Genomic DNA, 55,168 nt, shown 5'->3' on the forward strand with positions numbered 1-55,168 from the left:
GGCCTCGGCGGACAGGGCGCCGACCCCCCGCGTACGCCCCCGGAAGATCTCGTTGCCGAGCACCAGGTCGTCGAAGACGTCCATGCGCGAGCGGACCGCGGCGACGGCGCCACGCGCGCGCGTGGTCCAGCCCGCCGGGAGGTCCTCCTTGAGGCCGCCGACGCGGTTGAACATGTAGTGCATGCGCCCGCCGGAGACCTCCTCCATCACGTTCTGGAGGACCTCCCGCTCCCGGAAGGCGTAGAAGACCGGGGTGATGCCGCCCAGCTCCAGCGGATACGACCCGAGGAACATCAGGTGGTTGAGCACCCGGTTCAGCTCGGCGAGCAGTGTCCGCGTCCACACCGCGCGCGTGGGGACCTCCATGCCGAGCATCCGCTCGACGGCGAGGACGACGCCCAGCTCGTTGGAGAACGCCGACAACCAGTCGTGGCGGTTGGCGAGCATGATGATCTGACGGTAGTCACGGGCCTCGAACAGCTTCTCCGCGCCGCGGTGCATGTAGCCGATCACCGGCTCCGCGCTCGTGATGCGCTCGCCGTCCAGAACCAGCTTGAGCCGCAGCACGCCGTGGGTGGACGGGTGCTGGGGCCCGATGTTGAGCACCATGTCGGTGCTCTCCGCGGCACCGCCGATTCCGACCGTGGTCTCCGTCGTAGGAGTCATGAACACAGTCTCCCCTACGTACGCTGGCCCCATGGAGACGGGGAGCCCGGACGACGCGGGCACGGCGGGGACGGCGCGGGCGGCCGGGCGGGCGGCTCCGGCGGGCGCGTCGGCCGCGCCGCGGGACGAGCCGGTGTGGACCGGCCTGCCGCCGGGGCTGCTGCATCTGCGCCGCCTGTTGCTGGTGGTGTGGCTGGGACTGCTGACAGTCGCCGCCGGTGTGCTGCCCGCCCTGTTCCTCAACCCTCTCTGGGCCGCCCTGGCCCTCCTGCCGCTGGCCCTGACGGCCTGGGGCTGGGTGATGCTGGAGCGCAACTGGCGCTCCTGGGGGTACGCCGAGCGCGCCGACGACCTGCTGATCAGCCGGGGTGTGCTGTGGCGGGAGGAGACCGTCGTCCCGTACGGGCGCATGCAGCTGGTCGAGGTGACCTCCGGGCCCGTCGAGCGCCACTTCGGCCTGGCCAGCGTGCAGCTGCACACGGCCGCCGCCGCGACCGACGCGACCATCCCCGGCCTCGACCCGGCCGAGGCGGAACGCCTCCGCGACCGCCTCACCGAGCTGGGCGAGGCCCGATCGGCGGGCCTGTGACCGGGCCCGGGGCAGGGAGGGGCACGACCGAGGGCGGTCCGGCGGGGCGCGCGGGCGGCACGGGCGGTCCGGCGGGGCGCACGGGCGACGCGAGCGGTCCGGCGGGGCGCACGGGCGACGCGAGCGGTCCGGCGGGGCGCACGGGCGACGCGAGCGGTCCGGCGGGGCGCACGGGCGGCACAGCGGGGACCGCGGGCGGCACAGGCGGCACAGCGGGGACCGCGGGCGGTACGGCGGAGTACATGGGCGAGCCCCGCCCGGCGACCCCCGACCGCACCGGGAACGACCCCCCGCGGGACCCGGAACACGACACCGCCGATCCCTCGGACCACACGGCAGCCCCCGCGCCCGAGACCCCCGGCACACCCGGGACGCCGACGAACAGCACGAGCGGACCCGGCCGCCGGACCGACCCCGACCGAGACGAGGACAGCCCTCCGAGGAAGGCGAGTCACGACGACCCCGCCAAGCCCTCGGACCACGCCGCAGCCCCCGCACCCGAAACCACCGGCCCCGGCGCGGGCACGGGTGCCGACGGGACATCGGCGAAGGGGGACGCCGCGAGCCGTGGCCAGGGCGGCGGCGGGGTCGTGGAGCGGCGCCTGCACCCCGTCACGCCCCTGCGGCGGGCGTGGGCGCCGGTCGCGGTGCTCGTCGGGTGGGCCGTGCACGATCCCGACCAGGCGCAGCGCCAGCTGACCCGGCTGACCACGACCCACCTGCTGATCGGCCTCGCCGTACTGATCCCGGCCGCCGCCCTGTACGGCTTCCTCACCTGGTGGTTCACCCACTACGCGGTGACCGACACCGAGCTGCGGATCCGCACCGGCCTGCTGTTCCGCCGCACCGCGCACATCCGCCTCGAACGCATCCAGGCGATCGACGTCACCCAGCCCCTGCTGGCCCGGGTCGCGGGGGTCGCCAAGCTCAAGCTCGACGTCATAGGCACCGGCAAGAAGGACGAGCTGGCCTTCCTCGGCGCCGACGAGGCGCGGACGCTGCGGGCCGAACTGCTCGCGCGCGCGGCGGGCTTCGCGCCCGAGACCGCGCACGAGGTCGGCGAGGCCCCCGCGCGGCAGCTGCTGCGGGTGCCGCCCGGCGTCCTCGCCGTCTCCCTCCTGCTGACCGGCGCGACCTGGGGCACACTGCTCGCCGCCGCCGTCGTACCGACGCTGCTGTGGCTGGCCACCCACAACCTGTGGACGGTGCTGGCGACCGCCCTGCCGCTGGTGGGCGCCGCGGGCGCGAGCAGCGCCGGCCGGTTCGTCGGGGAGTACGACTGGACGGTGGCCGAGTCCCCGGACGGGCTCCGCATCGACCACGGCCTGCTCGACCGCGCCCACGAGACGGTGCCGCCGGGCCGGGTGCAGACCGTGCGCCTCGTGGAACCGCTCCTGTGGCGGCGCCGCCGCTGGGTGCGGGTGGAGCTGGACGTGGCCGGGTCGTCGAACTCCGTCCTGCTGCCGGTCGCCCCGCGCGAGATCGCCGAGTCGGTCGTCGCGCGCGTACTGCCCGGGGTGAGCGTGCCGCCCGGACCGGAGCTGACGCGCCCGCCGCGCCGGGCCGCACGCTGCCGACCGCTGTGGTGGCGCGGCCACGGGCTCGCCGTCACCGACGCGGTCTTCGCCGCCCGGTACGGCCTGCTGCGCCGCAGCCTGGCGCTCGTGCCGCACGCCAAGGTCCAGAGCGTCCGCCTGACGCAGGGCCCCTGGCGGCGTGCCCTGCGACTGGCCGACGTCCACGTGGACACGGGGGCGAACAAGACCGTGACCGCCCGCCTGCGCGACGCCGAAGAGGCCGCGGAGCTGCTGCGGAGCCAGGCGGAACGGTCCAGGACGGGCCGCCGGGACGCCCCGCCGGACCGTTGGATGGCCTGAGCCCGAGCCCGCGGCCAGGGGCCAGGGGACCGCGGGTCAGGAGACCGCGCTGCGCAGCCCCTGTACGTCGATCTGCTCGGTCTCGTCGTGCGCCGTCAGGTCGATCACCTGGCCCACGCCCCGGGACTCCTCGCCGGCCGGCTTGAAGGAGACCTCGGCCTCGGCCTTGTGCAGGGCGAGCGCCTCCTGGCCGACCACGTCGGCGAGGTCTTCGTTCTGGACGGTCTCCAGAGCGGCATCGGACGCACCCGCCCCGCCCGCCCCGCCCGCCCCGCCCGCCGCACCCGCCGCGTTTTCGACGGGCTTGGTGCCGAAGAAGTCGAAGCCGCCCTCGACCACGGGACGCCGCGCCGGGGCCGCCGGTACGACGGCCACCGCGGTCGGCACCGTGAAGTGCCCGTCGGCCCGCCGGGTGGGCTGCGTGGGCTGGGCGGACTGGTCGGACTGGGTGGGCTGCGCGGGCCGCTCGTCGGACGTCGTGGTCGGGGAGGCGGCGGCGGTGCGCTCATGGCCGTCGGCCGCCTCGGGCTGCCCCTGCGCCTCGTCCTCCGGCCCCGCCTCGGTCGCGGGCGCGCCCTCGCCGCCGCCGTCCCCGTCGCCGTCACCGCCGGAGCCGTCCGAGGCCTCGGAGGCCGCAGCCCGGTCGCCACCGTCCGGGTCGGCGGGCGCGTCGCCGTCGAAGCGGGCCAGGGCGGCGTTGGCCCGCAGGAACAGCCGGGAGCCCTCGGGCGAGAAGACCCCGGGAGCGGAGGCCTCTTCGCCCGCCGCGTCCTCCTCGGCCGCGGCATCCGCCCCCGGCGCTTCCACCCCGGACTTTCCCTGCTCCCGCGCGTCCTGCACCCGCGCCTCCTGCACCGGGGGCGTCTCCTCTGCCGGCGTCTCCTCTGCCGGGGCGGTGCGGGCCGCCGGCAGCGCGGGTGCCTGCGGCGCGGCCTCTATCTCCAGCAGCCGGCGGCCCTCCAGCGCGCTGGCACGCTCGGTCTCCGCCGTGGCGTAGCGCCGCAGCAGCGAGGCGTGCTCGTTGCGCAGCCCCGCCAGCTCGGTGCGCTTGGCCCGCAGCCGGTGCTCCAGCTTCTGCCGCAGCTCGCGCGACTCCTCCAGGTCGGACTCCAGTTCGGCGACCCGTTCCTCGAAGCGCCACTCGTCGCCGGCACGCGCGCGGGTGAGGTCGGCGACCTGCCGGCCCGCCTGCGCGTCCCAGTGCCGCATGACGACCGCGCCGACCACAGCCGTCACCGCGGCGGCCGCGGCCAGCACGCGAAGGATCATGGTCTCGCTGAACAACCAGGGCCCGAGGGCGCAGACGACCGAAACACCTGCGATCGCCGACGGAGGAAGCAGCCTGTGCAGAGGCGGGGAATGGCGGTGACGTCCACGTGGCATGGCCAGAAACTTACCGCGCGTAGGCGAATCTTGGCGCCCCGCCCCGTAAAAACACGGCCATCTCCGACGCGTTCACAGGGAACGGGGAATCCACATCCCCGACGACGGACGAATTACCCCCGGATTCCAAGATCATTCAAGACTCCCGCCCGCCACCCAGCCGCTCATCCAGCCACCGCAGCGTCGCGGGAATCTCCCGCCGCCAGGTATTGAAGTTGTGCCCGCCGCTTTCCAGGATGATCGACGAGATCCGCGTCGGCCTCTTGTCCTTCACCAGTTCGATGAACTTCAGGGTGTCCTTGTAGTTCGTCTCGCCGGTCCTGCTACTACTGACGAGCAGTGAAGTGTCGGGCGCGGGCGCGTTCTTGAGGTACCACCACAGACTGGCCCGCTTCTCGAGCCCCTCGTCCCCCTGGAAGAGATCACCCGTGGTGGGGTCGTTCGGCGCGTCGTAGTACGGCGACAGCCCGGCCCCGGCGGCGTACACCTCCGGATGGTGCGCGGCGAGCTTCAGGGCGCAGTAGCCGCCCGTCGAGTTGCCGACGACGCCCCAGCTCCGCGGCCCCTTGGCCACCCGGTAGTGGGTACTCACCGCCTGGGGCAGGTCCTTCGCGAAGAACGTCTCCGTCTGCGGCCCGCCCGGTACGTCCACGCACTCCGTGTCGCGCGGCGGCGCCACCGTGGGCCGCAGCATCACCAGGATCATCGGCCGCATCCGACCCGCCTTCGCCAGCTCCAGCGCCGTACGCGGGTAGTGCAGTTTCTCCACCAGCGCCTCCGCTGTCCCCGGATAACCGGTCAGGACGACGGCCGCGGGAAACGTACGGCCACGGTGCCGCGCCTGAAAGTACTCCGGCGGCAAATACACGTACGCCGGTGACGCGATCCGAGACGTACGCCCGACGACCCGTATCTCCTCCACTCGCCCCGAGACGTCCGGCCGCGCCCCGCCCGCCGGCGTCACCCGCCGGTCCCCGACGACCCGCAGCGGCCCGCCGCCCGCACCGGCCGAGTGGTCCACGACCACGCCCTGCCCGTCCTCCCGCCCGAACAGGTCGGCCCAGCTGCCGTAGAAGCCGAAGGACTGATTGGCGACCAGTCCCACCGCCGCGAAGACCGCCACCTGGGTGGCGAGCAGCAGACCGGCCCTCCCCAGAACGGCCCGCACACTCCGCCCGGCCAGCCGCGGCCACAACCACACCGTCCCGGCGAACAGCAGCACGCCGGCCACCACCGCCAGCGCCAGCACCTTGTTGCTCGTGAGACCCATGCCTTGCTACCCGCCCGCGCTTTCCGTTGATCAGGAGAGTGAACCTCTCCCTCCGAGACACCGTCCTAGAGGGCGCAATGTCGCCGGATGCCCGGAACGGGCCCGGGATCCACGATCTCTCGCAGAACCACAGGTGCGATGTCTGTCAGGACAGATGAGGAAATGTCGGGCGAGGTTCCGACGAGGCCCACCCGCATACGTCGCGCCCTGCGCGGCCCCCGCCCGGACCGGATCCCCCTCCTCGTCGGCCGCGCCTGCGTGCTCGTCGGCCTGCTGGACATCGCGGCCGGCTCCTTCCCGCGCTTCCGCCACAGCCGGATGCACGCACTCGCCGAGGTCCTGCCCGGCGCCTTCGGCCCCTTCGCCGCCGCCCTCTCGCTCAGCGCCGGCGTCCTGCTCCTCCTGCTGGCCCACGGCCTCAAGCGCCGCAAACGCCGGGCCTGGCGGGCGGCGGTGGCGCTGCTCCCGCTGGGCGCCGTCGCACAGTTCACCTACCGCCACTCCCTCCTCGGCGTACTGATCTCCGTGGCCCTGCTGGTTCCTCTCCTCCGCCACCGCGACGAGTTCGCCGCCCTCCCCGACCCGCGCAGCCGCTGGCGGGCGCTGGCCAACTTCGTCCTCATGAGCGCCGGTTCCGTCCTGCTCGGCCTGCTCGTCGTCAACGCCCACTCGCACCGCATGCTCGGCGACCCCAGCCTGGCCGACCGCATCACCCACGTCCTCTACGGCCTGTTCGGCGTCGAGGGCCCGGTGGACTACCGCGGCAACACCTCCTGGACGGTCGCGTTCTCCCTCGGCGCCCTCGGCCTCCTGACCGCCGTCACCACGATCTACCTGGCCTTCCGCCCCGAACACCCCGCGGCCCGCCTCACCGAGGGCGACGAGACCCGCCTGCGCGCCCTCCTCGCCCGGCACGGCGGCCGCGACTCCCTCGGCCACTTCGCGCTGCGCCGCGACAAGGCGGTCGTCTTCTCCCCCAGCGGCAAGGCCGCCGTCACCTACCGGGTCGTCTCCGGCGTGATGCTGGCCAGCGGCGACCCGATCGGCGACGTCGAGGCCTGGCCGGGCGCCATCGAGCGCTTCATGGACGAGGCCCGGGCGCACTCCTGGACCCCGGCCGTCATGGGCTGCTCGGAGACCGGCGGCGAGGTCTGGACCCGCGAAACGGGCCTCGACGCCCTCGAACTAGGCGACGAGGCGGTGGTGGACGTAGCGGATTTCTCCCTCGCCGGCCGCGCGATGCGCAACGTGCGCCAGATGGTCAAGCGCATCGAGCGCGCCGGTTACGAGACCCGGGTACGGCGCGTGGCTGACCTCTCCGACGCCGAACTGGACCGGGTGCGCCGCGCCGCCGACGCCTGGCGCGGCACGGACACCGAGCGCGGCTTCTCCATGGCCCTGGGCCGCGTCGGCGACCCGGCCGACGGCGACTGCCTGATAGCGACAGCCCACAAACAGGACACGGAACCCGGCGAGTACGGCGACCTGAAGGCGGTCCTGCACTTCGTGCCGTGGGGCACGGACGGCGCGTCCCTGGACCTCATGCGGCGCGACCGCGCGGCCGACCCCGGCATGAACGAACTCCTGATCGTGGCCGCGCTCCAGGCCGCCCCGAAACTGGGCATCGCGCGGGTGTCCCTGAACTTCGCGATGTTCCGCGCGGCACTCGCACGGGGCGAGAAGATCGGCGCGGGCCCGGTCCTGCGCGCGTGGCGCGGCCTGCTGGTCTTCCTCTCCCGCTGGTTCCAGATCGAGTCGCTGTACAAGTTCAACGCGAAGTTCCGCCCCCGTTGGGAGCCGCGCTTCGTCGTCTACCGCCGCTCGGCCGACCTCCCGCGCATCGGCTTCGCGGCGATGCAGGCGGAGGGCTTCGTCACGATCGGCCTCCCCCGCTTCCTCCAGCGCCGGACGCCCTCGCGCCGCCCCTGCGCCCACGGAGTCCCGGACCGGGAGGCGCGGACGGCGTGACGTACGCCGGTCCGTTGCGGGGTGGGCCGCGCGGCCCGGCGTTACCGGTGCACCCGTCGTGGGTGCGGGCGCGAGGGGGACGCGGCCCGGCGTAGCGGGGTGCCGCTGCGCCCACCCGTGCCGCCCCAGCGGCACGACTGCCCGCAGCTGAGGGGGATGGACGGGTCAGCCGCGTACGGCGAGGAGGGGGCGTGTCGGGGGGTGTCCGCCCGCAGCGGTTGGCGCGTCAACGCCCCGCACCCCCGTAGCCAACCGATTCCGCGCCGTTCCGAGGACGGACACCCCCCGGCGCGCCCCCGACCCACCCACCGGACAAACAGCGCTACGCGCACCCCCACCGCACCCGCACAGGCCGCCGCAGGCACCCGCGCACCCGTCGCAGCCCACCGCCTACGCTGAACACATGAGCAAGCAGACCGGCCGCCGCCGACGCCATCTCGCGGGACTGACCGCATGGGACCGCTGCGCGGTCATGGGAGTCGTCAACGTGACCCCCGACTCCTTCTCCGACGGCGGCCGCTTCTTCGACACCACGGCGGCCATCAAGCACGGCCTGGATCTGGTCGCCCAGGGCGCCGACCTCGTGGACGTCGGCGGCGAGTCCACCCGCCCCGGCGCCACCCGCGTGGACGAGGACGAGGAACTCAGGCGCGTCGTCCCGGTCGTGCGCGGCCTCGCCTCCGAGGGCGTGACGGTCTCCGTCGACACCATGCGCGCCTCCGTCGCCGAGCAGGCCCTCGCCGCCGGCGCCGCCCTGGTCAACGACGTCAGCGGCGGCCTCGCCGACCCCCGGATGATCCCGGTCGTCGCCGACACGGGCGCCCCCTTCGTCGTCATGCACTGGCGCGGCCTCCTGAAGGACGGCAACGTCAAGGGCACCTACGCCGACGTCGTGGCAGAGGTCGTCGACGAACTCCACGCACGCGTGGACGCCGTCCTCGACGGCGGCGTCGCCCCCGACCGCGTGATCGTCGACCCCGGCCTCGGCTTCTCCAAGGACGCCGAGCACGACCTCGTCCTCCTCGCCCACCTCGACCGCCTCCTCGTCCTCGGCCACCCCCTCCTCGTCGCCGCCTCCCGCAAACGCTTCCTCGGCCGCGTCCTGGCCGGCCCGGACGCCGCCCCGCCCCCCGCGCGCGAGCGCGACGCGGCCACCGCCGCGGTCTCCGCGCTCGCCGCGCAGGCCGGAGCGTGGGCGGTCCGCGTCCACGAGGTCCGCGCCACCGCCGACGCCGTCCGCGTCGCCCGCGCCGTCGAAGGCGCCCGGTGAGCGCGCCGCACCTCGACGTCGAACAGGTCGAGGCCGCGAACACCGCCTTCTACGAGGCACTGGAGGAGGGCGACTTCGAGAAGGTCTCCGAATTCTGGCTCACCCCCTCCGACCTGGGCATCGACGAGTCGTACCACGACCCGGCCGACGCCGGCGTGGTCTCCTGCGTCCACCCGGGCTGGCCGGTGCTCACCGGCCGCGGCGAGGTGCTGCGCTCGTACGCCCTGATCATGGCGAACACGGACTACATCCAGTTCTTCCTCACCGACGTGCACGTCTCCGTCACCGGCGACACCGCCCTGGTCACCTGCACCGAGAACATCCTCAGCGGCGGCCCCGCCCCCGACGGCGGCGAGGAGCTCGGCCCGCTGGTCGGGCAGCTCGTCGTCGCCACCAACACCTTCCGGCGCACACCCGCCGGCTGGAAGCTCTGGTCCCACCACGCCTCCCCCGTACTCGCGGAAACCGAGGACGAGGACGGCGAGGACACACCGCCCTGACCCGGCCGGCGACCACCGGCAGCCGGGAAGTGGTTGGAATCACGGACCGGCGGGTAGGGGCGGCTACCAACCCGTGATCCACCGGGACCGCCAGGGAGAACGCACGGTGAAAACCTGCCCGCTCCCCACCCAGTCCCGCCCCCCGCGGCCCGGCACTGTCGGTGCACGCGGGTAGATTCGACTGGGGCCGCCGTACCACCCGCACGTGGTGCGACCGGCCGAGACCGACGACTGCAGGAGTGATTCGCGTGGATCGTGTCGCGCTGCGCGGCCTGAAGGCCCGCGGGCACCACGGTGTGTTCCCCAAGGAGCGCGAGGACGGCCAGACCTTCCTCGTGGACATCGTCCTTGGCCTGGACACCCGCCCGGCCGCGGCCGACGACGACCTGGCGAAGACCGTGCACTACGGCATCGTGGCCGAGGAGGTCGTGGCCGTCGTCGAGGGCGAGCCGGTCAACCTCGTCGAGACCCTCGCCGAGCGCATCGCCCAGGCCTGTCTGAAGCACGAAGGGGTCGAGGAGGTCGAGGTCTGCGTCCACAAGCCGGACGCGCCGATCACCGTCCCCTTCGACGACGTGACCGTCACCATCATCCGGAGCCGTGTATGAGCGCCCCCTTCGCCCAGGGTCCGAGCGACCCGACCGTACAGCCCGTGCCCGCCTCCGTCATCGAGCAGGTCGACGCCGCGGACACCACCCTGTCCAACCCCAAGCGCGCGGTGGTCGCCCTCGGCGCCAACCTCGGCAACCGCCTGGAGACCCTCCAGGGCGCGATCGACGCCCTGGAGGACACCCCCGGCGTCCGCGTCAAGGGCGTCTCGCCGGTCTACGAGACGGAGCCGTGGGGCGTCGCCGCGGGCAGCCAGCCCTCCTACTTCAACGCGGTCGTGGTGCTCAAGACGACCCTGCCCCCGTCCTCCCTCCTGGAGCGGGCGCACGCGGTCGAGGAGGCCTTCCACCGGGTCCGCGACGAACGCTGGGGCCCGCGCACCCTGGACGTCGACATCGTCGCCTACGCCGAGGTCGTCTCGGAGGACCCGCACCTCACCCTCCCCCACCCGCGCGCCCACGAACGCGCCTTCGTGCTGGCCCCCTGGCTGGACGTCGACCCGGAGGCCGCGCTGCCCGGCCGGGGCAGGGTCGCCGACCTCCTGGACGCCGTCACCCGCGACGGCGTCGCGCCCCGCGCCGACCTGGAACTCCAGCTGCCCGAGTAGTCGTTAAGGTCGACGAGGACGACGAGGTCGGGACGACCGCGCCGGGGAGCCGAAGGGACACCGGAACACCGTGAAAGAGCTGCGCATCAGGGTGCTGGCCGGCGTGTTCGTCGTCGCCGGAATCCTGTCCTGGGCCGGCGCCCGCCTGTGGAACTCGGTGGGTACGCTGCCGAGCGTCCCCTTGGCCGCCCCCGTCGTCCTCGCCCTGATCGCGGTGATCCTGCTGGCCACGGCGCTCTCGATCCGCGCCCGCCTCAAGGCCCAGCGGGACCGCGTCCCCGGCGCCAAGGGCGTCGACCCGATGATGGCGGCCCGCGCCGTGGTCTTCGGCCAGGCCAGCGCCCTGGTGGCCGCCCTCGTCGCCGGCATGTACGGCGGCACGGGCGTCTTCCTGCTGGAGTACCTCGACATCCCGGCCCGCCGCGACCAGGCCATCTACGCGGGCGCCTCGGTCGTCGCGGGCATCGCCGTGATAGCGGCCGCCCTCTTCATGGAACGAGTCTGCAGACTCCCGGACGACGAGGACGACGACCACCCGGGCGCGGCGTCAGCGGCGTGACATACCCGGCTCACCAGGGCTGGCGGACCAGATGTCCGTTGACCAGGAAGCCGGGGTGTGGTTCGAGCCGATAGTTGTAGAGGGTGAATGGCTTGTTCGCGGTGGTCCGCAGCCGCACCTCGTGGACCTGAGTCCAGCAGGACTCCCGGAGCTGCAGAGGGTGCCGCTCGGCCTTGAACGCACCGCGCGAGGACCAACCGTCGACCACGACCAGATGCGACGCCAGACCATTGGTCCGCGGAGTGAACCGCGCGCCCAGCACCTGCGCCAGGTCTGAAAGGAACGCCACGTTCCCGCTCACGAGCACTCGGCCCGACCACCTCTTGGAACGGAACCCGTCGCCGTCCGTGTAGCCGTCCAGGAAGCCCTCGAAGGTTTCCCGGTTTCGGAGGACCACCCTGGGGAACCGCTGCCGCATGTGGTGCGCATCGCCACCCACGTACTGCCTCATCAGGTCGGCCAGGTAGGACGACACGACACGGACGCGAAAGCCCGGAACGTCCCGTTGGAGGTAACCAGAAGGTCGTGTCACCGCCTCCAGACGGGCGGGCAGTCCGGTCACGGCCGTGAGGCACGCCGCATAGCGCGAGGCGAAGGCCTCGTCATTGACGACCAACGAGACGTAGTTTCTGCCGACGGTCCCGTCCGCGCAGTTGGCTCCGACCAGATAGCCCAGCTCATAACCCGGCTCGACGGTGAGCCGGGTGCGGCACAACTTCCTTGCCGGCGTCCAGGCGAGCACGGTTCCCGTGGCGTCCCGCGCGTGAACCCACCCGTCGGGCGTACCCAGCAACTGGTCGGGCGCCACGGTGAACGTCAGGTGATCGGTCACGACGTCCACCACTTCGCGAGCGCGGGTGGTGGTGACCGCCGCGACCGTGGTCGGAACCGTACGCGCCCCGTCCAACATCCACAGGCGGCACCCCACCCGTACATTCCGCGCCTGTGAGCGTCCCTCGACTGTGTTCACCGTCTGTTTGCTGGGCAGACCGTACGCCACCGCGATCCCCCTTGATCAGCGATCGACTCACTGATCAAGGACGATATCGGGCACCACTGACAATCAGGTCAGCGGGTCAGTATCAGGCTCATTGCCTCGGCCCGGGTCGTCGCGTCCCGAAGCTGCCCGCGCACCGCCGACGTCGTGGTCTTGGCCCCCGGCTTGCGAACCCCGCGTACCGACATGCACATGTGCTCGGCCTCGACGACGACGATCACGCCTCGGGCCTCCAGGATCCGCATGAGAGAGTCGGCGACCTGCGTGGTGAGACGTTCCTGCACCTGCAGGCGACGCGCGAAGACCTCGACCAGCCGTGCGAGCTTCGAGAGACCGGTGATCTTGCCACTCGCCGCCGGGATGTACCCGATGTGCGCCACACCGTGGAACGGCAGCATGTGATGTTCGCACAGACTGACGATTTCGATGTCCTTCACCAGGACCATCTCGTCATGCCCGATGTCGAACGTCGTCGTCAGCACGTCCTCGGGCTCCTGGGTATGTCCCGCGAGAAGTTCCCGATACGCCCGTGCCACGCGCGCCGGAGTCTCCCTGAGGCCCTCGCGGTCCGGGTCCTCGCCGACCGCGATCAGCAGCTCGCGTACGGCGTTCTCGGCCCGCTTCTCGTCGAACTCGCCGATCTTTCCCTCGCCGTCCAGCGTCACGGGGTCGGTCATGTGATGCCTCGTTCCTGATCCGTCCTGCGACGGCATACGAAAATGCCGCACCCCCCAAGGCTAGAACCTGGGGGGCGCGGCATACATTCCGGGCCGGGTCGGGCCGCCGGGGCGGTCCGGGGTGGCCGGGGTCAGCTCTCCGGGCGGTCCTCCGGTGCTCGCTCCGGTGCCGGAGCGGGCTCCACCGTGGTGCTCTTGGCGGTGGAGATCGCCGCCGTCGCGCCGTTCGCCCCGTTCGTCAGTGCCAGCTCCTTGGGGGAGAGCACCGGCGGACGCGTCGAGGGCGTACGGCGGGAGGAACCGGTCCAGGCGGGCCGGGAGGGGCGCTTGACGATCTGAGCGAAGACCTCGGCGATCTCCTCCTTGCCCAGCGTCTCCTTCTCCAGCAGCGCGAGGACGAGGTTGTCGAGGACGTCGCGGTTCTCGACCAGGATCTCCCAGGCCTCGTTGTGCGCCGTCTCGATGAGCTTCTTGACCTCCTCGTCGACCAGCGCGGCGACCTCTTCCGAGTAGTCGCGCTGGTGCGCCATCTCACGCCCGAGGAACGGCTCGCTGTTGTCGCCGCCGAACTTGATCGCGCCGAGACGCTCGGTCATGCCGTACTGGGTGACCATCGCCCGGGCCAGGCCGGTGGCCTTCTCGATGTCGTTGGCCGCGCCCGTCGTCGGGTCGTGGAAGACCAGCTCCTCGGCCGCGCGGCCGCCCAGCATGTAGGCGAGCTGGTCGAGCATCTCGTTGCGCGTGGTCGAGTACTTGTCCTCGTCCGGGAGCACCATCGTGTAGCCGAGGGCCCGGCCTCTGGACAGGATCGTGATCTTGTGGACCGGGTCGGAGTTCGGTGAGGCCGCCGCGACCAGGGCGTGACCGCCCTCGTGGTACGCGGTGATCTTCTTCTCCTTGTCCGACATGATCCGGGTCCGCTTCTGCGGGCCCGCGACCACGCGGTCGATCGCCTCGTCCAGCATGTGGTTGTCGATCAGCTTCTGGTTGCTGCGGGCCGTCAGCAGGGCGGCCTCGTTCAGCACGTTGGCCAGATCGGCACCGGTCATGCCGGGCGTACGGCGGGCGACGGCCGACAGGTCGACGTCGGGCGCGACCGGCTTGCCCTTCTGGTGGACCTTGAGGATCTCCAGACGGCCCTGCATGTCCGGGCGGTCGACGGCGATCTGCCGGTCGAAGCGGCCGGGGCGCAGCAGCGCCGGGTCGAGGATGTCGGGCCGGTTCGTCGCGGCGATGAGGATCACGCCGCCCTTGACGTCGAAGCCGTCCATCTCGACGAGCAGCTGGTTCAGGGTCTGCTCGCGCTCGTCGTGACCGCCGCCGAGGCCGGCGCCGCGGTGGCGGCCGACCGCGTCGATCTCGTCGACGAAGACGATGGCCGGGGCGTTCGCCTTGGCCTGCTCGAACAGGTCGCGCACTCGGGAGGCACCGACACCGACGAACATCTCGACGAAGTCGGAACCGGAGATCGAGTAGAACGGCACGCCCGCCTCGCCCGCGACGGCACGCGCGAGCAGGGTCTTGCCGGTGCCGGGCGGGCCGTACAGCAGCACGCCCTTGGGGATCTTGGCGCCGACGGCCTGGAACTTGGCCGGCTCCTGGAGGAACTCCTTGATCTCGTGGAGCTCCTCGACGGCCTCGTCGGACCCGGCGACGTCGGAGAACGTCGTCTTGGGGGTGTCCTTGGTGATGAGCTTGGCCTTGGACTTGCCGAACTGCATCACGCGGCCGCCGCCGCCCTGCATCTGATTCATCAGGAACAGGAAGACGACCACGATGAGGACGAACGGGAGCAGGGAGAGCAGGATCCCGACGAACGGGTTCTGCTTCGACGGCGACACGGTGTAGCCGTCGGTGATCTGCTTGTCCTGGTACTTGTTCTGAAGTGTGTTGGCGAGGGTCACGCCCTGGTCGCCGATGTAGCTCGCCTGGATCTTCGAGCTGCCCTCGACCTTCTGGCCGTCCTTGAGCTGGACCTTGATGGTCTGCTCGTCACCGGTGGTCAGCTTGGCCGACTCGACCCTGTTGTCGTTGATCGCCTGGACGACCTGGCCCGTGTCGACCGTCTTGTAGCCACCGGACGAGCCCACGACCTGCATCAACACGACCACGGCAAGGACGGCCAGCACGATCCACATGATTGGCCCACGGAAGTATCGCTTCACGTCCATCCACACGGAGCGGTGTCGCCCCGTCCCTCCTGCCATAGTGAGTTTGATAAGACAGTTCTTCTGACGGTACCCCAGCGTGGCGGCCCTCAGCCGCACGGGCGGGCCGACGTCCCGTCTGCATGCTCCAACGGCGCGGGGGCCCGAGGGGTTCCCGGGTGACCCGCACAAACACCGTGAAGCCCGTTACAGGCCCGCGTCAGCCGCCGTACACGTGGGGCGCGAGCGTACCGACGAACGGGAGGTTGCGGTACTTCTCGGCGTAGTCGAGGCCGTAGCCGACGACGAACTCGTTGGGGATGTCGAAGCCGACCCACTCCACGTCGATGGCGACCTTCGCCGCGTCGGGCTTGCGCAGCAGCGTGCACACCTTGAGGGAGGCGGGCTCGCGCGAGCCGAGGTTGGAGATCAGCCAGGACAGGGTCAGGCCGGAGTCGATGATGTCCTCGACGATCAGGACGTGGCGGCCCTTGATGTCGGTGTCGAGGTCCTTGAGGATCCGCACCACACCGGAGGACTGGGTGCCCGCGCCGTACGAGGACACCGCCATCCAGTCCATCGTGACGGGGGTGGACAGCGTGCGCGCCAGGTCGGCCATGACCATCACGGCGCCCTTGAGGACGCCGACGATGAGCAGGTCCTTGCCCGCGTACTCCGCGTCGATCTTCGCGGCCAGCTCGGCCAGCTTCGCGTCGATCTCTTCCTTGGTGATGAGTACCTTCTCGAGGTCGGCACCCATGTCGTTCGCGTCCACCCGCATCACTTTCGGTCGTCCCACCGGCCAGTCCGGAGCGTCCGTCGATCCGTGTGCGGATCGCTGGAGGGTCCGGATTCAGCCTTGCCGAATCACCAGTCTGCCACCCTGCCGCCGGGCGACGACTTTGCCGGGGAGGTTGATGGCCCCCTGACCGCGCCAGCCGGTGATGAGCCGGTCCACTTCCTCGATGTGGCGGGCGAACAGCGCACCGCCCGGGGCACCGGCCTCCAGGGCGGCGCGGCGCAGGATGCGGCGGCGTACGGCGGGCGGCAGGGCGTACAGCTTGGCGCACTCCAGTCCGCCGGTGGCGTCGCGGACGCCGGCCTCGGCCTGGCGGGCCCAGGTGTCGAGGGCGTCGGCGTCGTCCCGGGAGAGTTGGGCCGTACGGGCGAGGGCCTCGACGACGCCCTTGCCGAGGGCCTTCTCCAGGGCGGGCAGGCCCTCGTGGCGCAGCCGGGAGCGGGTGTAGGCGGGGTCGGCGTTGTGGGGATCGTCCCAGACGGGCAGGGACTGGACCATGCAGGCCTTGCGGGCGGTCTGGCGGTCGACCTGGAGGAAGGGGCGCCGGTAACGGCCGTCGGCCCCCGAGACCGCGGCCATGCCCGACAGGGAGCGGATGCCGGAGCCGCGGGCGAGGCCCAGCAGGACGGTCTCGGCCTGGTCGTCGCGGGTGTGGCCGAGCAGGACGGCGGCGGCGCCGTGGCGGGCGGCGGCGGCGTCGAGGGCGGCGTAGCGGGCGTCGCGGGCGGCGGCTTCCGGGCCGCCGGCGCGGCCGACGGTCACGGCGGTGGCCTCCACGGGGTCGAGGCCCAGTTCGCGCAGGCGCAGGACGACCTCTTCGGCGCGCAGGTCGGAGCCGCTCTGCAGGCCGTGGTCGACGGTGACACCGCCGGCCCGGACGCCGAGCCGGGGAGCCTCGAAGGCGAGGGCGGAGGCGAGCGCCATGGAGTCGGCACCGCCGGAGCACGCCACCAGCACGAGCGGTGCCGTGGGAAGTCCGGGCGTACGCTCAGGCGTGCGTTCGACGGCCGTCGCGGCGGGGACGCCGGCCGGGGTGTTCAGTTCGGTGAGGATGTCGTGGAGGACGCGGCGGACCGCCAGGCGTATCGCCGCGACCGCAGGATGGGGACCCATGTCCGGTGCCCTTCATGAAGTTGTCGGGGGTGAGCCCGAGGTTCGGTCACGCAGAGTGTGTAGATGGTGACAGAAACGGGCCGTTCCCCGAGCATCGCACGCCTGCCGAAGGCTCACGGTCCCTCGGACGGGTGATTGAAGGGTCGTTCGCCTGCCGTAGGCCGGAATCGTTTCACGCCCCGCCCGCGCGGCTCACGCCTCCGGCTTGCGGTGCACCCGCGCGATCCAGTCCGCCGGTTTGGCGATCTCCGACTTGGTGGGGAGCGTGTTGGGCGAGGTCCAGACACGGTTGAAGCCGTCCATGCCGCACTCCTCGACGACGGCCCGTACGAACCGTTCGCCGTCCCGGTACTGACGGAGCTTGGCGTCCAGGCCGAGCAGCTTGCGCAGCGCCATGTCGAGGCGGGAGGCGCCCTTGGCGCGGCGCTGCTGGAACTTCTCCCGGATCTCCCCGACGCTCGGCACGATCGCCGGTCCCACGCCGTCCATCACGAAGTCGGCGTGCCCCTCCAGGAGGGACATCACGGCGGTGAGGCGGCCGAGCACCTCCCGCTGGGCCGGGGTCTGCACCAGCTCCACGAGCGAGCGGCCGCCGTCGTCCTCCTCCGCCTCGGGACGGCCCCCGGCCAGCGACTGGGCGGCCTCGCGGACCCGTTCGAGCACGGTCATCGGGTCCACGTCGGTCTCGGCCAGGAACGACTGGATTTCGCCCTCGAGGTGGTCGCGCAGCCAGGGCACGGCGGTGAACTGCGTGCGGTGCGTCTCCTCGTGCAGGGTCACCCACAGGCGGAAGTCGTGCGGCTCGACGTCGAGTTCGCGTTCCACGTGGACGATGTTCGGTGCGACCAGGAGCAGCCGGCCGCCGCCGTTCGCGCCGGCCGGCAGTTCCCGGGTGGCCGGGGCGAACGTCTCGTACTGGCCGAGGACGCGGGAGGACAGGAACGACAGCAGCATGCCCAGCTCCACGCCGGTGACCTTGCCGCCGACGGCGCCGAGGACCGCGTTGCCCGCGCCGCCGCCGCGCCGCTCCTGCATCTTCTCCAGCAGGGGCTTGAGCAGCTCCCGGAACCCGGCGACGTTGGCCCGGACCCAGCCGGGCCGGTCGACCACCAGGACGGGGGTGTCGTGGGTCTCCTCGGTGCCCATCCGGGTGAAGCCGCGGACGTGCTCCTCCGAGGACTTGGCATGGCGGCGGAGCTCGGCGACGACGGCCCTGGCCTCGTCGCGGCTCACCTCGGGGCCCGGCCGTACGAGCCGGGTCGCGGTCGCCACCGCGAGGTTCCAGTCGACCATGCCGGAATTTGCGCCGATGCTCGTCATGCGTCAACGGTACGGGAGCGCTGCCGCTGGGGGGCAGTCGTGCGGGGTACCAGGTCGGCGGGGGCGAGGTCCGTTACCTGGGCACCCGGCGTTGCAGGCCGTGCCCACCCGTTCCGCCTTGCGGAACGCCTGCCCACGGCGGTGTGGCACGACTGCCCGCAGCTACGAGGGCTCGGACGCCAGTGCCGTTGCCGCGTGGTCCAGAGCCGACTGGGCCGCCCGGGCGTCCGTCGTGTCGTTGGCCAGGAAGGCGAAGCCGAGGAGGCGGCCGTCGGGGGTGGTCAGCGTGCCGGCGAGGGTGTTGACGCCCGTGAGGGTGCCGGTCTTGGCTCGGACGAGGCCCGCTGCGCCGTCCGTGTAACGGCCGGACAGGGTGCCGGTGAAGTGGGCGACGGGCAGGCCGGTGAGGACCGGGCGCAGCTGGGGGCGGGCCGGGTCGGCCGCCTCGGCCAGCAGCGCGGTGAGCAGGTCGGCGCTGATCAGGTCGGTGCGGTCCAGGCCGCTTCCGTCGTGGAACCGCGCGCCGCCCACCGGCAGGCCGAGCTGCTTCAGGCGGGCCGTGACGGCGGCGCCCGCCCCGTCGAAGTCGGCGCGCTTGCCGGTCGCCACGGCGGTGTGGCGGGCCAGGGCCTCGGCGAGGTCGTTGTCGCTGTTGGTCAGCATCCGCTCGACCAGGGCCGACAGCGGGGGCGAGGAGACCGTGGCGAGGGTGTCGGCGCGGCCGGTGGCCTTGGAGGGGCCGGGGGTCGACGCGGTGACGCCGTGCTGCTTCAGGAGGCCGGCGAAGGTGCGGGCGGCGTCGGCGGCCGGGTCGGGCACGCGCGGGGCGGGGCCGCTGGTGGAGTCGTCGGTGCGGCCCTCGTCGGTCATCAGGGCGGTGACGCGGGCGAGGTTCTCGTTGACCCCGATCGGGTGCATTTCCGTACCGGCGTAGAGCGTCGTGTCGTACGACAGCGTCACCTCGCGCACGCCCCGCTTCTTCAGGGCGGCGGCGGTCTTCTCGGCGAGGGTGCGCAGGCTGGCCAGGCCCCGGGCGTCCTCGCGCGCGGTGAGGGTGGGGTCGCCGCCGCCGACCAGGACGACCTCGCCGGTGTCGGCCTCCAGGGCGGTGCGGGTGGTGAGGCGGTGGTCGGGGCCGAGGGCGGTGAGGGCGGCGACGGCCGTGGCGATCTTGGTGGTGGAGGCCGGGGTGAGCGGGGCGTCGGAGCCGAGGCCGTACAGGCGCTTGCCGGTGGTGAGGTCGACGACGGCCGCCGCGCGGCGCTCACCGAGCCCGGGGGCGTCCTTGAGCAGGGGGTCGAGGAGGTCCGCGAGGTCCTGGTCGCCGGGTGCCGCCTTGACGCCGCCGGGGGTGGAGGTGCCGCCGAGACCGGCCAGTACGGCCCCGGCGCTGGGCGCGGGGCGGGGCGAACCGGACGACGTACCGAAGGCCCCGGATCCGCGGCCGTGATCTGCGCCACCCGTGTGCTCCAGGGCGACGGCCCGGTCCCGCTCGGCCGTACGCTGACCCGTGGAGTCCCAGGGGCCGGCGACGGTCACCACCCCGGCGGCCAGTGCCAGCCCGGCGGTGGCGGCACCGGCGGTGTACTGCCAGGTCTTCGGCCTCGTGATCCGGGCGAGCCGCGGCGCCGTGGCCCGTGCCAACCGTGCGACCCGCGGTCCGGTTGCCCGGACGAATCGGGCCAGACGGGGACGTACGGCATCCGCGGCCCGCGCGACATGCGGTCGCGCGGTCCGCCAAGGTCTCAGCTCTGGCACTGTCACCAGCCCCTTTCGCGATCACACACCTGCGTGAGGGACACTTAACCACCAGAACTATGTGCTGATCATGGAGGAGCGTCCGGTGGAGTTCGACGTCACGATCGAGATCCCGAAGGGTTCGCGGAACAAGTACGAGGTGGACCACGAGACCGGTCGTATCCGCCTGGACCGCCGCCTGTTCACCTCGACCGCCTACCCGACCGACTACGGCTTCGTCGAGAACACCCTCGGCGAGGACGGCGACCCGCTGGACGCGCTGGTCATCCTGGACGAGCCGACCTTCCCGGGCTGCCTCATCCGCTGCCGCGCGATCGGCATGTTCCGGATGACGGACGAGGCCGGCGGCGACGACAAGCTGCTGTGCGTGCCGTCGACCGACCCGCGCGTGGAGCACCTGCGTGACATCCACCACGTGTCGGAGTTCGACCGCCTGGAGATCCAGCACTTCTTCGAGGTCTACAAGGACCTGGAGCCCGGCAAGTCCGTCGAGGGCGCCGACTGGGTGGGCCGCACCGAGGCCGAGGCCGAGATCGAGCGGTCCTACAAGCGCTTCAAGGACCAGGGCGGCCACTGAGCAGGCGCCTCTCCCGTAACGGGCCGCACGCACACGCGTGCGGCCCGTTCGTGTTTGAGTGACCATACTGAGGTCAACAGGAGGGTGTGTTCGTACCAGGGAGCGTTGCGCAGGTGACGGAGGCGGAGGAGCCCAAACCGCAGTCGGACGAGGCCCGCAGTGCCTTCCGGCAGCCCAGTGGGATCGCGGCGTCGATCGACGGCGAGTCGTCGACGACGTCCGAGTTCGAGATCCCGCAGGGACTCGCCGTCACCCGGCCCGCCGACAGCGAGTCCGAGACGACCTCGGAGTTCTCGCTCCCCGACGGCCTGGAGGCGCCTCCGGCCGCCCCCGCGGACACCGAGGGTTCGGCGTTCACCATGCCGAGCACGCACAGCGCGTGGACCGCCCCGGCCGCCTTCACCCCGGCGAGCGGCTTCCCCGCGGTGAGCCTGACGGACGTGCCCTGGCAGGACCGGATGCGCGCCATGCTGCGGATGCCGGTGGCCGAGCGGCCCGCGCCCGAGCCCTCGCAGAAGCACGACGACGAGACCGGCCCGGCCGTGCCGCGCGTGCTCGACCTGACCCTGCGTATCGGGGAGCTGCTGCTGGCGGGCGGTGAGGGCGCCGAGGACGTGGAGGCGGCCATGTTCGCCGTCTGCCGGTCCTACGGCCTGGACCGCTGCGAGCCCAACGTCACCTTCACCCTGCTGTCGATCTCCCACCAGCCGTCCCTGGTCGACGACCCGGTGACGGCGTCGCGGACGGTACGCCGCCGGGGCACCGACTACACCCGGCTGGCGGCCGTGTTCCACCTGGTGGACGACCTCAGCGACCCCGACACGAACATCTCGCTGGAGGAGGCCTACCGGCGCCTCGCGGAGATCCGCCGCAACCGGCACCCGTACCCCACCTGGGTGCTGACCATGGCGAGCGGTCTGCTCGCGGGCGGGGCCTCGCTGCTCGTCGGTGGCGGGTTGACCGTGTTCTTCGCGGCGATGTTCGGCTCGATGCTCGGCGACCGGCTGGCCTGGCTGTGCGCCGGGCGCGGGCTGCCGGAGTTCTACCAGTTCGCGGTGGCGGCGATGCCGCCGGCCGCGATGGGTGTCGTGCTGACGGTGACGCACGTCGACGTGAAGGCGTCCGCGGTGATCACCGGTGGGCTGTTCGCGCTGCTGCCCGGGCGGGCGCTGGTCGCGGGGGTGCAGGACGGTCTGACCGGCTTCTACATCACCGCCGCGGCCCGTCTGCTGGAGGTCATGTACTTCTTCGTCAGCATCGTCGCCGGGGTGCTGGTGGTGCTGTACTTCGGGGTCCAGCTGGGCGCCGAGCTGAACCCGGACGCCAAGCTCGGCACCGGTGACGAACCGTTCGTGCAGATCTTCGCCTCGATGCTGCTGTCGCTGGCCTTCGCGATCCTGCTCCAGCAGGAACGGGCCACCGTCCTCGCGGTGACCCTGAACGGCGGCATCGCCTGGTGCGTGTACGGCGCCATGCACTACGCCGGTGACATCTCGCCGGTGGCCTCCACGGCCGCCGCAGCGGGGCTCGTGGGCCTGTTCGGGCAGCTGATGTCCCGCTACCGGTTCGCGTCGGCGCTGCCGTACACGACCGCGGCGATCGGGCCGCTGCTGCCCGGTTCGGCGACGTACTTCGGTCTGCTGGGGATCGCGCAGAGCGAGGTCGACTCGGGGCTGCTGTCGCTGTCCAACGCGGTGGCGCTGGCGATGGCCATCGCGATCGGGGTGAACCTGGGCGGGGAGATCTCGCGGCTGTTCCTGAAGGTGCCCGGCGCCGCGAGTGCCGCCGGCAGGCGGGCGGCGAAGCGGACCCGGGGTTTCTAGAGCCGGCCGCCTCACGGACTCGGGTGGTTCTGTCCGTCGGCGGCTACGGGCTCGTCGTGGCTGGTCGCGCCCACGCGGCGAAGCCGCACATCAATGCAGCCCCGCGCCCCTTGGGACGCTTTCAGCGGCCCTGGTTGTACGGGTACTGGTCGCCGTACTGCTGGGGCCGGTCGCCGTAGCCCTGCGGGTACTGCTGGGCGTACGGCTGCTGCGGGGGCTGCTGGGTGCCGTAGGGCGGCTGGTCGCCGTAGCCCTGGTCGTACTGCTGGCCGTACTGGTCGTACTGCTGCTGCGGCTGGTCGTACGGGTCCACCCGGCGGAGCTGGGTCGTGGCGTCGTCCATGACCGGGTACGAGGGCTGGGGCTGGTGCTGCTGGGCCGCCGCAGGGGTCGGCGCGGCCGCCGCGGCGCGCTGCTTCTTCTTGCGTTCGCGCAGGTACTCGATGGCGATCGGGACGACGGAGATCAGGATGATCAGGACGAGGATGCCCTCGACGTGGGCCCGGATGAACTCGATCTGGCCGAGCCAGTAGCCCGCGAGGGTGACGCCGGTGCCCCAGGCGACGCCGCCGATGACGTTGTACGTGAGGAAGGTGCGGTACTTCATGCGGCCGGCGCCCGCCACGATGGGGGCGAAGGTGCGCACGATGGGCACGAAGCGGGCCAGGACGATCGCCTTGGGGCCGTACTTCTCCATGAACTCGTGCGCCTTCTCCAGATTCTCCTGTTTGAAGAGCTTGGAGTTGGGGCGGCTGAAGAGCTTCGGACCGAAGAACTTGCCGATCATGTAGCCGACTTGGTCGCCGAGGACGGCGGCGGCCACGATCAGGGTGCACACCAGCCACAGCGGCTGGCTGATGTACTCGCCCTGGGCGACGAACAGGCCCGCGGTGAACAGCAGCGAGTCGCCGGGCAGGAACGCGAAGAGTCCCGACTCGGCGAAGACGATGAGCAGGATGCCCGGCAGACTGAACGTCTCGATCAGATAGTCCGGGCTGATCCACTCGGGACCGAGCGCAAGGGTGGTCACGGGATTGTGGCTCCTGCTGCTGGGGGGAGGCGGGCTGGACCTGGCTGCCCAAACGTACAACGCGGCCGCGGTGCCCCAGGTTCCACGGGGCGTCTTGGGGTGCGCTGTGACGTTCCCCGGGGAAACCTGAGAATCATGGGTATTGAAGAATACGGCGGCGGCCAGGGCCCGCAGCCCGACGTGCTCGTCGTGACCACCAACGATCTGCCGGGCCACCGGGTGCAGGAGGTGCTCGGGGAGGTCTTCGGGCTGACCGTGCGCTCCCGGCACCTGGGGAGCCAGATCGGTGCCGGGCTGAAGTCGCTGGTCGGCGGTGAGCTGCGCGGTCTCACCAAGACGCTGGTCGAGACCCGCAACCAGGCGATGGAGCGGCTGGTCGAGCAGGCACGCGCGCGCGGTGCCAACGCGGTGCTGTCCTTCCGCTTCGACGTGACGGAGGCGGCGGACGTGGGCACCGAGGTGTGCGCGTACGGGACGGCGGTGGTCGTGGCCCGGGAGTGAGACCCGGGCCACGACCACCGCTCAGGGGGTGTGCCGGACGGCGTTGGCGAGGATCGCGTCGCGCATGTAGGCGGCGAGGCCCGGCTTGGCGGCGTCGATGTTCCGCGTGAAACGTTCGTCCGAGACGTACATGTCGCCCAGGCAGGTGTGCATCTCGTACCCGCAGTCGTAGTGGTTGCGGACGATGCCCTGCCGGTGTTCCTCGGCGGCGTCCATGGCCCCCTCGGATTCGGCGGGCTCACCGGCCTCCATCAGGGCGACGAAGCGCCGGGTCAGCTCGGCGGCCTCGTCCTGGATGCGCTGCCAGTCCTCCTTGGTGTAGGAGGCGGTCTTCTCCTTCGACTGGCGGTAGGCGTCGGTGCCGCCCCAGCGTTCCTGGACCTCCTCCTCGTACTGGTCGGGGTCGAAGTCGCCGAAGACCTCGAACTTCTCCTGGGGCGTGAGGTTGATTCCCATGCTGCGTGCCTCCATGGCCTGCTCCACGGCCGCCGCCATCTTCCGCAGCTTCTCGATCCGGGCGGACAGCAGCTCGTGCTGGCGGCGCAGGTGCGCGCGCGGGTCCGCGGCCGGGTCGTCGAGCAGGGCGGCGACCTCGTCGAGCGGGAAGCCCAGCTCCCGGTAGAACAGGATCTGCTGCAGCCGGTCGAGGTCGGCGTCGCTGTAGCGCCGGTGGCCCGCGTGGCTGCGCTCGCTCGGTACGAGCAGGCCGATGTCGTCGTAGTGGTGCAGCGTGCGCACCGTCACTCCGGCGAAGCCGGCCACCTGTCCCACGGAGTAGCTCACTTCCGCTCCTTTCTCTGACGCCGTCCACGCTGCCTCCTCACGTGACGTGAGGTGCAAGCCCGGACGTTCCGCGTGCCACGCCGTGACCGGCCCCGCCCTGCGCGGCAGCCACCGCCCCGTGTCCCCCGCGGGAGCTACGGGGGACTGTCCACTCGGGGGTGATTCGGGAACGTGGCCGTCTGCGTAGCGTTCCTGGCAGGTCGCCGGAAGGCACGCGGCCGATGCCACCCGGAGGTCACCATGAGTACGACTCGCACCGCTTCGCCCCGGCCCACACGCGTGGAGCGTGGCCGCTTCCTCCAGTCTCCCCTCGTCTGGATGCTGACCGGGATCGTGGGGGTGGGTCTGGCGTCCGGGCTGGCCTCGGCGGGCGGGGTGGTCGCCGTCGTCGGCGCGGTCCTGGCGGTCGCCGTCTACTGGGCGGTCATGCGCTTCGTCGCCCGGCGGAGCATGCCGGAGCTCGCGAGGCCGGGAGCCGTGACGCGGGCGCTGTCCGGCGCCGCGATCGGCTTCGCGTTCATCACCGTGTCGATGCTCATGCTCCTCACCGAGTTCTCGTTCACCGAACGACCCGGCAGCGCCCTGTCGATCGTGGCGAGCATGGCCGCGATGCAGCTCGGCGCCGCCGTGACCGAGGAACTGATCTTCCGCGGCCTCGCTCTCCAGGCGCTGGAGAAGATGTGGGGCAGCTGGGCGGCTCTGACGACCACCGCGGTGCTGTTCGGCCTACTGCACCTGGCCAACCCGGACGCCACCCTGTGGAGTTCGGCCGCGATCGCCGTCGAGGCCGGCGTCCTCCTCGGTGCCGCGTTCCTGTGGACGCGCAACATCTGGTTCGTCGTGGGACTGCACTTCGCCTGGAACACCACCCTGGGCCTGATCGGCATCCCGGTCTCCGGCCACGCCTCGGAGGGCCTGATGACCACCAACCCGACCGGCCCCGAGCTGCTGACCGGCGGAGACTTCGGTCTGGAGGCGTCGATCGTGCCCGTCGTCGTCAGCCTGCTGATCGCGATCCCCATGCTCATCGCCGCCCACCGGCGCGGCAACCTGGTCCCCATGCGCCGCGGGAACCGCTGACCAGCCGTCAAGGTGTGTGCGGACCGGCGAGCGCGTCCGCGGTCAGCGGGAACCCGGTGCCCGTGAGCCGTTCGGAGACCTCCCACAGACGTCTGGCGGTCTCGGGGTCCTTTGCTCGACCGGACGGCTCGGCAAGTGCGGCGGGGCCGCGCACGCCGCCGAAGCGGCTCGGGCCGGCGAAGCTCCCGGCGGGTACGTCACCGGTTGACGCCAGCAGGGTCGGGAGCGCGCCGCCTTGCGGGCCGTGCGCGAGGAACGGCGTGCTGAACGCCACGAGCGTGTCGAGGAGCCGGTTGCCGCTGGTGATCCGGAACCCGGTCGACGCCCATCCGGGATGCGCGGCCGTGGCGATCACCGGCGAGCCGGCCTCGGTGAGCCGGCGCTGCAATTCGGACGTGAACAGCAGGTTGGCCAGTTTGGACTGGCCGTAGGCGCCGAAAGGACGGTAGGGGCGCCGCTCCCACTGGAGGTCCTCGAAGTCGATGTGTGCCGAACGGTGGGCGCTGGACGCGATCGTCACCACCCGGCCGGTGATGCGGTCCAGGAGGAGGTTCGTCAGCGCGAAGTGACCGAGGTGATTGACGCCGAGCTGACTCTCGAAGCCGTCCCGCGTCTCCTGGCGAGCGGCGGTCATCGCTCCGGCGTTGTTCACCAGGACGTCGACCGGCTCGCGCAGGCCTTCGGCGAACTCCCGGACCGAGGCGAGCGAGGCCAGATCGAGGGCGCGGACCTCGGCCCGGCCTCCGATGTCGCGTGCTGCCGCACGCCCCTTCGCCTGATCGCGGACGGCGAGAATCACCCGCGCGCCCCGCACGGCGAACGCCGAGGCGGCGGATCGCCCGATGCCGCTCGCGGCACCGGTGATCACGACGGTCCGGCCGGTCTGGTCGGGTATCCGCGAAGCGGAAGAAAGAGAAGAAGAGGGAGTGGACATAGCCCGAATGTAACCACTGGCTACAATGTAGTCAATGGCAACTACTTGGTAGCCTGACGAGATGACCCCGCCCCGTCCGTACCATCACGGCAACCTGCGTCAGGCGCTGCTGGACCGTGCTGCGACGAAACTCCACGAGAAGGGGGCGGCAGAGCTCTCCCTCCGGGAGCTCACCGGGGAGATCGGGGTGACTCATGCCGCGCCGCGCCGGTACTTCCCGGATCGCCAGTCGCTGCTCGACGCGCTCGCGGTCGAGGGGTTCGCGCGCCTCGGTGCGCGACTGCGAGAAGCGGCCGCGACCGCGGGCGGGCCCGCGGAGCGGATCCGGTCGCTCGCGGACGCCTACATCGGCTTCACGACCTCCGAGCCGAACCTGGTCGAGCTGATGTTCGCGCACAAGCACGGCGCAGGCGCGGAAGCCATTGCGCGCGGCGCCGCCGAGGCCTTCGCGCCGATCCTCGACGTGTTCCGGCAGGCCCGGCCCGGGGACGGCCCCGGCGCGCAGGACGCGCAGCGGGCCGGTCTGGTCTTCCTCGCCACATTCCAGGGCCTGGCGGGCTTGATCAGCTGCGGGGTCGTCCCGCCGCACCAGATCGACGATCTCGTCACCGACGCAGTCGCCCGGTTCGACGGCAATGGGAGACCGGCGCCCGACCCGGCGTGAGGTGCGGGCCCGTGCCCGTCCGTACGTCCCCGGGTGCGGCCCCCCGGGCCCCGGCCTACCGTCGGTTGCATGTCACTGCACCAGGGTCCCCGCCCGTCCCGCGACGACGATCGTGACCGGCGCCGGCTCGCCGTGAACCCCTTCCACGCGGCGGCGAACCCGCTCGGCGGCATGACCGAGGCCCCGCCCTCGCACCGGCTGCCCGACTCCCCGCTGCCGCCGGAGACCGCGTACCGGCTGGTCCACGACGAGCTGATGCTGGACGGCAACGCGCGGCTGAACCTGGCCACCTTCGTCACCACCTGGATGGAGCCGCAGGCCGGGGTGCTGATGGGCGAGTGCCGGGACAAGAACATGATCGACAAGGACGAGTACCCGCGCACCGCCGAGCTGGAGCGGCGCTGTGTGGCGATGCTCGCCGACCTGTGGCACGCGCCGGACCCGGAGGCGGCCGTGGGCTGCTCGACGACCGGGTCGAGCGAGGCGTGCATGCTGGCCGGGATGGCGCTCAAGCGGCGCTGGGCGCTGCGCAACGCCGACCGCTATCCGGCGAAGGACGTGCGACCCAATCTCGTGATGGGCGTGAACGTCCAGGTCTGCTGGGACAAGTTCTGCAACTTCTGGGAGGTGGAGGCCCGCCAGGTCCCGATGGAGGGCGACCGCTTCCACCTGGACCCGCGGGCCGCCGCCGAGCTGTGCGACGAGAACACCATCGGGGTCGTCGGCATCCTCGGCTCCACCTTCGACGGCTCCTACGAGCCGATCGCCGACCTGTGCGCCGCCCTGGACGCCCTCCAGGAGCGGACCGGGCTCGACATCCCGGTGCACGTCGACGGGGCCTCGGGCGGCATGGTCGCGCCCTTCCTGGACGAGGACCTGGTGTGGGACTTCCGCCTCCCCCGGGTCGCCTCGATCAACACCTCGGGGCACAAGTACGGGCTGGTCTATCCGGGCGTGGGCTGGGCGCTGTGGCGGGACTCGGAGGCACTCCCCGAGGAGCTGGTGTTCCGCGTGAACTACCTGGGCGGCGACATGCCGACCTTCGCGCTGAACTTCTCCCGGCCCGGCGCGCAGGTGGTGGCGCAGTACTACACGTTCCTGCGGCTGGGCCGCGAGGGCTACCGGGCCGTGCAGCGGAACGCCCGGGACATCGCGGGCTCGCTGGCGGAACGGGTCGCGGCGCTGGGCGACTTCCGGCTGCTGACGCGCGGCGACCAGTTGCCCGTGTTCGCCTTCACGACCGCCGACGACGTGACGGCGTACGACGTCTTCGACGTGTCCCGGCGGCTGCGGGAGGGCGGGTGGCTGGTGCCGGCGTACACCTTCCCGCCGCACCGCGAGGACCTCTCCGTGCTGCGGGTGGTGTGCCGCAACGGCTTCTCCACCGACATGGCGGACCTGCTCCTGGACGACCTGGAGCGGCTGCTGCCGGAGCTGCGCCGCCAGTCGGGCCCGCTGACCCGGGACAAGGGGGCGGCGACCGGGTTCCACCACTAGGGGTGGCGTTTGGATCTTGCCGGGCCGCCCACAAGGCACCGTGGGCGGCGACCGGGCCTGGTCCGAACGACACCCCTAGCGGCTCAACCGCGCGAACCTCGCCACCGCCAGCGGGAAGAACACCGCGAGCAGCGCCAGCGGCCAGGCGACGGCCGCCCAGAGGTGGCCGGACTCGCCGCCCGGGCCGCCGAAGAGGTCGCGGACGGCCGTGGCGGTCTGGGACATCGGGTTCCATTCGACGACGGTGCCCAGCCAGCCGGGCATGGAGTCGGGGGTGGCGAAGGCGTTGGACAGGAAGCCGACCGGCCAGACCAGGATCTGCACCGCCTGCACCAGCTCGGGCTTCCCCGCCACCAGGGCCAGGAAGATGCCGATCCACAGCATGGCGAAGCGGAAGAGCAGGAGCAGGCCCACCGCGCCCAGGAAGGCGCCGGGACCGCCGTGGGCCCGCCAGCCGAGCGCGTACCCGACTCCGATCAGCGCGGTGAGGCCGAGCGCCGACTGGAGCATGTCGGCGGCGGAACGGCCCACCAGGACCGCGCCGTTGGCCATCGGCAGCGAGCGGAAGCGGTCGACGACGCCCTTGTTGAGGTCCTGGGTGACGGCGATCATGGTGCCCTCCAGACCGAAGGCCATGGTGAGGGCCAGCATGCCGGGGACCAGGTAGTCGACGTACTCGCCGCTCACGCCCCGGCCGCCGCCGACCAGGTAGCCGAACATCAGCAGCAGCATGACCGGGAAGACCAGGTTGACGACGACCGTCACCGGCTGCCTCCCCCAGCGGGCCAGCTCGCGGCGGGTCATGGTCCAGGAGTCGGACAGGGCGTACGACGCGGCGTTCGGGACGCTCGTGCTCACGCGGCCTCCTTCGTGCGGTCGGTGAGGTGCAGGAACACCTCGTCCAGGGTCGGCCGGCGCAGCGCCACGTCCTCGGCCTCGATGCCGGCCTCCTCCAGCGCCCGTACGACGCCGGAGAGCGCGGCCATGCGGTCGGTGACGGGGGCGCTGAGCAGCCGGCGGTCGGGGTCCACGCGGACGCCGGTGAGCGGCAGCAGGGCCACCGCGGCGCCCAGGTGGCCGGCGTCGCGCAGGACGACGTCGACGCGGTCGCCGCCGGTGGCGGCCTTGAGTTCGTCCGCCGTGCCGTCGGCGACGACACGGCCGGCATCGACGACCGAGATGCGGTCGGCGAGCTGGTCGGCCTCCTCCAGGTACTGGGTGGTGAGCAGGACCGTCGTACCGGCGCCGACCAGGGAGCGGACCGAGTCCCACACCTCGGCGCGGCCGCGCGGGTCGAGGCCGGTGGTCGGCTCGTCCAGGAAGAGCACCTCCGGTTCGGTGATGAGGGACGCGGCCAGGTCCAGGCGGCGGCGCATACCTCCGCTGTAGGCGCTGACCGGCTTGCGGCCGGTGTCGGAGAGGCCGAAGCGCGCGAGCAGTTCGTCGGCACGCGCGCGTGCCCGCCGGGCGCCCAGGTGGTGCAGGCGGCCGAACATCTCCAGGTTCTGCCGGCCGCCCAGCTCCTCGTCGAGCGCCGCGTGCTGGCCGAGCAGGCCGATGCGCAGCCGTACCGCGTACGCCTCGGCGACGACGTCGTGCCCCGCCACCTCGACGCGGCCCGCGTCGGGCCGCAGCAGCGTGGACAGGATCCGGACCAGGGTCGTCTTGCCCGCTCCGTTCGGGCCCAGCACGCCGTGCACCGTGCCGCGCGCGACCGTGAGGTCGAGTCCGTCCAACGCGTACTTGCTGCCGTACTCCTTGCGTGCTCCTTCGACGGTGATCGCCGCGTCGGCCACTGTCACTCCCCGCTTCCCCTTCGAGAGACAAGCTAGCCAAATTTGACTACTAGCTCAGAAGATAACCCGCGCCCTCTCATTGGTCAAACTTGATTAACGAGCGTCCCCGTAATGCGGCCGCCCCGCCGCGAAGGGGTTCTCCTCGCCGTCCGCCAGCACCCCGACGAACGGGTCGCCCTCGCCGGCGAAGGTGTACGCGCCGCCCCGGACGCGTTCGATCAGGCCGCGGGTCCACTCGGCGCCGGAGTCGGCCGAGTGGACCCAGTAGTTCATGATCTCGCCGATGTGCCCGAGCTGGCCCGGGCCCTCCTCGGGCGTGTAGTACTCGGTGACGGCGCCCCGCCACTCCTCGATCTTCCGCACCCTTTCCTCCAGCAGCGCGAGGGCCTCCTCGCGCGGGAGGTCGACCATGAAGCCGAGCGCCGCGGTGAGCACGTCCGGCCGCTGGTCGTAGGCGGTGAGGTAGGCGCGGAGCAGGGCGAGGTACTCCTCGGTGCCCTGCCCGGTGATCTCGTACTCCACCCGCGGCGGCCCGCCCGCCGTGGACGGCGCGATCTCGTGCGCGAGGAGCAGCCCCTGTTTCGCCATCTGCTTCAGCGCGTGGTAGATCGAGCCGGGCTTGGCGTTGGACCACTCGTGCGCGCCCCAGTACTCCAGGTCGTTGCGCACCTGGTACCCGTGGGCCCGCCCGTGCTGGCGGACGGCGCCGAGCACGAGGAGACGGATCGCTGACATGGGGTCCAGCCTAGATCCGGCACCCGGGCGGCCCGCCCGCCGGGACCCTCGAGAACCCCTAGAACCTCGAGAACCTCTAGAAGGGGAACCCGCTCCGCCCGTGCTGCACGGAGATCCACTTCTGTGTGGTGAAGGCGTCCAGCATGGTGTCGCCGTTGAGGCGGCCCAGGCCGGAGTGCTTCTCGCCGCCGAAGGGCACGATCGGCTCGTCGTGCACGGTCCCGTCGTTCACGTGGAACATGCCGGTGTCGATCTGCTTGGCGAAGTTGACGCCGCGCTCGACGTCCCCGGTGTGCACGGCACCGCTCAGCCCGTACGGCGTGTCGTTGACCAGGCGTACGGCCTCCTCCTCGCCGTCGAAGGGGACGAGGAAGGCGACCGGGCCGAAGACCTCCTGCTGGAGCAGCGCGGAGTCGGCGGGCAGGCCGGTCAGGACCGACGGCTCGACGAGGTTGTCGGTGACCGAGCCGCGCACCAGGGCGGTGGCGCCCTCGGCGAGCGCCTGCTCGACCACGCCGGAGAGCGCGTCGGCCTGCGAGGAGTTGATCACCGGGCCGATGACGGTGGCCGGGTCGCGAGGGTCGCCGGTCTTGAGGGTGCTCACCTTGGCGACGAACTTCTCGGTGAACTCGTCGGCCACCGCGCGGTCGACCAGCACGCGGTTGGCGGCCATGCAGACCTGGCCCTGGTGGACGAAGCGGCTGAAGACGGCGGCGTCCACGGCGTAGTCGACGTCGGCGTCGTCGAGGACCACCAGCGCGCTGTTGCCGCCCAGTTCGAGGACCGAGCGCTTGAAGTTGGCGGCGCAGACCGTGGCCACGTGGCGGCCGACCTTGTCGGAGCCGGTGAAGGAGATCACCTTGGGGACCGGGTGCTCGATGAAGGCGTCGCCGATCTCCGCGATGTCGGTGACCACGACGTTGAGCAGGCCGGCCGGCAGTCCGGCGTCCTGAAGGATCTTCGCGACCAGCGTGCCGCCGACGATCGGCGTGTTCTGGTGCGGCTTGAGGACGACGCCGTTGCCCAGGGCCAGGGCCGGGGCGACCGACTTCAGGGAGAGCAGGAAGGGGAAGTTGAAGGGGCTGATGACGCCCACGACACCGACCGGCACCCGGTAGACGCGGTTCTCCTTGCCGTCCACGGGCGAGGGGATGATCCGGCCCTCGGGCGCCAGCGCCAGGTGGACCGCCTCGCGCAGGAACTCCTTGGCGAGGTGCAGCTCGAAGGCGGCCTTCAGGCGGGTGCCGCCCAGCTCGGCGACGATCGCCTCGCTGATCTCGGCCTCGCGCTCCTCGACCAGGCGCAGCGCCTTCTCGAACACCGTGCGGCGCGCGTAGGGGTTCGTCGCGGCCCACTGCTTCTGCGCCCGCTCGGCGGCCCGGTAGGCGGCGTCGACCTCGTCGACGGTGGCTATCGTGATCGAGGCGAGCTTCTCGTTGTCGTACGGGTTGAAGTCGATGATGTCCCAGGAGCCGGTGCCGGGACGCCACTCGCCGTCGATGTACTGCTGGGCGAGGTCGGTGAAGTACGACGACATGTGTTCCCTCAATCCCCTTAGCTGCCGCAGCCGCCGCGAGCGAGCCGCCTGACCGAGCGTCATCGTACTTATGTTTTACGACAGTTGGAGGAGTCCTCGCAGAAGGTCCCGGCTCTCGTCGGGCCCCGGGCTGTCCTGCTGGAGTTCCTTCAGCGCCGTCTCGTACTGGGTGACGTCCTCCTGCTTGTCCAGGTACAGCGCGCTGGTGAGCTGCTCCAGGTAGACGACGTCCGAGAGGTCGGACTCGGGGAAGCTGAGGAGCGTGAACGCGCCACTCTCGCCGGAGTGCCCGCCGAAGCCGAAGGGCATGACCTGAAGGCGCACATTGGGGCGTTCGGACACCTCGATCAGGTGCTGGAGCTGGCCGCGCATCACCTCGCGGTCGCCGTACGGGCGGCGCAGGGCGGCCTCGTCGAGCACGATGTGGAACTCGGGGGCGTTCTCCGCGACCAGGTGCTTCTGCCGCTCCAGGCGCAGCGCCACCCGCCGCTCGACGTCCGCCTCGCCGGCGCCCTTCATGCCGCGCCGGACGACCGCGCGGGCGTACTCCTCGGTCTGCAGCAGGCCGTGCACGAACTGCACCTCGTAGGCCCGGATCAGCGAGGCGGCGCCCTCCAGACCCACGTAGGTGGGGAACCAACTGGGCAGCACGTCCGAGTAACTGTGCCACCAGCCCGCGACATTGGCCTCCTTGGCCAGGGAGAGCAGGGAGGCGCGCTCCTGCTCGTCCGTGATGCCGTACAGCGTCAGCAGGTCCTCGACGTCCCGCGTCTTGAAGCTCACCCGGCCCAGCTCCATCCGGCTGATCTTCGACTCGGAGGCGCGGATCGAGTAGCCCGCGGCCTCGCGCGTGATCCCCCGCGTCTCACGCAGTCGCCTGAGTTGTGATCCGAGCAGCATGCGCCGCACCACCGATCCGGGCTCTCCCGCGCTCACGTTCGCCAGCCTCCCCAACCGTCTTCAGGGGCCGCAGTCTGCCACTAAAACACTCCGAGCAGTACTCGTCCGGTTACGGAAACGGAATCGAGCCAAAGGAAATGTGCAGGATCATGCACGCGGCAGGTCAGAACCGGCCGTCGCGGGAGATGAAGGGGAGGCGAAGATGACGGAAAAATTGGCCAACAAGCGGTACGGGCAGGTCTATTTCGGTCACGTGCACGTGCATCTGCCCTTGCATCTGCGGTACGCATCCGAAACCATGGTCCCGCACCACCGCGCCGCATCGCTACGACCGCGAATTCCCGGGAGTGCCTCGCATGGGGACGAATGGATCGACCATGCTCGAGCCGTTACGGCAGGGCCTTCCGCCACTCGACCCCGCGGCAGTGTCCAACGCCGCCTCCTGTGCCCTGCCGCCCCGGTACGAAGCGGTGCGCGAGGCCCGGAGGTTCACCCGCAGGACGCTCGACGGCTGGGACACCGGCGACCGCTTCGACGACGTCTGCCTGGTGGTCTCGGAACTCGTCACCAACGCCCTGCGTCACGCGCTGCCCGCGGACACCCCGCGCCACGACGAGCAGCACGGCCCGGTACGGCTGCACCTGATGCGCTGGACCGAGCGGCTGGTGTGCGCGGTGCGCGACCCCAGCCACGACAGCCCGGTGGCCCGTGAGACGGACGACTTCTCGGCGGAGTCGGGCCGGGGCCTGTTCCTCGTCGACTCCTTCAGCGACAGCTGGGGCTGGCACCCGCTGGCCGGGACGCTCAACGGCAAGGTGGTCTGGGCACTGTTCCGGATATAGCGGGACCCGGACCGCCGTCCGGCTCCGGGCCGCTCCGGGTCAGCTCGCGATCAGGTGGTCGAACTCGCCGTCCTTGACACCCAGCAGCATGGCCTCGATCTCGGCGCGCGTGTAGACGAGCGCGGGACCGTCGGGGAAGCGGGAGTTGCGCACCGCCACCGCGCCGTCGGGCAGGCGCGCGAACTCCACGCACGATCCCTGCGAGTTGCTGCGCCGGCTCTTCTGCCAGGCCGCATCGTGCAACTGCGTGGCGGCCATGCCGTTGTACACGTCGTACACGTCGTGGTCCACAGGTCGCTCCCCGGTGTGCCTGGCTGATGTGGCCATTGATGCAGTGGTCAACTGATCCGGATCATAACCCCGTTCACGTGCAGATGCATGAGCAAATGCACGTGCACGCGCGGTGTTCCCGCGGTTACAGCTTTGACGACCGCTTTACCGAGCCCTGCCCACTACGACGCCGGGGCCCGGGAAGTCGTTCCCGCATGTGCCCCCGAATTCGAAGAATATGCAACAACATGCGACAACACCGGGGCCCGAACGGTACGGGCGCGCCCCGGTGTTGTCGCTGGTGCGTGAGGTACGGCGGGCGGGTCAGCGCGTGCCGTACGGCAGCAGCGCCATCTCGCGCGCGTTCTTGATCGCCCTGGCCAGCTGCCGCTGCTGCTGGGACGTCACCCGGGTGACGCGGCGGCTGCGGATCTTGCCGCGGTCGGAGATGAACTTCCGCAGCAGCTCGGTGTCCTTGTAGTCGACGTACGTCACTCCGGCCCGGTCCAGCGGGTTGGGACGCTGCCGGGCGGGTGTGCGGTCGGCCTTGCGGGGACGGGGCATGGGGTCAGACCTCCAGGAGGGTGTCGAAGGCGGGCGGCAGCCGGTCCCAGGCGGCCTGCCCCGCGGCGTACTCGGCGTCGGTCAGCAGGCAGGACTCCAGCAGCCGTGCCAGGCCGTCGCGGTCGAGGCCGGGGGATGTGAAGACCAGGTGCTGGCAGCGGTCGCCGTGCTCGGGGTGCCAGTCCAGCGCGGCGGCGGCACGGCGCACGGGCGGGACCAGTTCCCAGGCGGCGTCGGGGAGCGAGGCGAGCCACGGCCCCGCGCTCTCCACGCACAGGGCACCGCCCGCGGCGTCCCAGTGCAGCAGCGTGTCCCCCTTGCCGGCCAGCCAGAACCGCCCCCGGCTGCGGGCCGCGGCACAGGTCAGGTCCTCCAGCGCCGCGTACAGCCGCTCCGGGTGGAAGGGGCGGCGGCGGTGCCAGACCAGGGTGGCGACGCCGTGCGCGTCGGCCTCCGCGGGCAGCAGCGCGCAGGCCGGGTGCTGGGCCGCCGCCGCGGCCTCCACGTCGAACCCGGCGAGGGCGGCCCGCGCCAGCTCCGGAGCCGCGGGCGGTGCGCCCGCCGGGTTCCCGTGGCCGATCGGGACCCGGCGGGCCGTCGGGTGCAGCTGGGCCAGCAGCTCGCGGTCCTCGTCGTCGGCCTCCGGCGAACCGGGGAGGGGCTCGGCGAGCGCGAGGACGGAGGCGTACTCCAGCTGCCGCGCGAAGGTGTCGGCCACGGTGCGCTGGTCGGTGGCCGCGGCGGCCAGGCCGCCCTCGGCCAGGTCGTCGCCGTTGCCGAGGTAGGGCAGCACCAGCGCGGGATCGACGGCGGTGACCACGCCGGCGACGGTGAAGCCGCCCGCCGTCACCACCTCCGCCATCGCCTTGGGCTCGACGGAGTCCCACAGCTCGACGACCGCCAGCGGGGTGCCCCCGGCCTTGGCGAGCCGGACCAGCTCGGGCACGAGGTCCTCGCGCAGCGCGCAGCACGCGCAGTCGTTGACCAGGGGTGCCTCGCCGGCGGCGAGGATGCCGGTGGCGTCCCGGACGGTCCGTACGACCGTGCCCGCGGCGGCCGTCGCCAGGTCGTGGTGGAGGACGACGCTGCCGGGCACCTCGGCGAGCAGCCGGGCCACGGCCGCCCTGCGCGCGTCGGCGTGCAGCCCGCCGACGATCACCACCGGCGGTTCGGGGAAGCGGCCCGGCTCGCTCATGCCCCCTCCTGCTTCCGGTACCGGCGCTCGAAGCGCTCCACTCGTCCGGCGGTGTGGCCGTCCTCCCACTCCACCGTGCGCTCACCGGTCATGGTCGAGCGGGTGAGGAAGGCGTAGCCCGCCGCCCGGTCCCGGAAGACGACCGGGCGGTACTCGGGGTGGATTTCCTTGCGCATGGCGTCTCAGCGCTCCTCTCGGAAGTCGACGTGACGGCCGGCCGCCGGGTCGTACTTGCGCAGGACCAGCCGGTCGGGGTCGTTGCGGCGGTTCTTGCGGGTGACGTAGGTGTAGCCGGTCCCGGCGGTGGACCGGAGCTTGATGACCGGACGGAGTTCGTTGCGTGCCATGCTGCTATCTTACTGAAAATGAATTCCATTAACAGATAGGACCCGTCCGGTCCGGAGGAGAGGTACGTCACCGTGTCCGCCCACTGCATGCTGACCGGGGCCCGGCCCGGCTTCGGCAACCGCGTCTCCCACTCCCACCGGCGCACTTCGCGCCGCTTCGACCCCAACATCCAGACAAGGCGCTACTGGCTGCCGAGCGAGAACCGGCACGTGCGGCTGCGGCTGAGCACGAAGGGGATCAGGACGGTCGACTCGATCGGCGTCGAGGCGGCCGTGGCGCGCATCCGTGCCCGCGGGGTGAGGATCTGATGGCGAAGAAGAGCAAGATCGCGAAGAACGAGCAGCGGCGGGAGACCGTCGCGCGGTACGCGGCACGGCGGGCCAAGCTGAAGGAGATCCTCCGCCGGCCCTCGTCGACGGAGGCCGAACGGCTCGCCGCCCGGCGGGAACTGCGCAGGCAGCCGCGCGACGCGAGCCCCACGCGGGTGCGCAACCGCGATCAGACCGACGGACGCCCGCGCGGATACTTCCGGGTCTTCGGGCTCTCCCGGGTCAATCTGCGCGAGCAGGCGCACGCCGGACATCTTCCCGGGGTGCGCAAGTCGTCCTGGTAGCTTGCGGCTGTTCGGGGCCGAACGGCCGTCCGGCTACAGCTTGGAGCTTCCGGTGACGTGGGTGACTGCGGGGAACACGGCGAGCACGGAGAACACGGCGCGCACGGACGCCGGGTACGGCGAGGTCGCGCTCCGGCGGGCACGGCGGGCACGGCGGGCACGGCGGCCCGTGCGGGCCGCGGCGCTGGCCCTCGGGCTGGTGGGGGCGTTGGCCCTGACCGCGTGCACCGACGGCGGTGACTCCGACGGCGGCGGCCCGGGTGACGGATCGGGCGGCGGCGACAAGACCTCGGCGGCGCCCGGCGCGTCCGCGAGCACGGACCCGGGCGGCGACGCGGGCGGATCGCCGTCCGCCGGTGCCGCCGGCGAGCTGGAGGGCAGCTGGCTGGCGACCACCGACGGCCAGGCCGTCGCCCTGATGGTCACCGGCGACAAGGCGGCCCTGTTCGCGACCGGCGGGACCGTGTGCAGCGGTACGGCCAAGGAGACCTCCGGCACCCGGACGATCCGCCTCAAGTGCGCCGACGGCAGCACCGACCGCGCCACCGGCAAGGTCGGCGCGGTCGACGCCGCCTCGCTCACGGTGGCCTGGGAGGGGGAGCTGGGCGAGGAGACGTACACCAGGTCGGAGGGCGGCTCACTGCCGCCGGGACTGCCGACCTCCGGCATCGGTTCCTGAGCGCGGCTCCGGTCCCGGGGTCCGCTCCAGCGGCCGGTGGCGGCCGACCCGGGCGGCGTCGGCCGCGCGGGTGCCCTCCGTCCAGCCGGCCGCGTCCGCGGCGCCGCGCAGACGGGTCGTGGTCGTCTCCGGGAACATGCGCTCCATGCGGTCGGTGACCGCGGCCTCGCGGGAGGCGAGCACCGGCAGGAGGTCCGCGTCGGCCGCCCCCGGCGCCCCCGTCGTGGCCGCTTCCGTGGCCGCTTCCGTGGCCGCTCGCGTGGCGGCTTGCGCCGCGGCCCGCAGTCTGGTGCCCGCGCGGTGGGCGTAGGCGGCGAGGAACGACTGGCGGAAGGTCTTGGTGCGCTTGCGCCCGCCGGCCCGCTGACCGGCCTCCGCCTTCGTCATCGCGGCCTCGGCCTGCACCAGCAGGGAGGTGTAGAGGAGTTCGACCGCCTCCAGGTCGGCCTCGAAACCGACGACGGTGGAGAAGCCGAAGGGCTCGTTCCACACGGCCCCGCAGTGGTTGGCGTCGGCCACCGCGTCCAGCAGCACGGCCTTGGCCTGCTCGTAGGGCGGCTCCACCCCGATCCGGCAGGCCCCCGGCGTGTCGGGCGAGGGCGCGTGTCCGTGCGCCTGCGCGGCCAGCAGCGCCTCGTCGACGCTGTGCCGCGCCATCAGCTCCTGCGCCTTCGCGCTCAGCGCCTCCGCCTCCTGCGGGTACCCGGTCGCCTCCGCCTTGGCGAGCAGCGCGCGGATGCGGGCGAGGGCACGGGACTCCGGCCGGTTCTCCCGGTCCCGGCGCGGCCCCTCCCCCACCTCCAGCGGCTCCAGACCGGGCAGCCTCAGCAGCAGGCGGTACAGCTCCAGTACGGCGGTGGCGTGCGCGAAGCGGTCGGTGCGGGGCGGCGCCGCCCCGTCCCCGCGCGGCAGGTCGTCGAGCTGCGCGGCCCAGCGCGGACCGCGCGCACGGTCGTCGGGCGCCTGGGCGAGGACCAGCGCGGCCACCAGCCGTACGTGCACGTCGTCCAGTTCACGGCGCACGATCCGTACGAGGTCGGCGGGCTGCCAGCCGCGCCGCCAGGCCGTGGCCACGAACTCCCGGCCGCGCCGGTCCAGTTCCGCGTCCGCCGCCGGATCCGCCGCGAGCAGCGAGGCCGCGGTGTCGAGGGCGTCGTCGGCGGTGTCGTACAGGGCGGTCTCGAAGGCACGGTCGACGGTGCGGGGCGTACTCACCCGGCGATGGTGCCACGACTCGGGGAACACCGAAGGACTGTCAACCATCAGTTGACAGTCGAGAGGGTGCAACCTACGGTTGACACATGACGACGAACCCGAGCATCACGTCATCCGTACGCCTCGACGAACTCATCAACGCGATCAAGAAGGTGCATCCGGAGCCGTTGGAACAGCTCCAGGACGCCGTCATCGCCGGCGAGCACCTCGGCGAGGTGGCCGACCACCTCATCGGCCACTTCGTGGACCAGGCCCGGCGTTCGGGCGCGTCCTGGACCGACATCGGCAAGAGCATGGGGGTCACCCGCCAGGCGGCGCAGAAGCGCTTCGTGACCAAGGAATCGGCCGACCTGGACGCCGGCCAGGGCTTCAGCCGCTACACGCCCCGCGCGCGCAACGTCGTGATGACCGCCCACAACGCGGCCAAGACCGCCGGCAACGCCGAGGGCCTGCCCGAGCACCTCGTCCTCGGCCTGGTCACCGAGCGCGAGAGCCTCTCCGCCAAGGCGATCGCCGCGCAGCACGTGACCCTGGACGCGATCCGCGAGGCGGCGACCGCGGCGCTCCCGCCGGCCGCCGCGGAGGTCCCGGAGCTGGTGCCGTACGGTGCGGCGGCCAAGAAGGTCCTCGAACTCACCTTCCGCGAGGCCCTGCGCCTCGGCCACAACTACATCGGCACGGAGCACATCCTGCTCGCCCTGCTGGAGCACGAGCACGGCGAGGGCGTGCTGAGCGGGCTCGGCCTCGACAAGGAGGCGACCGAGCGGTACGTCGTCGACGCGGTGGCGGAGTTCATCCACCTCACCGAGAAGGCGGAGGAGGCCGAGAAGCCCGGGGCGGGCGGGGAGGGCGGGGCGGCCGGAGGGGCCTGAGCCACCGGGCGGCGGCCGTGGGCGGCGGCCGTGGACGACGGTATGGCCGACGGCCGTGGGCGGCGGCCGTGGGCGGCGGCCGTGGGCGACAGCCGTGGACGACGGTATGGCCGACGGCCGTGAACGACAGCCGTGAACGACGGCCGGGGACGACAGCCGTGAACGACGGCCGGGGACGACAGCCGTGAACGACGGCCGGGGACGACAGCCGTGAACGACGGCCGGGGACGACAGCCGTGGACGACGGCATGCCCGACGGCATGGCCGACGGCCATTGTCAGTCCCGCCTGCGACACTCGCGACATGGCCGAGAGGTGGGCGCTCGCGGTGGCCGAGGGCGGTGGCGTGGAGGTCGCCCCCCTCGGCGCCGACGGGCTGCCCGCCGGACCCGTGCGGCGGGAGCCCGGTCTCGCCGAGGCCGTCCGGGCCAGGCCGGACGTCGCGCGCTGGGTGTGGCGGTCCACCGCCGAGACCGCGCCGCGCCTGCTCGCCGCGGGGGTGCGAGTGGAGCGGTGCTACGACGTGGAGGCCGCCGAGACCCTCCTGCTCGGCCACGAGGGGCGGTACGGGGAGCCGCACTCGGCCGCGGCCGCCCTGGCCCGGCTGCGCGGCGGCCCCGTACCGCCCGACCCGCCGCAGCGCTCCGCCGAGCCGGGCGCGCAGTCCCCGCTGTTCGAGCCCCAGGCCGTCCACCTCCCCCTGTCCGACCTGCTCGCCGTCTACGCCGAGCAGCAGCGCCGGCACGACCGCTCGGCCCTCCCCGACCGGCTGCGGCTGCTGACGGCGGCCGAGTCGGCGGGGATGCTGGTGGCCGCCGAGATGAACCGCGCGGGGCTGCCCTGGCGGGCCGACGTGCACCGCGAGGTCCTGCACGGCCTGCTCGGCGAGCGGTATGCGGGCGGGGGCGAGCCGCGCCGTCTGGCCGAGCTGGCGGAGGAGGTGTCGGCGGCGTTCGGGCGCCGGGTGCGCCCCGACCTCCCCGCGGACGTGGTCAAGGCGTTCGGGCAGGCGGGCGTGAAGGTCGGCTCCACCCGCCGGTGGGAGCTGGAGTCGCTGGACCACCCGGCCGTGAAGCCGCTGATCGAGTACAAGAAGCTGTACCGGATCTGGGTCGCCCACGGCTGGTCCTGGCTCCAGGACTGGGTGCGCGACGGCCGGTTCCGCCCCGAGTTCCTGGCCGGCGGCACCGTGACCGGACGCTGGGTGACCAACGGCGGGGGCGGGCTGCAGATCCCCAAGGTGATCCGGCGGGCCGTCGTCGCCGACCCGGGCTGGCGGCTGGTCGTCGCCGACGCCGACCAGATGGAGCCGCGCGTGCTCGCGGCGATCTCCCGCGACCCCGGCCTGATGGAGGTGGCCGGCCGGGAGACCGACCTCTACCAGTCCGTCTCCGACCGCGCCTTCTCCGGCGACCGCGACCAGGCCAAGCTCGCCGTGCTCGGCGCGGTCTACGGCCAGACGTCCGGCGACGGCCTGAAGAACCTCGCCGCGCTCAGACGCCGGTTCCCCAGGGCGGTGGCGTACGTCGACGACGCGGCGCGCGCGGGCGAGGAGGGCCGGCTCGTGCGCACCTGGCTGGGGCGCACCTGCCCGCCCGCGGCCGGCGCGGCCGACGGCACCGAGGAGGCGGGCCTGCCGCAGGACGATCCCGCCGACGCCGGGGACCGCGCCCAGGAGTGGGTGCCGGGGTACGCCTCCACCAACGCCCGCGCCCGGGGCCGCTTCGCCCGCAACTTCGTCGTCCAGGGCAGCGCCGCCGACTGGGCCCTGCTCCTGCTCGCGGCCCTGCGGCAGACCTGTGCGGACATGGCGGCCGAGCTGGTCTTCTTCCAGCACGACGAGGTGATCGTGCACTGTCCCGAGGAGGAGGCCGCCACCGTCGTCGCGGCGATCCGGGACGCGGCGGAGCTGGCGGGGCGGCTGACGTTCGGTGCGACCCCGGTGCGGTTCCCGTTCACGACGGCGGTGGTGGAGTGCTACGCGGACGCGAAGTGAGCGACGTACGGCGACGTACGGCGGGCGCGACCGGGCGTCCCGGACCACGGGACGCCCGGTCACAGGGTGCGGATCACGGGACGAGCGTCACCTTTCCCGTCGTACGCCGGGCCAGCAGGTCCTCGTGCGCCCTGCGCGCCTCGGACAGCGGATACACGGGACCGGCCACGGGACGCAGCCGCCCTCGGGCCGTCAGGGCGAGCAGCTCCTCGAGCGGGCCGGTGACCGCCCCCGGGCGGGCCAGCGTGGGCCGCAGCCAGAAGCCGACGACCGACGCGTTCAACCGCCCCAGCCGGCCCGGGTCCACGGGGGTGAACGCGGAACGGGAGGCGTTGCCGTACGAGACGAGGCGGCCGAAGTCCCCGAGTGAGGCGAGTGCCTGGTCGAAGAGCTCGCCCCCGGTGGCGTCGAGCACGATGTCCGCACGCTCGTCCAGCGGGTAGCACGCGATGCCGTCCGCCCCCAGGGACAGGGCCAGTTCGCGTTTGGCGGCCGTGGAGGCCTGGGCGAGGACCCGCCCGGCGCCGAGGTGACCCGCCAGCTGGACGGCCAGACTGCCGACGCCGCCCGCGGCGGCGTGCACCACGACGGTCTCACCGGCCTGCAGGCGGGCGGCGCCGACGAGCAGGTGCCATGCGGTCAGGCCCTGGGTGAGCAGGGCGAGGGCGTGCGCCGCCGGCAGGTCCTCGGGGATCTCCACCACCGCGGACTCGTCCGCGACGACACGTTCCGCGTACCCGTTCCGGACCCGGGCCAGCACGCGTCGTCCGTCCTCGGTGCGCCCGACCACCTCGTTTCCCGGGACATGGGGAAGCTGGTCGGCGCTGAGGTAGGAGCCGTCGATCTGGTGGGTGTCCGCGTAGTTGACGCCGGCCGCCTCCACCTCGATCAGCAGCCGGCCCGGCCCGGGCCGGGGAACCGGCACGGTCACGACCTCCAGCACGTCCGGGCCACCGAACCGGGCGAACCTCACCGCGCGCATGTGCTCCGGCATGGCTCAGAGCCCCGATCCGCCGCTGACGCTGATCCACTGACCGGTGATCCAGCGCGCATCGTCGGCGGCGAGGAAGGCCACCGCGTCCGCGATGTCCGCCGGCCGGCCCAGCCGGTTGAAGACGGAGAACGACGCCAGGGCGGCCGTCGCCTCGGGGGACTGGCGCAGCGCGGCGTTCATCTCCGTCTCCACGAAACCGGGCGCGATCGTGTTGACGGTGATGCCGCGCGGGCCGAGGTGCTTGGCGAGCGCCAGGGTGAGGACGTCGACGGCGCCCTTGCTCATGGAGTACGCGATGGACTCCGGGAAGGCCGTGCGGGTGACCGCCGAGGAGACGTTGATGACGCGGCCACCGTCCCGCATGCGCTCCAGGCCGTACTTGGTGATGAAGAACGGCCCCCGGGTGTTGACCGCGAACAGCTCGTCGAAGTGGTCCTCGGTCGCGGCCTCGATGTCACCCACCGGTCCGATGGCCGCGTTGTTGACGAGTATGTCGAGTCCCGGGGCCGTGTCGCGTTCGGCGAGCCCCGCGTCGAAGGCGGCGTAGAGCGTGTGGGCGGCATCCGGGGCACGCAGGTCCGCGCGGACCGGGAAGGCCCGCCCGCCCTTGTCCCGGATCGCGTCCACCGTCCCGGCCGCCGCCGCGTCGTCGCTGCCGTAGTGCACCGCGACGACGGCGCCCTCGGCGGCCAGCCGCTCGGCCGCCGCCCTTCCGATGCCCCTGCTCGCTCCGGTGACCAGCGCGGTCCTGCCCTGCAACGTACCCATGTCCGAGCTCCCCCTGCTCTGTGCGTCGTGTGGCGACGGGTGACTGATGCCGTGACCGCGCGGCGTCAGACGGCCTCCACCGGCGCGGTCGGTTTGTTGTCTGCGTACACGCGGGCGCCGCGCTCCGGCGAGGTGTCCACCTGCGCGATCAGGCCGGGCACCGTGATACTCGGCAGCACCAGGTCGTACAGCCTGGAGATCCGTAGGCCGAGATCGCTCAGGTCCGTGGCGGCCTGGGACATCAGCTGTATGCCGGTGAACGCGCCGACCATGGTCTGCGCCACCCCGTCCGGATCGACGTGCGGCAGCAACTCGCCCTGATCCTTGGCGGCGGCCAGCTGCCACACCGCCTGTCCCACCCAGTCCCGCCACGGATGACCGAAGAAGCGCCGGGCACTCTGGTCGGTCGCGATCCGCGCGGCCCCCCTCAACAGGGGCTCCCGAGGCAGCCGGTGGGCGAGTACGAGCCCCGTGTCCACGAAGGACTGGATCCTGATCGGCTGGAGCGGCGGAACCTCTATCACCGCGTGCTCCAGGACACCGCGGGCCAGCTCCTCCTTGGAACCGAAGTGGAAGTACAGCGCACCCTTGGTCACGCCGGCCCGGTCCAGTACGTCCTGGATGGTGGCCGACTCGTAGCCGTTCTCGGCGAACACGGCTCCCGCGGCCTCGAGTACCGCGTTACGCGTCCGGATCGCGCGCTCCTGCCGTGCCATGCGGACTCCTGGTGCTCATCGCAGGGGTGAACATCCCCCGACTTCCAAACCGGTGAGTCCGTATTGTACGCGGTCGGCGGCCAGGCTATCCAGGGAACTTTCGATTCGACCGCGCTTGACGCACTACTTCTGGAAGCAAATGTTCCGTTTGTTGTAAAAATATCTCTAGAAAAAGAACAGGATAGACCGTATGTTTCTCCCCGCGAAGCACTTGTCCGTGCCATCGTCATCCGGGGGAAACGTTGATCACCGCATTCTGGAACCCGTCCGAGACCGTCACCGCGGTCTGCCCCGCACCACCGACCCGCGGGGAGACGAAGGCCGCGCTGCCTCCGGCCTTCGCCCACCGGGTCGCCACCGAGGACGTACTCGTCACGGGCTGGCAGCGACACGGCGCCACCGACTTCTCCGTCGACCTCGACTGGTCGGGCACCCACGCGTACTTCGCGCCGGCCCGGGGAAACACGCACCACCACATGCTCGTCGCCCAGACCCTGCGCCAGGTCGGCCTCGGTCTCGCGCACGCCGAGCTCGGAGTCCCCCAGGGGCACCACTTCCTGCTCAACGACCTGTCGTACTCGCTGGATCCCCGTCATCGCACCGACACCACCACGCCGGTCACGGCGACGGTCGAGTACACGTGGACCGGCCGGCGCGGCCTCGAGGCGCGGATAGACCTGTGCCAGGGCGAGCGGCGCTTCGCCGTCAGCCGCTCCGGCTTCACCTGGGTGCCCGACGCCGTGTACCGCAGGCTGCGCGGCGACTTCCTGACGGCCCGTCCGGGACCGCCCGGCACCCCGCTGCCCGCCGCCGCCGTGGGCCGTACGGCGCCGGACGAGGTGGCACTCGCCCCCACCGGTCTGCCGCATCGGTGGGAGCTCATCCACGACACCGGGCACCCCGCCCTGATCGACCACCCGGTCGATCACGTCCCCGGACTGGTCCTCCTGGAAGCGGCACAGCAGGCCGCGTACGCCTTCGCCGACGGGGCGTTCGACCCTGCGGACCTCGCCCTCGAGGCGCACCGGTACGTCGAGTTCGAGGCCCCCTGCCTGATCGAGGCCCGGGAGGTGCCCGCTCCCGCGGGCACCCTCGGCATCGAGGTCACGGGCCGTCAGCGGGGCGAGGTCACCTTCCGCTGCCGCGTCCAGGGGAGCCGCACCCGCGACTGACCCGGTCATCCGGCCCGACCGGCCCGTTCAGCCCGCCGGCCCGGCGGGCGGGCCGGTCAGTACCGGCAGTTCCTGATGGCCGTTGGACACGAAGGACGCCACCGGCCGCAGCTCCCGTGAGGAAACGGCGAGGGCGAGTCGCGGAAACCGCTCGAAGAGGGCGGACAGCACCACCACGGCCTCCATCCGGGCGAGCGGCGCCCCCAGGCAGTAGTGCACCCCGTGGCCGAAGGCCAGGTGCGAGCCGCGCGAGGGACGGGTGATGTCGAATCGTTCCGCATCGGGGCCGTGCACGCCCGGATCACGGCCCGCTCCGGCGACGGACAGCACGATCGCGTCGCCGCGGGCGATGACCACGTCACCGAGGTCGATGTCGCGCACGGCGTAGCGCAGCAGCAGGTTCGCCGCCGCGGGTTCCCAGCGCAGGGTCTCGTCGACGACGTCGTCCCAGGTGGCCTCCCCATCGAGGACCATCCGCAACTGGTCGGGGTGGGTGAGCAGCGCGTGCACCGCGTGGTCGATCAGGTTGACGGTGGTCTCGTAACCCGCCGACAGCAGGTGGACCAGCGTGTCGAGGAGTTCCTGGTCGTCGAGCGGCCGGTCGTCCGGCCGCCCGGCGCTCTCGTCCTGCTTGAGGACGAGAGCGCTGGTGAGGTCGTCGGCCGGCTGTTCGCGCTTCGCGGCGACGAGTTCGGCCAGCAGCTCGTAGAGCGCGGCCGCGTGCCTGCGGACGTCCTCCGTGCCGGCCGAGGTGTCAAAGAGGCAGTCGAAGATGGCGCACAGCTCACCGCGGCGCTTTTCGGGCACGCCGAAGAGCTCGCAGATGACGCGGGCGGGCAGCGGTCCCGCGAGGCGGGCCCGGAGGTCGACGGGCCTGCCCGGGGGCAGCGCCGCGATCTCGTCGAGCAGTTCGTGCGTCAGTTCGCGTACGGCGGGCAGCAGCGCCTTGGTGCGGCGCGCGGTGAAGGCACCCGCCACCAGCCTGCGCAGCCGGGTGTGCTCGGAGCCGCTGGCGGTGAACATGCTGCGGATCGAGACCCACATGGACAGCGACCAGTCCTCGGTGACCTCCCCGTCGATCCAGGCAGGCCAGTGCCGGACCGCGCTCTTGGAGACGTCCGGGGAGGTGAGCAGGCGGGTCATGGCCACCGGGTCCGCGACGGCCCACGCCGGCACCCCCTCGGGCAGTTCCACCGGCACCGCGGATCCGCCGCTCCTGATGCGGGCGGCCTCACCCTGAATGTCCCGGCCCGCGGGATCCATGCTGAACGGGCATCGCTGACGTTCGGCCATCATGCGTTCCTCCCCCTTGGAATGCTGGTCCTGACGAAGTACGGGCCATGTGTACGGACGGGCGGCAACCACGGCCGCTCCCCGTGGCCCGGGCCTGCGTTCGCGCCAGCAGAGCATGCCAGTTGGGGAACCGGACGTCATGTCCGGCCGCGTGAAGGACCCGTGAACTCACGGACCGTCGCGCGCCACGGCCGGGGTGTGCCCGGCCGACGGGTCCGCCATCCGGTGCGGGGCGGCGACGCGCGGCAGCACCAGCGCCCAGAAGTCGTCGAGATGGTGCGGGGAGCACCACCGCACGTCCCGCAGACCGAGCAGTCCGAGGCCCAGGGTCTGCGAGGCGACTATGGCGGTGACGGTGTCCGCCTGCACGTCGTCGCGCACGTCGCCGGCCCGCACGGCGCCGTCGACGAAGCGTCCGACCGAGGCCTGCCACTGCCGGCCGAGGTCGGCCGTCACCCTCCAGGCGCGGTCGAAGTTCAGCTGGAAACCGGCCCGGAACACGGTGTCCGCCGCGAGCATGCCGAGCAGCTCCTGCGACGCCCGGATCAGCGCCTGCAGCGCGTACTCGGCGTCTTCGTCCGCCTCCCGCACCATCTGCCCCAGCGACTCGGCGGCGGCCGACTCCACGGCCTTGGCCAGCTGCGCCTTGTTGGCGAAGTGGAAGTGCAGAGCACCCGTGCTGACTCCTGCCTGCCGGCTGATGGCGCTCAAGGTCGCCTGCGCGTACCCGTGCCGTTCGAAGGCGTCGGCGGCCGCGCGGATCAGGTGCCGGCGGGTGTGGACCGCTCTCTCCTGCTTGATCAACAGACGGCTCCCTGCTGCTCCCTGCTGCTCCCCGCTGCGCTCTTCCTGTGGCACTGCACGCTATACATCTTTGAAGAAAAAAACCAGATGTGCCGTATTTCTTGCCGCGACAACAAACACCGCATGGCCACTCGAGCCAAGACAGGCGCACTATGGGGCCCTCGACCTCGACGGCAGGGCACTCTGAATCTGCACAATCGAGGCAACTGATAAACCGATTACGCGGTTTTTAGTGCTCCGGCTCGGTGATGAGGGGCCTGGACCGGTGCACCACCCCTGCAGACCCCGAGCAACAGAAAACCCCAGGTCACGGGCTATGTGACCTGGGGTTCGATGGAGCCGCCTTCGGGATTCGAACCCGAGACCTACGCATTACGAGTGCGTTGCTCTGGCCATCTGAGCTAAGGCGGCGCGCTGTGCACCTATGGTGCGATCAGCAACGTCGGCAAGTCTACACAGTTTCCGGGGGTGCTCCGAACCCGCCCCGGAGTCGTGGGCCCCGGGGCGGGCAGGCGGGGGTTACGAGCAGCGCTTGCCGTCCTCCGGGGCGGTGCCGGTCAGCAGGTACGTGTTGATCGCGGAGTCGATGCAGGAGCTGCCGCGGCCGTACGCGGTGTGGCCGTCGCCCTCGTAGGTGAGGAGGTGGCCGGAGGCGAGCTGGTCGGAGAGGGCCTCGGCCCAGCGGTAGGGGGTGGCCGGGTCGCGGGTGGTGCCGACCACGACGATCGGGGTGGCACCGGCCGCCTCGATGCGGTGCGGCTCCCCCGTGGGCTTCACCGGCCAGTACGCGCAGTTCAGGGAGGACCAGGCGAGGCCCTCGCCGAAGACCGGGGACGCCTTCTCGAAGTCGGGGAGCGCGGCGCGCACCTCGTCCGGGGAGGAGAAGGCGGCGGGGAGGTCGAGGCAGTTCACGGCGGCGTTGGCGAACATCAGGTTGCTGTAGCCGCCGTCGGCCTCGCGCTCGTAGTAGCTGTCGGAGAGGATCAGCAGGCCCGCGCCGTCCTTCTCCTTGATCGCCGAGGTCAGGGACTCGCGCAGCTGCTGCCAGGCGCCCTCGTCGTACATCGCCGCGATCACGCCGGTGGTGGCGAGGGACTCGGTGAGCTTGCGGCCGTCGGCGTCCCCGGCGGGCAGGGGCTTCGCGTCCAGGTCGTCGAAGAAGGACTTCAGGTTCTTGCCGACCTGGTCGGGGGTGGTGTCCTTGCCGCCGAGGGGGCAGTCCGGCTGCCGTACGCAGTCCTTCGCGAAGGACTGGAACGCCGTCTCGAAGCCCTCCGTCTGCTCCAGGTTCAGGCGGCGGGCGGGCAGGGAGGGGTCCATCGCGCCGTCCAGGACCAGGCGGCCCGTCCGGTCGGGGAACAGGCCGGCGTAGGTCGCGCCCAGGAAGGTGCCGTACGAGGCTCCGACGTAGGTCAGCTTCTCGTCGCCCAGCACCGCCCGCAGTACGTCCATGTCGCGCGCCGCCTCGACCGTGGAGACGTGGCGCAGCAGCTTCGGCGCGTCCGCCCCGCAGCCCTCGGCGAACTCCTTGTAGGCGTCGACCAGCTCGTCCGTCTCGCCCGCGTCGTCCGGGGTGACGTCGGTGCGCGTGTACGCGTCCATCTCGGGGCCGTCCAGGCACTCGACGGGTTCGCTGCGGGCCACGCCCCGGGGGTCGACCGCGACCATGTCGTACTGGGCGCGGACCTTCGCCGGGTACCCGATGCCCGCGTACTGCTGGAGGTAGCCGATCGCCGAGCCGCCCGGTCCGCCCGGGTTGACCAGCAGCGAGCCGAGGCGCTTGCCCGGCCCCGTGGCCTTCTTGCGGGCCACCGCGAGCCGGACGTCGCCGCCGTCGGGCTTGGCGTAGTCGAGCGGGGCCTTCATGGTGGCGCACTGGAAGCCCGGGACGCCGCAGTCGCGCCAGCCGAGCTTCTGCTCGTAGTACGGCGACAGCTCGGCGGGCGTGTCCTTCGGCAGTGGAGTCAGGGCCGCCGTGGCCGCCTCCGTCGAGCCGGCCGCCTCCGCCGCGGGGGATCCGGCGGACGTCGACGCGCCCCCGGCCGAGCAGGCGGTGGCGAGCAGCGCGGCGGTGAGCAGTGTGGCCCGGAAACGGGTGCCGCCGGTGCGGGTCCTGCGGTGAGTGCGCCTAGTGTGCATTCAGCGAGCGTAACTCTCCGCGACGGCGTCGTTGCGGTGCGTGGTACGCGTGCCCCGTACGTGTTACGGCGTCAACCGGTCGCGGCTCCGGTCCGGGCCCGGGCCCGGACCGGGGGGCTCAGCCCGATCTGAGGGCCATCGTCATCGCCTCCACCGCCAGCAGCGGGGGCACATTGCGGTCCAGTGCCTCTCCGCAGGCGGCGACCGCCTCGATCCGGCGCAGCGTGGACTCGGGGGTGCTGCCGCGGGCGAGGCGCTCCAGGGCGTCCTCCGCGTCGGCGTTGGCGATGGCCACGCGGGAGCCGAGCTGGAGCGCGAGGACGTCGCGGTAGAAGCCGGTCAGCTCGCTGAGGGCGAGGTCGAGGCTGTTGCGCTGGGTGCGCGCCTTGCGGCGTTTCTGGTCGGCCTCCAGATCCTTGATCACGCCGGCCGTGCCGCGCGGGAGCCGGCCGCCCTGGGCGGCGCCGAGTGCCGCCTTCAGCTCCTCGGTCTCCTTGGCGTCCATCTCCTCGGCGAGCTGCTTGGCGTCCTCCGCCGCGGCGTCGACCAGCTCCTGGGCCGCCTTGAGGGCGCCGCCGACGTCCTCGACCCGCAGCGGCAGCTTCAGCACGGCGGCCCGGCGGTCCCGGGCGGCCTTGTCGGTGGCCAGGCGGCGGGCGCGGTCGATGTGGCCCTGGGTGGCGCGGGCCGCCGCGGCGGCGACGTCCGGTTCGATGCCCTCACGCCGTACGAGCATGTCGGCGACGGCCTCGACGGACGGCGTGCGCAGGTTCAGGTGGCGGCAGCGGGAGCGGATCGTGGGCAGGACGTCCTCGACGGAGGGGGCGCACAGCAGCCACACGGTCCGCGGCGCCGGTTCCTCCACGGCCTTCAGGACGGCGTTGGCCGACTTCTCGTTCAGCCGCTCGGCCTCCTCGACGAGGATGATCTGCCAGCGGCCGTTCGCGGGTGAGGTGAACGACTTGCGGACGGTGTCCCGCATGTCCTGGGCGCGGATCTCGGCGCCCATGGCGACCACGGTGCTGACGTCCGCGTGGGTGCCGACCAGTGCGGTGTGGCATCCGTCGCAGAAGCCGCAGCCGGGGACGCCGCCGAGGGCGCGGTCGGGGCTCACGCACTGCAGCGCGGCGGCGAAGGCCCGGGCTGTCTGGGCCACGCCGGAGCCGGGCGGGCCGGTGAACAGCCAGGCGTGCGTCATGCTCGTCGACTGCGGCAGCGGGCCCTCGGCCGCGGCGGCGATGACGAAGGCGTCGGCGTCCCGGGCAGCGGCGGCGAGCGGCTCGCACACCTTCTCCTGCCCGACGAGGTCGTCCCACACGGTCATGGGTCACGCCGTCCTTCCCTCACACGAGCCCGGCGCACCGAGCCTTGGTACCGGCCCGTCACACCGAGCCGCCGCGCTGATCCGCGTCGCGTCCTCCATTGTGCGGCTCGGCACTGACAACGCGGCGGGGCCGCCGGAGCACGCACGGCTCCGGCGATCCCGGTGCTCAGCGACGTCCCCGGCCCCTGCCCCGGCCGCCGCGGCCCTCGTCGTCCGGGCCGGCCTCGTCCTCGTCGTGCGGCCCGAGCAGCTCGTCCGCCAGCGTCGGCAGGTCGTCCAGCGGGGTCTCCTCGGCCCAGTCGGAGCGGCGCCTGCGGGACGGCGGTGCCTGGTCGGGGTCGATCTGGGGCAGCTCGCGCGTGCGGTCCCGGGTCTCCTCGGCCGGGCGCTCCTCCCGGAAGTATCCCGGCGGGACCCGGTCGGCGGGGTCGTCCCCGCGCACGGGCGGCAGGACCGCGGTCTCGTCGGCGGCTCCCGGCGGCGTCACGGGCGGCAGGACCGCGGTCTCGTCGGCGGCTCCCGGCGGCGTCACGGGCGGCAGGACCGCCGTCTCCTCGGCGTCCCGCGGCTCCACCGCCGGAAGCACCGCCGTCTCGTCAGCCGCGCCGGACGGCACCGGCGGCTTGGGCAGCTCGGTCGTCACCTCGGACTCGGACTCGCCGGACGCCCGGCCGCCGTCGCCGCGAGCGCCCCGGGCGCCCCGGGCGTCGGTGCCGTCCTCGGCGTCGTCGGCACGGTCGTCGTCGGGCGTGTCCCGCACCGGCCGCAGGACCGCCGTGTCCTCCACCGGCCCGCCGGAGGCGTTGGCCGGGGTCACGATCGGGGTCGGCACGGTCGCCGCGTCGTTGGGGGCCGGGGCGGGCGGCTTCGGACGGGGTGCGTCCGCCGCCGCGGGGGCCGCCGACCTGGGACCGGCCGCGGCCGCGGCCGCCGCCTGCTCCGCCGCCCGGCGTGCCTCCTCGGCGCGCAGCAGGGCCTCCTCGGCCTTGCGCTGCTTCTCCAGGCGCCGGGCCTCGGCCTCCGCACGCAGCCGCTCCTCCTCCTCGGCCTGCTTGCGGCGCCGCTCCTCCTCGGCCCGCAGCCGTGCCTCCTCCTCGGCGCGCGCCTTCTCCTCGGCCAGGAGCCGGGCCCGCTCCTCCTCGGCCTTGCGGCGCGCCTCCTCGGCCCGCTGCCTGGCCTCCTCGGCCTGCCGCTCGGCCTCGCGCCGCTGCGCCTCCTCCAGCTCCCGGCGCTTGCGCTCCTCCTCCTCGGCGCGCACCCGCGCCTCCTCCTCGAGGCGCTCGCGCTCCAGGCGCTCCTCCTCGGCCTTGCGCGCCGCCTCTTCCTCGGCCTTGCGGCGGGCTTCCTCCTCGGCCTTGCGGCGCGCCTCCTCCCGGGCCTTGATCTCGGCCTCGGACAGCGGCAGCACCTGGTCGAGCCGGTGGCGTACGACGGTGGTGACGGCCTCCGGCTCCTGGCCGGCGTCCACGACGAGGTAGCGCCCGGGGTCGGCGGCGGCCAGGGTGAGGAAACCGGAGCGCACGCGCGCGTGGAACTCGGCGGGCTCCGACTCGAGGCGGTCCGGCGCCTCGGTGAACCGCTCGCGGGCGGCCTCCGGCGCCACGTCCAGCAGGACGGTCAGGTGCGGTACGAGCCCGTCGGTGGCCCAGCGGTTGATCCGGGCGATCTCGGTCGGCGACAGGTCGCGTCCGGCGCCCTGGTAGGCGACCGAGGAGTCGATGTAGCGGTCGGAGACGACCACGGCGCCGCGCTCCAGGGCGGGCCGGACCACGGTGTCGACGTGCTCCGCGCGGTCGGCGGCGTACAGCAGGGCCTCCGCGCGGTGCGACAGCCCCGCGCTGGAGACGTCCAGCAGGATGGAGCGCAGGCGCTTGCCGACCGGGGTCGCGCCGGGCTCGCGGGTGAGCACGACCTCGTGCCCCTTGCCGCGGATCCACTCGGCGAGGGCCTCGGCCTGGGTGGACTTCCCGGCGCCGTCGCCGCCCTCCAGGGCGATGAAGAAGCCGGTCGCAGCCGACGCCGGCACCGGGTCGTCGCCGCCGAGCAGCGCGTCCCGCAGGTCGTGGCGCAGCGGCACGCCGGAGCGGTCGTCGACCTTGGCCAGTACCAGCGCGGCCAGCGGCAGCAGCAGCGCGCCGAGCAGCATCAGGACGAACGCGGCGCCGCCGTGGGCGAAGACGAACCTGCCGTTCTCCAACCGGTGCGGTCCGATCGCCGCGGCCAGCACGGGCCCGACGACCGCGCCGAGCGCCACGTAGACCCGGACGACGGCGTGCAGGTGCTCGGTGGTCCGGGCCCGGCGGTGGTCCTCGGTCTCCTGGTCGAGCAGGGCGTGCCCGGTGTTCGCGGCCACGCCCGCGCCGACGCCGGACAGCGCGAGGAGCAGCAGGACGGTGGTGTCGTCCGGGACGAGACCGGCGGCCAGCAGGGTGACGCCGGCGAAGGCGATCGCCAGGGCGAGCAGCCGCCGGCGGGACAGGGAGGGCAGCAGGGCGGGCGCGGTGCGGATGCCGACGACGACGCCGCCGGTCAGCGCGCCCACGGCGAGGCCGTAGAGCACCGGGCCGCCGCCCAGGTCCTTGGCGTGCAGCACCGCGACGGCGACCGTGGCGGCCACCACCGCGGCGACCGCGGCGCAGGCGAACACCAGCAGCGGGAGCGCTCCAGTGCGGCCCTTGTCGAGGCCGCCGCCGCTCTTGGGGCGGCGCATGCCCTCCAGCGGCGACCGCGCGCGCGGGGTGCGCATCGCGGGCAGCTCCAGCAAGCTCACCACGGACAGGGACGCGGCGAACAGGCCGGCCGCCACGTACGAGCCGAGCGCCGCCTGGTGCTCGGCGAACCAGTCGACGCCGGCACCCAGCAGGTTGTTGAGGAGCCCCGCGACGACCAGCACGGCGGCCGCGAGGGGGATCGCCACGAAGCTCGTGCGCAGCGACAGGCGGCGCAGCGCGTCCATGTGGTCCGGCAGCGGCCGTACCGTCGCGCCCTCCAGGGGCGGGGCGGGCAGCAGCGCGGGGCCCGCGCTCTCCCGGCACACCGTCCAGAAGCGCTCGGCGACTCCGGTGACGAAGGCGGTCACCAGGAGATAGGCGAGCGCGTCGTCGGGCGTCCAGTCGATCCACAGGGGCGCGACGATCAGCAGGGCGGCCCGCAGCCCGTCGGCGCCCACCATGGTCCAGCGCCGGTCGAGCGGGCCGTCCTGCGAGGTGAGGGAGGTCAGCGGCCCGAGCAGGACCGCGCCGAAGAGCAGTGTCGCCAGGATCCGGACGCCGAAAACGGTCGCCACTGCGAACGCCACGCCCCGGTAGCCGCCGCCGAAGGAGCCCGCGCCGATCGCGGCCTGGACCGTGAGGAGGACCAGCACCAGGAGGGCGAGGATGTCGCCGACACCCCCCACGA

At 72.4% G+C, this 55,168-nt stretch carries 53 protein-coding genes and 1 tRNA gene (2 of these 54 cut by a window edge); 21 read left to right on the forward strand and 33 right to left on the reverse strand.

Going from position 1 to position 55,168, the window contains the following annotated elements:
• Positions 1–666, reverse strand: the 5' portion of a protein-coding gene (locus ACFV9J_RS23795; RefSeq protein ID WP_385356920.1) for an NADH-quinone oxidoreductase subunit D. The gene continues 486 nt to the left of window position 1, outside the view; only the first 666 of its 1,152 coding nucleotides appear in the window; its start codon is at positions 664–666; its stop codon lies off the left edge, out of view.
• 31 nt (positions 667–697) lie between these two features.
• Here ACFV9J_RS23795 and ACFV9J_RS23800 point away from each other — a divergent pair, with 31 nt between their 5' ends.
• Together ACFV9J_RS23800 and ACFV9J_RS23805 are read left to right on the forward strand one after the other, a co-directional pair.
• Positions 698–1,255, forward strand: a complete 558-nt coding sequence (locus tag ACFV9J_RS23800; protein WP_385356921.1) for a PH domain-containing protein — start codon at positions 698–700, stop codon at positions 1,253–1,255.
• Between the two features lie 242 nt (positions 1,256–1,497).
• Positions 1,498–3,132, forward strand: a complete 1,635-nt coding sequence (locus ACFV9J_RS23805; RefSeq protein ID WP_385356922.1) for a PH domain-containing protein — start codon at positions 1,498–1,500, stop codon at positions 3,130–3,132.
• Between the two features lie 36 nt (positions 3,133–3,168).
• Here the strand turns inward: ACFV9J_RS23805 and ACFV9J_RS23810 are convergent, their stop codons facing one another.
• A complete protein-coding gene (locus tag ACFV9J_RS23810; RefSeq protein ID WP_385356923.1) occupies positions 3,169–4,515 on the reverse strand; it encodes a hypothetical protein in 1,347 nt (448 codons plus the stop codon).
• A gap of 136 nt (positions 4,516–4,651) precedes the next feature.
• Complete coding sequence (locus ACFV9J_RS23815) at positions 4,652–5,785, reverse strand: alpha/beta hydrolase (RefSeq protein ID WP_385356925.1); 1,134 nt, start codon at positions 5,783–5,785, stop codon at positions 4,652–4,654.
• Between the two features lie 162 nt (positions 5,786–5,947).
• On the opposite strand from ACFV9J_RS23815, the gene ACFV9J_RS23820 reads away from it, so the two are divergent.
• The 6 genes from ACFV9J_RS23820 (at position 5,948) to ACFV9J_RS23845 (ending at position 11,298) form a co-directional block, all read left to right on the forward strand.
• Positions 5,948–7,753, forward strand: a complete 1,806-nt coding sequence (locus ACFV9J_RS23820; RefSeq protein ID WP_385356926.1) for a phosphatidylglycerol lysyltransferase domain-containing protein — start codon at positions 5,948–5,950, stop codon at positions 7,751–7,753.
• A 403-nt stretch (positions 7,754–8,156) separates the two neighbouring features.
• Positions 8,157–9,023 carry a dihydropteroate synthase gene (gene folP / locus ACFV9J_RS23825; protein ID WP_385356928.1) on the forward strand — a complete coding sequence of 289 codons (867 nt, stop codon included), beginning with the start codon at positions 8,157–8,159 and terminating at the stop codon, positions 9,021–9,023.
• On the forward strand, positions 9,020–9,523 hold the full coding sequence (locus tag ACFV9J_RS23830; RefSeq protein WP_385356929.1) for a nuclear transport factor 2 family protein: 504 nt from the start codon (positions 9,020–9,022) through the stop codon (positions 9,521–9,523). Before folP ends, ACFV9J_RS23830 begins: the two co-directional genes overlap by 4 nt.
• Before the next feature lie 248 nt (positions 9,524–9,771).
• Positions 9,772–10,131 (forward strand): dihydroneopterin aldolase, encoded by a 360-nt coding sequence (gene folB, locus ACFV9J_RS23835; protein ID WP_385356930.1) that lies wholly within the window; start codon positions 9,772–9,774, stop codon positions 10,129–10,131.
• On the forward strand, positions 10,128–10,739 hold the full coding sequence (gene folK, locus ACFV9J_RS23840; RefSeq protein WP_385356931.1) for a 2-amino-4-hydroxy-6-hydroxymethyldihydropteridine diphosphokinase: 612 nt from the start codon (positions 10,128–10,130) through the stop codon (positions 10,737–10,739). Before folB ends, folK begins: the two co-directional genes overlap by 4 nt.
• Positions 10,740–10,809: 70 nt before the next feature.
• The gene (locus tag ACFV9J_RS23845; protein ID WP_385356932.1) at positions 10,810–11,298 is read left to right on the forward strand and encodes a DUF3180 domain-containing protein; all 489 of its coding nucleotides are present in this window, start codon (positions 10,810–10,812) and stop codon (positions 11,296–11,298) included.
• Between the two features lie 10 nt (positions 11,299–11,308).
• On the opposite strand, the gene ACFV9J_RS23850 is transcribed toward ACFV9J_RS23845, so the two are convergent.
• The 7 genes from ACFV9J_RS23850 to dacB form a co-directional block, all read right to left on the reverse strand.
• The gene (locus ACFV9J_RS23850; protein WP_385356933.1) at positions 11,309–12,298 is read right to left on the reverse strand and encodes a hypothetical protein; all 990 of its coding nucleotides are present in this window, start codon (positions 12,296–12,298) and stop codon (positions 11,309–11,311) included.
• A gap of 68 nt (positions 12,299–12,366) precedes the next feature.
• The gene (folE, locus tag ACFV9J_RS23855; protein ID WP_385356934.1) at positions 12,367–12,972 is read right to left on the reverse strand and encodes a GTP cyclohydrolase I FolE; all 606 of its coding nucleotides are present in this window, start codon (positions 12,970–12,972) and stop codon (positions 12,367–12,369) included.
• 131 nt (positions 12,973–13,103) lie between these two features.
• Positions 13,104–15,143 carry an ATP-dependent zinc metalloprotease FtsH gene (ftsH, locus tag ACFV9J_RS23860; protein ID WP_385356936.1) on the reverse strand — a complete coding sequence of 680 codons (2,040 nt, stop codon included), beginning with the start codon at positions 15,141–15,143 and terminating at the stop codon, positions 13,104–13,106.
• Between the two features lie 196 nt (positions 15,144–15,339).
• Positions 15,340–15,900 (reverse strand): hypoxanthine phosphoribosyltransferase, encoded by a 561-nt coding sequence (gene hpt / locus ACFV9J_RS23865; protein ID WP_007452004.1) that lies wholly within the window; start codon positions 15,898–15,900, stop codon positions 15,340–15,342.
• A 72-nt stretch (positions 15,901–15,972) separates the two neighbouring features.
• The gene (gene tilS, locus ACFV9J_RS23870; protein WP_385356938.1) at positions 15,973–17,031 is read right to left on the reverse strand and encodes a tRNA lysidine(34) synthetase TilS; all 1,059 of its coding nucleotides are present in this window, start codon (positions 17,029–17,031) and stop codon (positions 15,973–15,975) included.
• Between the two features lie 192 nt (positions 17,032–17,223).
• Positions 17,224–18,351: a zinc-dependent metalloprotease gene (locus tag ACFV9J_RS23875; RefSeq protein ID WP_385356939.1), complete on the reverse strand. Its 1,128-nt coding sequence runs from the start codon at positions 18,349–18,351 to the stop codon at positions 17,224–17,226.
• A gap of 162 nt (positions 18,352–18,513) precedes the next feature.
• Positions 18,514–20,115 carry a D-alanyl-D-alanine carboxypeptidase/D-alanyl-D-alanine-endopeptidase gene (dacB, locus tag ACFV9J_RS23880; protein WP_385356940.1) on the reverse strand — a complete coding sequence of 534 codons (1,602 nt, stop codon included), beginning with the start codon at positions 20,113–20,115 and terminating at the stop codon, positions 18,514–18,516.
• Between the two features lie 79 nt (positions 20,116–20,194).
• Here dacB and ACFV9J_RS23885 point away from each other — a divergent pair, with 79 nt between their 5' ends.
• Both ACFV9J_RS23885 and ACFV9J_RS23890 read left to right on the forward strand, forming a co-directional pair.
• Positions 20,195–20,686 (forward strand): inorganic diphosphatase, encoded by a 492-nt coding sequence (locus ACFV9J_RS23885; RefSeq protein WP_003975424.1) that lies wholly within the window; start codon positions 20,195–20,197, stop codon positions 20,684–20,686.
• Between the two features lie 113 nt (positions 20,687–20,799).
• On the forward strand, positions 20,800–22,509 hold the full coding sequence (locus ACFV9J_RS23890) for a threonine/serine exporter ThrE family protein (protein WP_385356941.1): 1,710 nt from the start codon (positions 20,800–20,802) through the stop codon (positions 22,507–22,509).
• Between the two features lie 121 nt (positions 22,510–22,630).
• On the opposite strand, the gene ACFV9J_RS23895 is transcribed toward ACFV9J_RS23890, so the two are convergent.
• On the reverse strand, positions 22,631–23,539 hold the full coding sequence (locus tag ACFV9J_RS23895; RefSeq protein WP_385356942.1) for a DedA family protein: 909 nt from the start codon (positions 23,537–23,539) through the stop codon (positions 22,631–22,633).
• 135 nt (positions 23,540–23,674) lie between these two features.
• Here ACFV9J_RS23895 and ACFV9J_RS23900 point away from each other — a divergent pair, with 135 nt between their 5' ends.
• Positions 23,675–24,040, forward strand: coding sequence for a YbjQ family protein (locus ACFV9J_RS23900; RefSeq protein ID WP_003975421.1), 366 nt, complete (start codon positions 23,675–23,677; stop codon positions 24,038–24,040).
• Between the two features lie 21 nt (positions 24,041–24,061).
• Here the strand turns inward: ACFV9J_RS23900 and ACFV9J_RS23905 are convergent, their stop codons facing one another.
• The gene (locus ACFV9J_RS23905) at positions 24,062–24,823 is read right to left on the reverse strand and encodes a MerR family transcriptional regulator (protein WP_385356944.1); all 762 of its coding nucleotides are present in this window, start codon (positions 24,821–24,823) and stop codon (positions 24,062–24,064) included.
• 240 nt (positions 24,824–25,063) lie between these two features.
• Here ACFV9J_RS23905 and ACFV9J_RS23910 point away from each other — a divergent pair, with 240 nt between their 5' ends.
• Positions 25,064–25,903, forward strand: coding sequence for a CPBP family intramembrane glutamic endopeptidase (locus ACFV9J_RS23910; protein WP_385356946.1), 840 nt, complete (start codon positions 25,064–25,066; stop codon positions 25,901–25,903).
• Positions 25,904–25,910: 7 nt separating this feature from the next.
• Here the strand turns inward: ACFV9J_RS23910 and ACFV9J_RS23915 are convergent, their stop codons facing one another.
• Entirely contained in the window at positions 25,911–26,837 is a 927-nt protein-coding gene (locus ACFV9J_RS23915; RefSeq protein ID WP_385356948.1) for an oxidoreductase, read from the reverse strand.
• A gap of 61 nt (positions 26,838–26,898) precedes the next feature.
• Between ACFV9J_RS23915 and ACFV9J_RS23920 the strand changes: the two genes are divergently transcribed.
• Both ACFV9J_RS23920 and ACFV9J_RS23925 read left to right on the forward strand, forming a co-directional pair.
• Positions 26,899–27,501, forward strand: coding sequence for a TetR/AcrR family transcriptional regulator (locus ACFV9J_RS23920; protein ID WP_385356949.1), 603 nt, complete (start codon positions 26,899–26,901; stop codon positions 27,499–27,501).
• Between the two features lie 69 nt (positions 27,502–27,570).
• Complete coding sequence (locus tag ACFV9J_RS23925) at positions 27,571–28,998, forward strand: glutamate decarboxylase (protein ID WP_385356950.1); 1,428 nt, start codon at positions 27,571–27,573, stop codon at positions 28,996–28,998.
• Positions 28,999–29,073: 75 nt separating this feature from the next.
• Here the strand turns inward: ACFV9J_RS23925 and ACFV9J_RS23930 are convergent, their stop codons facing one another.
• The 5 genes from ACFV9J_RS23930 to ACFV9J_RS23950 form a co-directional block, all read right to left on the reverse strand.
• Positions 29,074–29,802 carry an ABC transporter permease gene (locus ACFV9J_RS23930; protein WP_385357046.1) on the reverse strand — a complete coding sequence of 243 codons (729 nt, stop codon included), beginning with the start codon at positions 29,800–29,802 and terminating at the stop codon, positions 29,074–29,076.
• A gap of 50 nt (positions 29,803–29,852) precedes the next feature.
• Positions 29,853–30,794 carry an ATP-binding cassette domain-containing protein gene (locus ACFV9J_RS23935; RefSeq protein ID WP_385357047.1) on the reverse strand — a complete coding sequence of 314 codons (942 nt, stop codon included), beginning with the start codon at positions 30,792–30,794 and terminating at the stop codon, positions 29,853–29,855.
• Between the two features lie 93 nt (positions 30,795–30,887).
• Positions 30,888–31,529 carry a PadR family transcriptional regulator gene (locus tag ACFV9J_RS23940; protein ID WP_385356952.1) on the reverse strand — a complete coding sequence of 214 codons (642 nt, stop codon included), beginning with the start codon at positions 31,527–31,529 and terminating at the stop codon, positions 30,888–30,890.
• A gap of 76 nt (positions 31,530–31,605) precedes the next feature.
• On the reverse strand, positions 31,606–33,066 hold the full coding sequence (locus ACFV9J_RS23945; RefSeq protein ID WP_385356954.1) for an aldehyde dehydrogenase family protein: 1,461 nt from the start codon (positions 33,064–33,066) through the stop codon (positions 31,606–31,608).
• 75 nt (positions 33,067–33,141) lie between these two features.
• A complete protein-coding gene (locus tag ACFV9J_RS23950) occupies positions 33,142–33,966 on the reverse strand; it encodes a helix-turn-helix transcriptional regulator (RefSeq protein WP_003975412.1) in 825 nt (274 codons plus the stop codon).
• Between the two features lie 377 nt (positions 33,967–34,343).
• Between ACFV9J_RS23950 and ACFV9J_RS23955 the strand changes: the two genes are divergently transcribed.
• Positions 34,344–34,808, forward strand: coding sequence for an ATP-binding protein (locus tag ACFV9J_RS23955; RefSeq protein WP_011028967.1), 465 nt, complete (start codon positions 34,344–34,346; stop codon positions 34,806–34,808).
• 39 nt (positions 34,809–34,847) lie between these two features.
• Here the strand turns inward: ACFV9J_RS23955 and ACFV9J_RS23960 are convergent, their stop codons facing one another.
• The 5 genes from ACFV9J_RS23960 to rpmG all read right to left on the reverse strand — a co-directional run bounded on the left by ACFV9J_RS23960 (position 34,848) and on the right by rpmG (position 37,184).
• Positions 34,848–35,099 (reverse strand): DUF397 domain-containing protein, encoded by a 252-nt coding sequence (locus ACFV9J_RS23960; protein WP_011028968.1) that lies wholly within the window; start codon positions 35,097–35,099, stop codon positions 34,848–34,850.
• Positions 35,100–35,402: 303 nt separating this feature from the next.
• Entirely contained in the window at positions 35,403–35,642 is a 240-nt protein-coding gene (gene rpsR, locus ACFV9J_RS23965) for a 30S ribosomal protein S18 (protein ID WP_385356956.1), read from the reverse strand.
• Positions 35,643–35,646: 4 nt separating this feature from the next.
• On the reverse strand, positions 35,647–36,837 hold the full coding sequence (locus ACFV9J_RS23970) for a CobW family GTP-binding protein (RefSeq protein WP_385356958.1): 1,191 nt from the start codon (positions 36,835–36,837) through the stop codon (positions 35,647–35,649).
• A complete protein-coding gene (locus ACFV9J_RS23975) occupies positions 36,834–37,013 on the reverse strand; it encodes a 50S ribosomal protein L31 (protein ID WP_385356959.1) in 180 nt (59 codons plus the stop codon). Before ACFV9J_RS23975 ends, ACFV9J_RS23970 begins: the two co-directional genes overlap by 4 nt.
• A gap of 6 nt (positions 37,014–37,019) precedes the next feature.
• A complete protein-coding gene (gene rpmG / locus ACFV9J_RS23980) occupies positions 37,020–37,184 on the reverse strand; it encodes a 50S ribosomal protein L33 (protein ID WP_003975405.1) in 165 nt (54 codons plus the stop codon).
• A 72-nt stretch (positions 37,185–37,256) separates the two neighbouring features.
• Between rpmG and rpmB the strand changes: the two genes are divergently transcribed.
• Genes rpmB through ACFV9J_RS23995 form a run of 3 tightly spaced genes read left to right on the forward strand, consistent with a single transcriptional unit; the run spans position 37,257 to position 38,477 of the window.
• The gene (gene rpmB, locus ACFV9J_RS23985; protein WP_030184039.1) at positions 37,257–37,493 is read left to right on the forward strand and encodes a 50S ribosomal protein L28; all 237 of its coding nucleotides are present in this window, start codon (positions 37,257–37,259) and stop codon (positions 37,491–37,493) included.
• On the forward strand, positions 37,493–37,798 hold the full coding sequence (gene rpsN, locus ACFV9J_RS23990) for a 30S ribosomal protein S14 (RefSeq protein WP_385356961.1): 306 nt from the start codon (positions 37,493–37,495) through the stop codon (positions 37,796–37,798). The genes rpmB and rpsN overlap by 1 nt, the downstream gene beginning before the upstream one ends.
• Before the next feature lie 52 nt (positions 37,799–37,850).
• A complete protein-coding gene (locus ACFV9J_RS23995) occupies positions 37,851–38,477 on the forward strand; it encodes a hypothetical protein (RefSeq protein ID WP_385356963.1) in 627 nt (208 codons plus the stop codon).
• On the opposite strand, the gene ACFV9J_RS24000 is transcribed toward ACFV9J_RS23995, so the two are convergent.
• Positions 38,436–39,692, reverse strand: a complete 1,257-nt coding sequence (locus ACFV9J_RS24000) for a DUF2786 domain-containing protein (protein ID WP_385356965.1) — start codon at positions 39,690–39,692, stop codon at positions 38,436–38,438. The two genes, ACFV9J_RS23995 and ACFV9J_RS24000, sit on opposite strands and share 42 nt — an antisense overlap.
• Positions 39,693–39,778: 86 nt before the next feature.
• On the opposite strand from ACFV9J_RS24000, the gene ACFV9J_RS24005 reads away from it, so the two are divergent.
• Together ACFV9J_RS24005 and ACFV9J_RS24010 are read left to right on the forward strand one after the other, a co-directional pair.
• Positions 39,779–40,564, forward strand: a complete 786-nt coding sequence (locus ACFV9J_RS24005) for a Clp protease N-terminal domain-containing protein (protein WP_385356967.1) — start codon at positions 39,779–39,781, stop codon at positions 40,562–40,564.
• A gap of 303 nt (positions 40,565–40,867) precedes the next feature.
• Positions 40,868–42,559 carry a bifunctional 3'-5' exonuclease/DNA polymerase gene (locus ACFV9J_RS24010; protein ID WP_385356968.1) on the forward strand — a complete coding sequence of 564 codons (1,692 nt, stop codon included), beginning with the start codon at positions 40,868–40,870 and terminating at the stop codon, positions 42,557–42,559.
• Between the two features lie 73 nt (positions 42,560–42,632).
• Here the strand turns inward: ACFV9J_RS24010 and ACFV9J_RS24015 are convergent, their stop codons facing one another.
• From ACFV9J_RS24015 to ACFV9J_RS24025, 3 genes are all read right to left on the reverse strand, one after another.
• Complete coding sequence (locus tag ACFV9J_RS24015; RefSeq protein ID WP_385357048.1) at positions 42,633–43,541, reverse strand: zinc-binding alcohol dehydrogenase family protein; 909 nt, start codon at positions 43,539–43,541, stop codon at positions 42,633–42,635.
• A 15-nt stretch (positions 43,542–43,556) separates the two neighbouring features.
• Positions 43,557–44,321 (reverse strand): SDR family oxidoreductase, encoded by a 765-nt coding sequence (locus tag ACFV9J_RS24020; RefSeq protein ID WP_385356969.1) that lies wholly within the window; start codon positions 44,319–44,321, stop codon positions 43,557–43,559.
• A 65-nt stretch (positions 44,322–44,386) separates the two neighbouring features.
• The gene (locus tag ACFV9J_RS24025) at positions 44,387–45,037 is read right to left on the reverse strand and encodes a ScbR family autoregulator-binding transcription factor (RefSeq protein WP_385356970.1); all 651 of its coding nucleotides are present in this window, start codon (positions 45,035–45,037) and stop codon (positions 44,387–44,389) included.
• Positions 45,038–45,279: 242 nt separating this feature from the next.
• Here ACFV9J_RS24025 and ACFV9J_RS24030 point away from each other — a divergent pair, with 242 nt between their 5' ends.
• Positions 45,280–46,209, forward strand: a complete 930-nt coding sequence (locus ACFV9J_RS24030; RefSeq protein ID WP_385356972.1) for a ScbA/BarX family gamma-butyrolactone biosynthesis protein — start codon at positions 45,280–45,282, stop codon at positions 46,207–46,209.
• A gap of 27 nt (positions 46,210–46,236) precedes the next feature.
• Here ACFV9J_RS24030 and ACFV9J_RS24035 read toward each other — a convergent pair whose 3' ends face one another.
• From ACFV9J_RS24035 to tmk, 6 genes are all read right to left on the reverse strand, one after another.
• Positions 46,237–47,505, reverse strand: coding sequence for a cytochrome P450 (locus ACFV9J_RS24035; RefSeq protein WP_385356974.1), 1,269 nt, complete (start codon positions 47,503–47,505; stop codon positions 46,237–46,239).
• A gap of 165 nt (positions 47,506–47,670) precedes the next feature.
• The gene (locus ACFV9J_RS24040) at positions 47,671–48,306 is read right to left on the reverse strand and encodes a ScbR family autoregulator-binding transcription factor (protein ID WP_385356975.1); all 636 of its coding nucleotides are present in this window, start codon (positions 48,304–48,306) and stop codon (positions 47,671–47,673) included.
• Between the two features lie 334 nt (positions 48,307–48,640).
• Positions 48,641–48,717 (reverse strand) — tRNA-Thr (locus ACFV9J_RS24045).
• 108 nt (positions 48,718–48,825) lie between these two features.
• Positions 48,826–50,445: an alpha/beta hydrolase gene (locus ACFV9J_RS24050; RefSeq protein WP_385356976.1), complete on the reverse strand. Its 1,620-nt coding sequence runs from the start codon at positions 50,443–50,445 to the stop codon at positions 48,826–48,828.
• 118 nt (positions 50,446–50,563) lie between these two features.
• Positions 50,564–51,769 (reverse strand): DNA polymerase III subunit delta', encoded by a 1,206-nt coding sequence (locus ACFV9J_RS24055; protein WP_385356977.1) that lies wholly within the window; start codon positions 51,767–51,769, stop codon positions 50,564–50,566.
• Between the two features lie 166 nt (positions 51,770–51,935).
• On the reverse strand, positions 51,936–55,168 hold the 3' portion of the coding sequence (tmk, locus tag ACFV9J_RS24060) for a dTMP kinase (protein WP_385356978.1). Its footprint extends 130 nt past the window's final position; 3,233 of the gene's 3,363 nt are visible here — the last part of the coding sequence; the start codon falls outside the window, past its right edge; its stop codon occupies positions 51,936–51,938.

The sequence above is a fragment of the Streptomyces sp. NPDC059906 genome, from assembly GCF_042730645.1.
Taxonomy (GTDB): Bacteria; Actinomycetota; Actinomycetes; order Streptomycetales; family Streptomycetaceae; genus Streptomyces; species Streptomyces rubrogriseus.

Excerpts from the sequence above, each read along its gene's own strand:
- ACFV9J_RS23800 (WP_385356921.1), top strand. The coding sequence starts at position 698 with ATGGAGACGGGGAGCCCGGACGACGCGGGCACGGCGGGGACGGCGCGG.
- tilS (WP_385356938.1), bottom strand. The coding sequence starts at position 17,031 with ATGGGTCCCCATCCTGCGGTCGCGGCGATACGCCTGGCGGTCCGCCGC.
- ACFV9J_RS24010 (WP_385356968.1), top strand. The coding sequence starts at position 40,868 with ATGGCCGAGAGGTGGGCGCTCGCGGTGGCCGAGGGCGGTGGCGTGGAG.
- rpsN (WP_385356961.1), top strand. The coding sequence starts at position 37,493 with ATGGCGAAGAAGAGCAAGATCGCGAAGAACGAGCAGCGGCGGGAGACC.
- ACFV9J_RS23910 (WP_385356946.1), top strand. The coding sequence starts at position 25,064 with ATGAGTACGACTCGCACCGCTTCGCCCCGGCCCACACGCGTGGAGCGT.
- folK (WP_385356931.1), top strand. The coding sequence starts at position 10,128 with ATGAGCGCCCCCTTCGCCCAGGGTCCGAGCGACCCGACCGTACAGCCC.
- ACFV9J_RS24020 (WP_385356969.1), bottom strand. The coding sequence starts at position 44,321 with ATGGGTACGTTGCAGGGCAGGACCGCGCTGGTCACCGGAGCGAGCAGG.
- ftsH (WP_385356936.1), bottom strand. The coding sequence starts at position 15,143 with ATGGACGTGAAGCGATACTTCCGTGGGCCAATCATGTGGATCGTGCTG.
- ACFV9J_RS24025 (WP_385356970.1), bottom strand. The coding sequence starts at position 45,037 with ATGGCACGGCAGGAGCGCGCGATCCGGACGCGTAACGCGGTACTCGAG.
- ACFV9J_RS23945 (WP_385356954.1), bottom strand. The coding sequence starts at position 33,066 with ATGTCGTCGTACTTCACCGACCTCGCCCAGCAGTACATCGACGGCGAG.
- ACFV9J_RS23915 (WP_385356948.1), bottom strand. The coding sequence starts at position 26,837 with ATGTCCACTCCCTCTTCTTCTCTTTCTTCCGCTTCGCGGATACCCGAC.
- ACFV9J_RS23805 (WP_385356922.1), top strand. The coding sequence starts at position 1,498 with ATGGGCGAGCCCCGCCCGGCGACCCCCGACCGCACCGGGAACGACCCC.
- ACFV9J_RS24005 (WP_385356967.1), top strand. The coding sequence starts at position 39,779 with ATGACGACGAACCCGAGCATCACGTCATCCGTACGCCTCGACGAACTC.
- ACFV9J_RS23925 (WP_385356950.1), top strand. The coding sequence starts at position 27,571 with ATGTCACTGCACCAGGGTCCCCGCCCGTCCCGCGACGACGATCGTGAC.
- hpt (WP_007452004.1), bottom strand. The coding sequence starts at position 15,900 with ATGCGGGTGGACGCGAACGACATGGGTGCCGACCTCGAGAAGGTACTC.
- ACFV9J_RS23810 (WP_385356923.1), bottom strand. The coding sequence starts at position 4,515 with ATGCCACGTGGACGTCACCGCCATTCCCCGCCTCTGCACAGGCTGCTT.
- ACFV9J_RS23815 (WP_385356925.1), bottom strand. The coding sequence starts at position 5,785 with ATGGGTCTCACGAGCAACAAGGTGCTGGCGCTGGCGGTGGTGGCCGGC.
- ACFV9J_RS23955 (WP_011028967.1), top strand. The coding sequence starts at position 34,344 with ATGCTCGAGCCGTTACGGCAGGGCCTTCCGCCACTCGACCCCGCGGCA.
- folE (WP_385356934.1), bottom strand. The coding sequence starts at position 12,972 with ATGACCGACCCCGTGACGCTGGACGGCGAGGGAAAGATCGGCGAGTTC.
- ACFV9J_RS23920 (WP_385356949.1), top strand. The coding sequence starts at position 26,899 with ATGACCCCGCCCCGTCCGTACCATCACGGCAACCTGCGTCAGGCGCTG.
- folP (WP_385356928.1), top strand. The coding sequence starts at position 8,157 with ATGAGCAAGCAGACCGGCCGCCGCCGACGCCATCTCGCGGGACTGACC.
- ACFV9J_RS23940 (WP_385356952.1), bottom strand. The coding sequence starts at position 31,529 with ATGTCAGCGATCCGTCTCCTCGTGCTCGGCGCCGTCCGCCAGCACGGG.
- rpmG (WP_003975405.1), bottom strand. The coding sequence starts at position 37,184 with ATGGCACGCAACGAACTCCGTCCGGTCATCAAGCTCCGGTCCACCGCC.
- ACFV9J_RS23950 (WP_003975412.1), bottom strand. The coding sequence starts at position 33,966 with ATGCTGCTCGGATCACAACTCAGGCGACTGCGTGAGACGCGGGGGATC.
- ACFV9J_RS24015 (WP_385357048.1), bottom strand. The coding sequence starts at position 43,541 with ATGCGCGCGGTGAGGTTCGCCCGGTTCGGTGGCCCGGACGTGCTGGAG.
- ACFV9J_RS24035 (WP_385356974.1), bottom strand. The coding sequence starts at position 47,505 with ATGATGGCCGAACGTCAGCGATGCCCGTTCAGCATGGATCCCGCGGGC.
- ACFV9J_RS24055 (WP_385356977.1), bottom strand. The coding sequence starts at position 51,769 with ATGACCGTGTGGGACGACCTCGTCGGGCAGGAGAAGGTGTGCGAGCCG.
- rpsR (WP_385356956.1), bottom strand. The coding sequence starts at position 35,642 with ATGCCCCGTCCCCGCAAGGCCGACCGCACACCCGCCCGGCAGCGTCCC.
- ACFV9J_RS23820 (WP_385356926.1), top strand. The coding sequence starts at position 5,948 with ATGTCGGGCGAGGTTCCGACGAGGCCCACCCGCATACGTCGCGCCCTG.
- ACFV9J_RS23975 (WP_385356959.1), bottom strand. The coding sequence starts at position 37,013 with ATGCGCAAGGAAATCCACCCCGAGTACCGCCCGGTCGTCTTCCGGGAC.
- ACFV9J_RS23930 (WP_385357046.1), bottom strand. The coding sequence starts at position 29,802 with ATGACCCGCCGCGAGCTGGCCCGCTGGGGGAGGCAGCCGGTGACGGTC.
- ACFV9J_RS23900 (WP_003975421.1), top strand. The coding sequence starts at position 23,675 with ATGGGTATTGAAGAATACGGCGGCGGCCAGGGCCCGCAGCCCGACGTG.
- ACFV9J_RS23875 (WP_385356939.1), bottom strand. The coding sequence starts at position 18,351 with ATGACGAGCATCGGCGCAAATTCCGGCATGGTCGACTGGAACCTCGCG.
- ACFV9J_RS24050 (WP_385356976.1), bottom strand. The coding sequence starts at position 50,445 with ATGCACACTAGGCGCACTCACCGCAGGACCCGCACCGGCGGCACCCGT.
- ACFV9J_RS23970 (WP_385356958.1), bottom strand. The coding sequence starts at position 36,837 with ATGAGCGAGCCGGGCCGCTTCCCCGAACCGCCGGTGGTGATCGTCGGC.